Genomic DNA, 57,671 nt, shown 5'->3' with positions numbered 1-57,671 from the left:
GGTGGCGCGGCGAAGTGCGCCGTCTGTTCCAGCGGCAGCCCGCCCATCCGGTCACGCAGGCCTTGTTGCCGCATCTGGCCGCGCTGAACGAAGCGGATATGTCGGAAGTGCTGGACGGCATGGAGATGGACCTGAACCAGTCGCGCTATCTCGACGAGATCGGCCTGCAGCGTTTCTGCCAGAGCGCGGCCGGCGCGTTCGGCCGGCTCAACGCGCGCGTGCTCGGCTATACGGATGACGCCACGCTCGCCCACGCGGAAAAGCTGTGGCTGTCGCTGCTGCGCGTGCATATCGTGCGCGATATCGGCGAGGACGCGCGCCGCGGCCGCATCTATATCCCGGTCGATACGCTGCAACGCTTCGAAGTCCCCGCCGCGGACATCCTGCAGTCGCGCCATTCGGACCGCTTTGTCGCGCTGATGACGGAACAGGCCGCGCGCGCCCGCGCGTTGCGGCAAGAGGCGATGGCGCTGCTGCCGCGCAAGGATCGCCGCGCGCAGCGCGCCGTGCTCGTGCTGAGCGCGATTTCGCATGCGCTGCTCGACGAAATCGAGGCGAGCCACTTCCAGGTGCTGCACCAGCGCATCGCGCTGACGCCGTTGCGCAAGCTGTGGATCGCATGGCGCACGTGGATGAAGTTCGCCTAGCCCTCCCCCTATTTCCCGCACCCGATCATGACACCCACGCTTGGCCAGACCATCCTCGACTACGCCGCCGCGCTGGCGCATTTCTCCGATATGGAAGACGGGCTGACGTGCGCGTATCTGACGCCCGCGCATAGCGCCACACAGGCGCAGCTCGCCAAGTGGATGGCGGACGCGGGCATGCAGGTGCGCATCGACGCCATCGGCAACGTGATCGGCCGCTATGCGGCAGACCCGTCCGCCATCGCCCCCAAAGTGCTGATGACGGGCTCTCACTTCGACACGGTGCGCGACGGCGGCCGCTATGACGGACGGCTTGGCATTCTGCTGCCGATCGTCGTGGTGGGCGCCCTCCATGCGGCCGGCATCCGCCTGCCCTACCACATCGAGGTGGTCGGCTTCGCGGAAGAAGAAGGCCTGCGCTTCAAGACCAGCTTTCTCGCCAGCAGCGTGCTGGCGGGCCATTTCAACCACGCGCTGCTGGACCGCGAGGACGCCGACGGCATCAACATGCGCAATGCGCTGAGCGCGGCCGGCTTCACCGGTGCTGGCGATGACGCTGCATTGCGCGACGCCGCCGTCGATCCCGCCACGCTCGCGGGCTTTGTCGAAGTGCATATCGAACAGGGTCCGGTGCTGCTCAACCGCGGACTGCCGCTTGGCATCGTCACGCAGATCGCCGGCAGCAGCCGTTTTCAGGTCCGTGTGGAAGGTCTCGCGAGCCATGCGGGCACCACGCCGATGGACATGCGGCGTGACGCCGCCACCGGTGCCGCGGAAATGACGCTGCTGGTGGAGTCGCGATGCGCACAGGTGCCGACGCTGGTGGGCACCGTCGGCCAGTTGCAGGTACCGAACGGCTCGAGCAACGTGATTCCGGGCGCGTGCGTCTTCTCGATGGACATTCGCGCGGGTGAGGATGGCATTCGCGAAGCCGCCATCGCCGATATCCTCGCCGGCATCGAAGCGATCGCGCAGCGGCGCGGCCTGAGCGCGCGCGTCGAGCGCGTGACGCCGGTCAACAATGCACCGTGCGCGCGCTGGCTGATGGATCAGTTTGGCGCGGTGCTGAAGAAACGTGGCCTCGAGGCCTTCGAATTGCCGTCGGGCGCGGGCCACGACGCGATGATGATGCAGCGGATCACCGATGTGGCGATGCTGTTCGTACGGTGCGGCAATGGCGGCATCAGCCACAACCCGCTCGAGACGATTACCGCGGAAGACGCGCAGCTTGCGGCCGAGACCTTCGTCGACTTCCTGCGGCATTTCCGCACGACGGATTGAACGCAGATGAAGCAGTAAACCGGTGCTCAACCGCCACCGGAGTACATTTCCTTACTGAGGTCGAGCAGATTCTTGCGCAGCGTCTTGCGCTCGTCGGGCGACAGCTTGGGATTGCCACCGCCGGGGCCCTGCCGCGACGCGCGCTCGGCCATGTCCCGCTCGGTGCGATACTTCTCCGCACGGGCGCGTGCTTCGCGCTGGTCGGCACGCTCGTGCGCGGGATTGGTGTGGACACGGCTTTCGGAGGCCGAAGACGCCGGAGCGGGAGGATGATGAAGCAGATTGGCCATGCCCGCCGATTGGGCGCGCGCGGTGTGCGGCAGCAGGGCCACGACCATGACCAGGCCGGCGATCGACATCACCTGAGCGGACGCAACCCGGGCGCGCTGAGGGCGGCTGCCGAGTTCGCATGCGCGACGCAGGGTTTGCCCGTGCCGGTATTGCTTCACTTTCATTGGATAATGTCGGTTTTGATTTCCCGCCTGGGTCTGTTTTCCCGTGGCAGCAAAAACCCCACCGGCCCAAACGGTGAGCGGAGTGTAAATGCACTATTGATGCACGCCGCCATACCACGGGGTAAAGTATGTAACGTTTTGTTAAGCCATTTTGAGCAAAACCGATAGTCGCTAAGATACCGCCATGGAAAATACGAGCCACAAGATTCTCGTCGTGGACGACGACCCCCGCTTGCGCGACCTGCTGCGCCGCTACCTCGGCGAACAGGGCTTCACGGTGCTGGTAGCGGAGAACGCCACGGCCATGAACAAGCTCTGGCTGCGCGAGCGCTTTGACCTGCTGGTGCTCGACCTGATGATGCCCGGCGAGGACGGCCTCTCGATCTGCCGCCGTCTGCGCGGCGCCAACGATCAGACCCCGATCATCATGCTGACCGCGAAGGGCGAAGACGTCGATCGCATCGTCGGTCTCGAGATGGGCGCCGACGATTACCTGCCCAAGCCGTTCAATCCGCGCGAGTTGATCGCGCGCATTCACGCGGTGCTGCGCCGCAAGGGTCCGGCCGAAGTGCCGGGCGCCCCGTCGGAGACGCCCGAGACGTTCGCGTTCGGCGACTTCGTGCTCAACCTGGCCACGCGCACGCTGACCAAGAACGACGAGGAAATCACGCTCACCACGGGCGAGTTCTCGGTGCTCAAGGTCTTCGCGCGTCATCCGCGCCAGCCGCTCTCGCGCGAGAAACTCATGGAAATGGCACGCGGCCGCGAATACGAAGTATTCGATCGCAGCCTGGACGTGCAGATCTCCCGCCTGCGCAAGCTGATCGAGCCGGATGCGGGCAACCCCCGTTTCATCCAGACGGTCTGGGGGCTTGGCTACGTCTTCATCCCCGATGGCGTGAAGTAAAGCGGTCCGTCCACAGTCTGCATCGTGGCGTCCGCTCTCGGCCGTACCGCAACGCGGTTCTTCGGTTCGCTATTCTGGCGAACCTTCATGCTGATCGCCCTGCTTCTGGCGATCTCGCTGGGTATCTGGTTCCAGAGCTATCGGCTCTTCGAACGCGCACCACGTGCCCAGCAGATCGCCATGCAGGTCGTCAGCGTGGTCAAGCTCACGCGTGCCGCGCTCCTCTACTCCGACCCCGCGCGGCGCCGGTTCCTTCTGCTCGACCTCGTGCAGAACGAAGGCATCAAGGTGTACCCGCGCGAGAAGGATGACGACTTCGCAGTGCCCACCGCCAACCCATTCCTGACGCAGCTCGTGCAACAGGAAATCCGGGGACGCCTGGGCGAGGACACCGTCATCGCCACCACCGTCAACGATATTCCGGGCGTGTGGGTCAGCTTCGAGATCGAGGGCGACGACTACTGGGTCGCCATCAGTCCCGAACGTTTCGAACGCGTCTCGGGCATCCAGTGGCTGTGGTGGACCATCGCGGCACTGCTGCTGTCGATCTTCGGCGCGGCCTTTATCACCGCGCGCGTCAATTACCCGCTCAAACGCCTGGCCAACGCGGCACGGCAGATCGGTACCGGAGGGGAAGCACCGCTGCTCAACGAGGACGGCGCGAGCGAGGTGGCACAGGCCAACCACAGTTTCAATCAGATGGTGCGGGACCTGCGCCAGCTCGATGACGACCGCGTGGTGATGCTGGCCGGTATCTCGCACGATCTGCGCACACCGCTCACGCGCCTGCGCCTGGAAACCGAGCTGTCGCCGGCGGACATGGCCACGCGCGAGGCGATGATCTCCGATATCGAACAGATGGACGCGATCATCGGGCAGTTCCTCAACTACGCGCGTCCCGCGCAGGAAATGCTCGAGCCGGTGGACCTGTCCGCGCTCGTGCAGGATGCGGTGGGGGTCTACGCCGCGCACGACGATGTGCGCGTGCACGTGCGCAGCGGCGGTCCGGTCATGGCGATGGCCAATCGCATGGAAGTGCAGCGGATTCTCGACAACCTCGTCGAAAACGCGCGCCGCTATGCGAAGGACGAGGAAACCGGCATGGCCGTGGTGGAGATCACCACGCGCACCGAGGACAAGGAGGCCGTGATGACCGTGGCCGACCATGGCCTGGGTGTCCCCGAGGCCCAGCTGCCGCTGCTCACGCGGCCGTTCTACCGGCTCGATGCCGCGCGTAGCGAAGCCAAGGGCGCGGGACTCGGCATGTCGATCGTGAACCGGATCCTGCAGCGCAACGGCGGCCGCCTGATGCTCGCCAATCGCCAGCCGCCGGCCAGCGGCCTCGTGGTCAGCGCGTTCTTCCGGCGCGCCTGAAGCACCACAGCAGCGCATCAACGGGCGCATTGACAGGTTTTCGACAGCCTTTGATATCTAGTTGAAAGGCAGTTGACAGCGGAATGACAGCGGCGCGGCGCAGACTGCATGGCATCACATAACGATGCCATCGGTCCCTACGGTGGCGAGAGACGCTCCCATGACAGCCAGCACCCCCGCCACGCCTGCCGCCGCCTCGTCACAGCAGCACGGTTTCCGCACCGTGTTCCGCGTGGTCAGCGGTAACTTCCTCGAAATGTACGACTTCATGGTGTACGGCTTCTATGCCGCCGCCATCGCGCGTACGTTCTTCCCCAGCGGCAACGAGTTCGCCTCGCTGATGCTCTCGCTCGCGACGTTCGGCGCGGGCTTCCTGATGCGGCCGCTCGGCGCGATCGTGCTCGGCGCGTACATCGACCATCACGGCCGCCGCAAAGGCCTGATCCTCACGCTGATCATGATGGCTGCCGGCACGCTGCTGATTGCGCTGGTGCCTGGCTATCAGACCATCGGTGTGGCCGCGCCGCTGCTGGTGCTCGCGGGACGCCTGTTGCAGGGCTTCTCGGCCGGGGTCGAACTCGGCGGCGTATCGGTGTACCTGTCGGAGATCGCCAAGCCAGGCCACAAGGGCTTCTACGTGGCGTGGCAATCGGCCAGCCAGCAGGTGGCCGTGATCTTCGCGGGCCTGCTCGGCGTGATCCTGCATGCGACGCTCGCACCCGCGCAGATGGATGCCTGGGGCTGGCGCGTGCCGTTCCTGATTGGCTGCCTGATCGTGCCGTTCCTGTTCCTGATCCGCCGGTCGCTCGAGGAAACCGAGGCCTTCCGCGCGCGCAAGCATCGCCCGGCGCCGCGCGAGATCTACCGTTCGATGCTCGACAACTGGCGCATCATCATCGCCGGCTGCCTGCTGGTGGTGATGACCACGGTGTCGTTCTACATGATCACCGCGTACACCCCGACCTTCGGCAAGACCGTGCTCAAGCTCGACGACGTGGACAACCTCATCGTCACGATGTGCGTGGGCCTGTCCAACTTCATCTGGCTGCCGCTGATGGGCGCCGTGTCCGATCGCATCGGCCGCAAGCCATTGCTGGTTACCTTCACCATCCTCACGCTGCTGACCGCGTATCCGGCCATCACGTGGCTAGTCGCCGAGCCGTCGTTCGGCCGCCTGCTGATGGTGGAGCTGTGGCTCTCGTTCCTGTACGGCAGCTATAACGGCGCGATGGTCGTGGCGCTGGCCGAGCTGATGCCACCCGCGGTGCGTACCACCGGTTTCTCGCTGGCTTACAGCCTGGCCACGGCATTGTTCGGCGGCTTCACGCCAGCGGTGTCCACGTATCTGATCCATGCCACCGGCAACAAGGCCGCGCCGGGCCTGTGGCTGATGTTCGCCGCTGCCTGTGGCCTGGTGGCCACGCTCGCGATCTTCCGGCAGCACAATCAGGCACAGACCCTGCGCGCCGCCTGATTCCCCCTCCTCCGCTGTCATGCCATGTGCGTTCGCACATGGCATACTCCGTCCTTCCCAAGCGGGAACCGGCCTCGCCATGGCGGGTGCCGTTGTGCGGTGCCTATCGGCGTCTTTGAGATTATCAATTGGCCGCCCGGTGCAGGACCACGCATAATCCGTCCCTGTTGCGATCGCAAATCGCGTATCGCTTGCCTCTCTTTTCAACTGAATTTAGGAGAAGTCTGATGAAGACCGTTGGTGACAAGCTCGAAGCCTTCCAGATCGTTGGCGTGAAGCCTGGTTTCAACAACCACGAAGAGAACGGCCAATCGGCGTTCGAAGACATCACCGAAAAGTCGTTCGAAGGCAAGTGGAAGATCATTTACTTCTACCCGAAGGACTTCACCTTCGTGTGCCCGACCGAAATCGTGGCCTTCGCCAAGCTGAACGGCGACTTCGCCGACCGCGACGCGATCGTGCTGGGTGGTTCGAGCGACAACGAGTTCGTGAAGCTGGCATGGCGTCGTGAACACAAGGACCTGAACAAGCTGGACCAATGGCAATTCGCCGACGTGACCGGCTCGCTGATCGATCAGCTGGGCGTGCGTGACAAGGCTGCCGGCGTTGCCCTGCGCGCTACGTTCGTCGTCGATCCGGACAACGTGATCCAACACGTGTCGGTGAACAACCTGAACGTCGGCCGTAACCCGGAAGAAGTGCTGCGTATTCTGGACGGTCTGCAAACGGACGAACTGTGCCCGTGCAACCGCGCTGTTGGCGGCGCCACGCTGTAATAGTCATCGCTCGCGTGAAGAGGTCCCAGACCGCTTCACGCGCGGAAACCCGCTACATGCGGGTTTTTTGAGCCCTTGCCGATAGGAGAAATAAATGGAATTCCTCGCCACGATTAAGAACCTCATCCCCGATTACGCCAAGGACATCCGCCTCAACGTCGATGGCACCATCGCGCGTTCGTCGCTGGAAGGCAACGATGCCGTGGGTGTGGCGCTGGCTGCCGCGTTTGCCGCGCAGAGCCGCGTAATCGTTGACGCGATTCGCAATGCGAACGTGCTGTCGCCCGAGGAAACCAACGCCGCGCTGACCGCGGCCGCGCTGATGGGCATGAACAACGTCTGGTATCCGTACATCGAGATGGCCGACGATCCGGATCTGGCGAGCCAGCCGGCCGGCCTGCGCATGAACGCCTACGCTACCCATGGTGGTGTGGACAAGCGCCGCTTCGAGATGTACGCGCTGGCCGCCTCGATCATCGGCAAGTGCCACTTCTGCGTGAAGTCGCACTATCAGTTGCTGAAGAACGAACAAGGCATGACGTCGCAGCAATTGCGCGACGTCGGCCGCATCGCCGCCGTGATCGGCGCTGCCGCCAACGTGATTGCCGCGCAGTAACTGCCGCATCGCAATCTTGCACCGCAAGCCCTCTCCCGCACGGGAGGGGGCTTTTTTATTTCTGTGTCATCCGGGTACGCCCACGCTGCGCGGGCGTGTCGATGGGCATACAATCGACTGCACGACTGGCACAACATTGTCACCATGAGCACTCTGCCTTCGCACGACTCGCCTCGCTTCCGCTACCGCCTGGCGGCAGCGTATGACTGGGGCGATATTGCCGCGGTCACGCAGCAGGCCTATGCGCAGTACGAACTCGAGATCATGGAAGACTGCCGCGCGTCGTTCCAGCGCGGTATGCAATCCGTGCTCGCGGCCTCTAAAAACGCCGACATGGAATGGTGGGTGGCCGAGGGCGACCATGGCATCAGCGGCGCCGTGTTGTTCTGCCATCCCGGTGCCACGTTGCCCGCGCTCGATGGCAGCACGATTACGCTGACGCAGCCCGAGGCGCGATTGCTGTCGGTCAGTCCGCAGGCACGCGGCCTGGGCCTCGGTCATACGCTGATGCAGATCTGCATCCAGCGCGCGCGAGATATCGGCGCCAACGCGCTGGTGGTGCGCGCCATGCCGGAGATGGACTCGGCCAATCGGCTCTGCCAGCAGATGGGCTTCTCCAAGCGCACCGAGGCAGGCTCGCGCAGCGGTGCGATGGCGCGGCTGATCGACTACGTGTTTCCGATCAGCGCCGACGACCCGCCGGCGCCCTCGCCAATCGCCAGGAATTAGTCCTGCGCGTCGCCGCCGCGACGCCAGATCAGCACCGCCGCCTGGGCGACGATCCCTTCCTGACGTCCTTCGAAGCCGAGCTTCTCGTTGGTCTTGGCCTTGACGTTGCAGCGCTTCGGGTCGATGCCGAGATCTTCGGCCAGATTGTTCACCATGCCCGTGATATGCGGCGCGAGCTTCGGCTGTTGCGCGATGACGGTGGCGTCCACGTTGCCGATCTCGTAACCGGCCGCGCGCACGCGCTTGGCGCATTCGCGCAGCAGCACGCGGCTGTCCGCGCCCTTGAACTGCACATCGGTATCGGGGAAATGGCGGCCGATATCGCCGAGACCGGCCGCGCCGAACAGCGCGTCCGTGACGGCGTGCAGTAGCGCATCGGCGTCGGAGTGGCCCAGCAGGCCGCGATCGTGGGGAATGTCCACGCCGCCGAGAATCAGCTTGCGTCCCGGCACGAGCGCGTGCACGTCATAGCCCTGCCCCACGCGGATATCGAACGGATTCAATGCAACTCCTTCGGAATCTTGAAAAACTTACTGCGACGCGCCGGGGGTACCGGACGTCGGGGATGTCACGGGCGCACCCGTTTCCAGCAGAACCTCCGCCAGCGCGAAGTCCTCCGGGTACGTTACCTTGAAATTGCGCAGCGAACCGTTGACGAGGCGCGGATGCAGCCCCAGCCGCTCGATCGCGCTCGCTTCGTCGGTCACCACGGCGCCCGCGGCCATGGCGTCGCGCAGCGCCTCGCGGAGGACGCCCACGCGGAACATCTGCGGGGTCTGCGCCTGCCACAGGCCTTCGCGCGGCACCGTGACACCGATTTTGGGACCACTCTTGGGACCACTCGTGGCACCACCCGTGGCACCAGCCAGCGCCCCACCCGAGGCTTCGGCGCGCTTGAGCGTGTCCGGCACGGGTACCGCGAGAATGCCGCCGATCGCGGCGTCGGGATCGTCATCGCCATCGGCTTCCACCGCGCGCACCAGCGCGTGAATCATGGCGGGTGTCAGGCCCGGCCGGGCCGCGTCGTGCACGAGCACCCAGTCGGTGTCCACCGCGCCCAGTTGCGCGAGGTGATGCAGGCCCGCGAGCACCGACGCGTGACGGCTGTCGCCACCGACAAACGCGGTGTCGAAGCGCAGACCCGCGAATGTGGCCGCGCCGAAGCGCGACTCCAGCGGCATGTCGTCGGGGGCCAGCACCAGCGCTGTGGCGGCGATCGCATCGCACGCGGAAAACGCGGCCAGCGCGTACCAGATCATCGGCCGCCCGGCCACCGTCTGGTATTGCTTGGGCAACGCCCCGCCCGCGCGGCTACCAGTGCCGGCGCAGGGAATCAGGGCGAATCTACGGTCAGGACGGTCGGAACGAGGGTCGGTCACGGTTCTCCGGCGGGGGCGATGGTCAAGTTCAGTGGTGGCCAGCAGAGTGGCCGGTCCGCATTCTATAATATGGCCCTCGCCCGCCGCCACCGGCGCGGGCATGCATGGCCGATGACCCCCGCCCGCACTGCCGGCGGGGCGTCGTCGTTTTGTAGCGCGCCGTTTGTATGGTTCTGGTAGTCGCAGTTGTAGCCCCGCAGTGTAGCCCTGTAGTTGTAGCCCGACCCTTGCATTGCCCCTGTCGTCAACGCCCGATACCCACGTATGTCTTCTGCTTCGTTTGGCTTTCTTTCCCTGCCGCTGATCAAGCCCGGCATGCGTCATACCGTGACGGGCCTGACCGGCTCCTCCGACGCGCTGCTCGTGGCCGCCTATATGCGCGCGCATCGCGCGCAGGTGCCGATGCTCGCGGTGGTCTGCGCCAACGCCACCGACGCGCAGCGGCTCGCGGAAGAGATTCCATGGTTCGCGCCCGAATTGCGCGTGCGGCTGCTGCCCGATTGGGAAACGCTGCCCTACGATAGCTTTTCTCCGCACCAGGATCTGGTCTCGGAACGGCTGGCGACGCTGCACGATATCCAGGGTGGCCAGTGCGACGTGATGATCGTGCCCGCGTCCACCGCACTCTATCGACTGGCGCCGCCCGCGTTCCTCGCGGCCTACACGTTCTTCTTCAAGCAGGGCGAGCGGCTCGATGAAGCCGCGCTCAAGGCGCAGTTCACGCTGGCCGGTTACGAGCACGTGAGCGCGGTGATGCGCCCCGGCGAATACAGCGTGCGCGGTGGCCTGATCGACCTGTTTCCGATGGGTTCGGCGCTGCCCTACCGGATCGATCTGTTCGGCGACGAAATCGAGACCATTCGCGCGTTCGACCCCGATACCCAACGCAGCCTCTATCCGGTCAAGGAAGTGCGATTGCTGCCGGGGCGCGAGTTTCCGCTCGACGAGACCGCGCGTACCGCGTTCCGCGGCCGCTGGCGCGAGGTGTTCGAGGGCGATCCAACCAAGTCGCCGATCTACAAGGACATCGGCAACGGCGTGCCGTCGGCGGGCATCGAGTACTACCTGCCGCTGTTTTTCGAGTCGAGCGCGAGCGTGTTCGACTATCTGCCCGCCAACACGCAGCTTGCGTTCTCGGGCAATGTTGACGACGCGATCCGCCGCTTCTGGGCCGATACCACGCAACGCTACACGTTTATGCGGCATGACCGCGAGCGTCCGCTGCTGCCGCCGTCGGACCTGTTCCTCTCCGAGGAGCAGTTCTTCGTCGGCGCCAAGCCGCTCGCGCGGCTCGTGCTGCAGCGGGAGGCCACTGCGGATGACGTGCCGCCGGTCAAGGCCTTGCCCGATGTCTCGGTGAACCGACGCGCCGAAGATCCGCTGGTCAACCTCGAATCGCTGCTGCTCGACAAGGCCACGCGGGTGCTGATGTGCGCGGACTCCGCGGGCCGACGCGAGACGCTGTTGCAACTGTTTGCCGAGAGCGGCCTGCGCCCGCAACCGGTGGATGACTTTGCCGCGTTCCTCGCTGGCGACACGCACTTCTCGATCGTGGTGGCGCCGCTGCAGAGCGGCTTTGCGCTGCCGGCGGGATCGTTCGCGTTCGTGACCGAAGCCGAGCTGTATGCAGGCACCGCGCGCCGTGCGGGCCGCCGCAAGCAGGAACAGGCCAGCGCCGTCGATTCGATGGTGCGCGACCTCGCCGAGCTCAAGGTGGGCGACCCCGTCGTGCACAGCGAGCACGGCATTGGCCGCTACAACGGACTGGTCACGCTCGATCTGGGCAATGGCGAGGAAGAGTTCCTGCACCTCGACTATGACAAAGGCTCAAAGCTGTACGTGCCCGTGCATCAGTTGCATGTGATCTCGCGCTATTCGGGCGCGGACCCCGATACCGCGCCGCTGCACCACCTGGGCTCCGGCCAGTGGGACAAGGCCAAGCGCAAGGCCGCGCAGCAGATCCGCGATACCGCGGCCGAACTGCTGAACCTGTACGCGCGCCGCGCACTGCGCGAAGGCTTTGCGTTCCCTCTGTCGCCGAAGGACTACGAGACGTTCGCCGAGAGCTTCGGTTTCGAGGAAACACCCGATCAGGCCGCGGCCATCTCGGCCGTGATTGCCGATATGACCTCGGGCAAGCCGATGGACCGGCTGGTATGCGGCGATGTCGGCTTCGGCAAGACCGAGGTGGCATTGCGTGCCGCGTTCGTGGCGGTGCTCGGCGGCAAGCAGGTGGCGATGCTCGCGCCCACCACGCTGCTGGCCGAGCAGCATTTCCAGACGCTGTCGGACCGCTTTGCCGAATGGCCGGTGCGCATCGTCGAACTGTCGCGCTTCAAGACCAAGAAAGAGATCGACGCGGCTATCAAGCAGATCAACGACGGCACCGTCGATATCGTGATCGGCACGCACAAGCTGCTCTCCGACGAGGTGAAATTCCAGCGCCTGGGGCTCGTCATCATCGACGAGGAACACCGCTTTGGCGTGCGGCAGAAGGAAGCGCTCAAGTCGCTGCGCGCCGAGGTCGATGTACTCACCCTCACGGCCACGCCGATTCCGCGTACGCTCGGCATGGCGCTCGAAGGCCTGCGCGATTTCTCGGTGATTGCCACCGCGCCACAGAAGCGGCTCGCGATCAAGACGTTCGTGCGTCGCGAGGAAGATGGCGTGATTCGCGAAGCCATCCTGCGCGAGCTCAAGCGTGGCGGACAGGTCTACTTCCTGCACAACGAGGTGGACACGATCGAGAACAAGCGCGCGCGGCTGGCCGAGCTGGTGCCGGAAGCGCGTATCGCGGTGGCGCACGGCCAGATGCACGAGCGCGAGCTCGAGCGCGTGATGCGGGACTTCGTCGCGCGACGCGACAATATCCTGCTGTGCACGACCATCATCGAGACCGGCATCGACAACCCCACCGCCAACACGATCCTGATCCACCGCGCCGACAAGTTCGGGCTGGCGCAGCTGCACCAGTTGCGCGGCCGCGTCGGCCGTTCGCACCATCAGGCCTATGCGTATCTGCTGGTACACGATGTCGATGGCCTGACCAAGCAGGCACAGCGCCGGCTCGAGGCCATCCAGCAGATGGAGGAACTGGGCGCGGGCTTCTATCTGGCCATGCATGACCTCGAGATTCGCGGCGCCGGTGAAGTGCTCGGCGACAAGCAGTCGGGCGAGATCCACGAGATCGGCTTCCAGCTGTACACCGATATGCTGAACGCTGCGGTCAAGGCGCTCAAGGCCGGCAAGGAGCCCGACCTGATGGCGCCGCTGCAGGCCACCACCGAGATCAACCTCGGCACGCCCGCGCTGCTGCCCAGCGATTACTGCGCGGACGTGCACGAACGCCTTTCGCTTTATAAACGCCTCGCCAACTGCGAGACGGCCGAGCGCGTGGACGATATCCAGGAAGAGCTGATCGACCGCTTCGGCCGGCTGCCGCCGCAGGCGCAGGCACTGGTCGAAACGCACCGGCTGCGCATCGCGGCCGCGCCGCTGGGCGTACGCAAGATCGATGCGGGCGAGGCCAGCATCAGCGTTCAGTTCGTGCCCAATCCGCCGATCGACGCGATTCGCATCATCGACCTCGTGCAGAAGAACCGCCATATCAAGCTGGCGGGGCAGGACAAGCTGCGCATCGAGGCCAAGATGCCAGATATCGCCGTGCGCGCCCAGACCATCAAGCACACGCTGCGCCAGTTGGCCTGACGCGCGGCGAGGTGTAGCATCGACCATTAAACATTCGAACCGGACCCAGCCCTCATGTCAGTCGACACTCTGAACGAGAAGACCCGCGAAAACACCGTTGCCAACCGCGCCACCGATCTCAGCGCGCTGGACTGGACCAGGCGGCTGGTCGAATTCGACACCACTTCGCGTAATTCGAATCTCGGCCTGATCGAGACCGTGCGCGATCATTTCGCGGCACGCGGGCTGCAGCCGCACCTGAGCTACAACCCGCAGCAGAACAAGGCCAACCTGTTCGTCACCGTACCGGCCGCGAATGGCACGACCGATGGCGGCATCGTGCTGTCGGGCCACACCGACGTGGTGCCCGTCGATGGTCAGGACTGGAGCAGCGATCCGTTCCAGCCCGTGATTCGCGATGGCAAGCTCTACGGTCGCGGCACGTGCGACATGAAGGGCTTTATCGGCACCACGTTGTCGCTGCTGCCGACGCTGCTGGAGACGCGTCTGCGCGAGCCTGTGCATTACGCGCTGTCGTTCGACGAGGAAGTCGGCTGCATGGGCGCGCCTTATATGCTCGCGCAGTTGCGCGACCGCGGCGTGCGTCCGGCGGGCTGCATCGTCGGCGAGCCCACCAGCATGCGCACCATCGTCGCGCACAAGGGCATCAACGCGTACCGCTGCTGCGTCAAGGGTCAGGCCGCGCATTCGTCGCTGACACCGAAGGGCGTCAATGCGATCGAGTACGCGGCGCGGCTGATCTGCTTTATCCGCGACATCGCCGACGAGTTCAAGGCTAATGGCCCATACGACCAGGCATTCGATGTGCCGTTCACCACGGCGTCTACCGGCACCATTCAGGGTGGCATCGCGATCAATACGATTCCCGCGCTGTGCGAGTTCGTGTTCGAGTTCCGCAATCTGCCGGGCGTGGATCCCAAGGGCATTATTTCGCGTGTGCAGGCTTACGCTGGCGATGTGCTGCTGCCGCGCATGCGTGGCGAGCACGCCGATGCGGACCTCGTGATCACCGAGATCGCGGCGGCGCCGTCGCTCGACGCCGCGGAGCAGGATGCGATTACCCAACTCGTGCGCGCGCTGACTGGCGATCGCGATATCAACAAGGTGGCCTACGCGACGGAGGCTGGCCTGTTCCAGCAGATCGGCGTACCGGCGGTGGTCTGCGGCCCCGGCGATATTCAGCAGGCCCACAAGCCTGACGAGTTCGTCGCGCTCGACCAGCTTGAAGCGTGCGAGCGATTCCTGCACAAGGTGGTGGGCAGCCTGCGCGCGCAGTAAGTTCGCGCAGTAGGCTCGTGCAGTAAGCGTTTATGGCTAGGTGGGTAGCCACGAATGGCTACAATAGTGCCTTCGTTGAGCCCACCTGACCCGCATTCGTCCCATGCCGTTGATTCTCCAGAGCCTCTCCCCGATTGCCACCGCCGATCTCGACGCCGTGCGCGCGCTTGCCGGGGCCTCCCCGCTGGTGCCGCATAGCGATACCGTCGCCGTGGCCGACACCAGCGCGCCGCTGACGCCCGCGCTGCACGAGAGCCTCGACGCGTACTGCATGCCGCGCGGCATCGACTGGGCGGTGTTGCCGGTCGCGCGCAAGCTGTCGGACTTCAAGCTCGTGGCCATGGACATGGACTCGACGCTGATCACGATCGAGTGCATCGACGAGATTGCGGATTTCTGCGGGCTCAAGGCCGAGGTCTCGGCCATCACCGAAGCCGCCATGCGCGGCGAGATCACCGACTTCAACGAAAGCCTGCGCCGCCGCGTGGCGCTGCTCAAGGGGCTCGACGCCTCGGTGCTCGACCGCGTGTACGCGGAACGCCTGCGCCTGTCGCCCGGCGCGGAACGCATGCTGGCCGGCGTGCAGGCGCTCGGCATTCGCACGCTGCTGGTATCGGGTGGCTTTGTCCATTTCACCGATCAGCTCAAGCCACGTCTGGGCCTCGACTTCACGCGCGCCAATACGCTCGAGATCGTCGACGGCAAGCTCACCGGCCAGGTGGTCGGCGAGATCGTCAACGCCGACGTCAAGGCACGCACGGTGCGCGAGGTATGCGCGCAGATCGGCGCCGATCCGTCGCAGGCGATCGTCATGGGCGATGGCTCCAACGACCTCAAGATGATGGCCATCGCCGGCCTCTCGGTGGCATTCCGCGCCAAACCCGTGGTGCGTGCCCAGGCCAGTGTCGCGTTCAACCACGTCGGGTTGGACGGACTGCTGGAACTGCTGAAATAAGCCTAGGGCGACACTTTCTCGGGGCGCCGTCGCTGCGCCTCAAAGATTACAAAATTGTCGTATTCCCTTGATTTTCTTGTGAAATCAAATGGGAATCATTACTATTTCAGCTTCCGAGTTTTCGAATGAACGGATGTTCATGCAAGGCATTGCCGTCCTGCTTGGGCTGGTGGCTGCCGCGTGCCTGTATCTGGCCGCGCCGAACCAGGTCCTGATCCCCTCTTCGCGCCGGCCATTGTCGCCGCGCGCCCTCTTTATCCTCGGGCTGGTGCTCGTGGTGGCATCCGCCTGGATCATGAGCATTCCCGAAGGCTGGGCCGTGGCGATTGCCGCCACGCTGATCACGCTGACGTGCTGCCTGTCGCTGTGGCCGTTCCTCGGCACCTGGGCCAACCATCGCCGCGGCGTGCGTGACGCCGCCGAGACCGTGGAGGAGGCCGCATGATGGGCACCAAATGGCTTGCGGGCACGTTGCTGGGTCTGCCGCTCGCGCTGGCGCTCTGCACGCTGGGCATCCTGTGGTTGCCGGGTGGCTGGGAAGGCGGCGTGGTGGCCGCGGTGTTGCTGACCCTGCCGCTGTGGGTAGGAATCATCAGCGGCAGCCTGCTGTTCGGCTCGAGCCGTGCGGCGTGGCTGTGGCTCGCCGCCGCCAACCTCGTCTGTTTCGGTGCGTTGTGGGCGCTGCGCGCGCTGCATGCGATGCCGCCCGCCTCCACGCTCGGCTCGTGAGGATCGTCCGATGAAGACCAATACGCTCCGTCTGTACCAGACACTCCATACCTGGGTCGGCCTGATGGCCGGCTGGGCCCTGTTCATCGCGTTCTTTGCGGGCGCGATTACCGTGTTCCACCACGAGATCCACGTCTGGCAGAACCCTGCCCGCCTCGAAGGCCATCATGCGGCCGAGGTCGAGGTGAATGGCCCTGCCGTCGATGCGTTCGTGCAGAAGCTCATCGCGGTGCAGCCCGACGCCGCCGCTGGCGTTTATGTGGGCCTGCCCAGCAAGGAAGAGCCCGACTTCAACGCCTACTGGATGGACAAGAAGGGCGAATGGCACCACATGAGCGGCGCGCGCCTCGATGGCGATGCGGCCGCGCAGCGCAATACGTCCATCGACGCGGTGGCCGGCGAGTTGTCCGCGTTTCTGAACTCGCTGCACTATGCACTGGGGCTTGGCACGAACGGCATGTACTTCATGGGCGTGATCTCGGTGCTGTATGGCCTGGCGCTCGTGTCGGGCGTGTTGCTGCATCTGCCGCGCCTCAAGAAGGATCTGTTCGCGGTGCGGCCGGGGCGCAATCTCAAGCGCTTCTGGATGGACGCACATAACGTGATTGGCCTGTTCAGCCTGCCGTTCCATATGGTGTTCGCGGTGACTGGCGCGCTGTTCTGCCTGTCGCTGGTGCTCGTGATGGTGTTCAACGTGCTGACGTTCGACGGCAAGTTGATGGAGGTGATTCCGCGCGTGACTGGCGCCACGCCGGAAGTGGTGTCGGCCAATCGGCCGGTGCCCACGATGACGTCGGCTGAGCTGCTGCGTATCGCGCGTGAGCATGGTGGCGAGCATTTCACGCCGGAGGCGATTCGCTTCCAGCGCTATGGCGATGCCAATGCGGTGGCCGAAGTGCGTGGCGACAGCGCGCGCGCGCTGGGCAATGGCGGGTCGGTCGGGATTCATGCGGCGGCGGGCGAGCCCAATGCGGGCCAGTTGATTGCCAACCAGACACCGGGCGCGCGCGATGGCAATCATGCGTTGTATAGCGCGCTGTACGCGCTGCATTTCGGCACGTTTGGCGATCTGGCGGTGCGCTTTGTGTATCTGCTGGCGGGGCTGGCGGGGGCGTTCCTGTTTTATTCGGGCAACCTGCTGTGGATCGAGTCGCGCCGCAAGACGCGACAGGCCGACCAGCCGCGCGTGCATCGTCTGCTCGCGCAGGCGACGGTGGGGGTCTGCATTGGCTGCTGCATTGGCGTGGCGCTATGCTTCCCGGCCGCACTGCTGTGGCCCGAGCGGGCGGTGAGCTATGTGTATTGGCCAGTGTTCGCGGCGGCGATTGCGTGGGCGTTGATTCGTCCGCCGGTGCGGGCGGCGATCGAGCTGCTGTATGTGGCGGCGCTGGCGTCGCTGACGGTACCGCTGTCGAATGCGATCCTGACTGGGGACCACCTGTTTGCCGCCGCGCTGGGCGGGCGTTGGGCGGTGGCTGGGTTCGATATCGGCGCGATTGCGCTGGCGGTGGGGTATGTTGCTTTGGCGCGTGCCACGCAGCGGCGGTCGCGGAATGGGCCAGCTGAGTCGGTGTGGGCACCGCCGCAGGCAGGCAAGGCGGCCCTCTCCTCCAGCCCCTCTCCCCAGGGGAGAGGGGAGCAAACAGTTGGTTAATTAACCTTTCACCCTCTCCCCCGGCCCCTCTCCCTGAGGGAGAGGGGAGCAAACCGAAGGCATACGATGCGCCGGCGGTGCCCTCTCACTTCGGGCGCAAACCAACCGCATAAGATGCGCCGGTGGCGTAAGACGCCTCAGGCCAGTGTGGCCTCCATGGCCTGCTTCAGGTCGGCGATCAGATCGCGCGTGTCTTCCAATCCGATATAGAGCCGCACGAGTTCGCCGGCATGCTCCCAGCCCGCCGGGGGCCATGTGCCCGGGGCACGCATGGTCGGCACGTGATATGGCACCGCGAGGCTATGCGCCCCGCCCCATGACCAGCCGATCGCGAACAGCTTGAGCGCCTCGACGAAATCGTCGACCTGTTTGCGCGAATAGCGGTCGTGCAACAGGATCGAAAACAACCCCGTCGCCCCCGAAAAATCGCGGCGCCATTCGGCGTGGCCGGGGCATTGCGGCAACGCGGGATGCAGCACGCGTGTGACCTCGGGCCGTTGTAGCAGCCATTCGGCAATCTCGCGCGCGGCGCGATCGTGCGCGGCCAGTCGTACCGGCATACTCTGCAGCCCGCGCAACACCAGAAAACAATCGTCCGCGGAGACGCCCCACCCCATCAGCATACGTGTACGGCGCAGCCGATCCTGCAGCTTGGTATCGCGCACGATGGTGGCGCCCATCAGCACGTCGCTGCCACCCGACTGGTACTTGGTCAGCGCCTGCACCGAGATATCGATGCCCTTGTCGAACGGCTGAAAATACAACCCACCCGACCACGTATTGTCGATCGCGGTGACCACACCGCGCGCGCGTGCGGCCGCGACGATCGCCTCCACGTCGGGCACTTCCATCGTCACCGAGCCGGGCGATTCGAGCCAGATCAGCTTCGTATTGGGCTGGATCAGCGCGGCAATACCGGCCCCGATCATCGGATGGTAGTAACGCACCGATACGCCGTAGTCACGCGCAAGCCAGTCCGCATGATCGCGGTTGGGGCCATACACGTTGTCGGGAATCAGCACGTCGTCGCCGCTCTTGAGCAGCGCGAAATCCACCAGCGAAATCGCCCCCATGCCCGATGGCAACAGCAACGTGTGCTTGCCACCCTCGATCAGCGCCAGATGCTGGCACAGCGCCTCGCTGGTCGGCGTGGCATGCAGGCCATAGCGCCAGTACGTCTTGGACGGGTCGCCATATGCGCGCAGTTCGGCGAGCGTGCGAAACACCACGGTCGAACCGCGATGCGTGGCGTGCGAGAACGAGGCAAACCCCGGCGCGATATTCAGATCGGGCTGCACCGCAACCGTCTTCGGAAAATGCGCGGGGTGTTGGTCGTCAGGAGAAGAGGAAGAGCGGTCGGACACAGCGCGATCCTTGGATAGAGGTGTGAGAGCGGGTCAGTATCCCGAGATCGACGACTTGGGCGGCGGCGGCGCGTAGGTGACGCCGCTGCTGGGCCGCATATCGAACGGGGGAATCACGAGGTAGCCGCCAAGCGGGCGAATCGCGAACGGCAGGACGATCGCCGGATTGAACGCGTCGGTCCACGTGCCGCGCACCGCGCCGTGCTCGTCGATCCGGCCGTCCCAATTGCCCGACACGCGCGTGCCGTCGTCGGACTCTTCCATCAGGAACGAGCCGTTGTCCCACTCGCCCGATAACAGGCGCACGCCCTTGCCATCGCTGGTCGAATACTCGCCCTGCAGGCTGTCGCGCGTATCGGTCTTGGGGCCCACGCGCAGCCGCACGGACTTGTCGCCGACCTTGCCGACATAGACCGGCAGCTTCGCATATTCGGGACGGGGCGCCAGCGGCCCGACGGGGCCCGTAGTCAGCGCGTTGCCGCGGCGCGCCTCGCCATCGCGGATCGCATCGTTGATGCCAAGCGAGCCGGACGACAGCGAGGTGCCATCGGCGGCGCTGCCCGGTGTGGGCAGCGCTAACGCCGCGAAAGCCACTACGGCAGTGGCGGCGGCTACGAGCGACGGACGTGAAGGAGCGAAACGAGCAGGACGAAACACGGTCAACCTCGACGGAAAGGAATGCGCCGTCAGTTTACCCGCAGAATGCCCGCAAGATACGTCCCAGGTGCTGCAAGACCCTCAAATGCGCTCGAAGATCGCGGCAATGCCCTGCCCGCCGCCGATGCACATCGTTACCAGCGCACGACGGCCCTGGACGCGCTGCAGTTCATACAAGGCCTTGACCGTGATCAGCGCGCCCGTGGCGCCGATCGGATGGCCCAGCGAAATCCCGGAGCCGTTCGGATTGACCTTGGCCGGATCGAGACCCAGCGCCTTTGTCACCGCGCAGGCCTGCGCGGCGAACGCTTCGTTGGCTTCGATCACGTCGAGGTCGGCCACCGACAGTCCGGCGCGTTCGAGCGCCATCTTCGTTGCCGGCACGGGACCAATGCCCATCGTCTTGGGATCGACGCCCGCATGGCCGTACGACACCAGGCGCGCGAGTGGCTTCAGGCCACGGCGCTCGGCTTCGGCGCGCTCCATCAGCACCACCGCAGCGGCGGCATCGTTGAGGCCCGACGCATTGCCAGCCGTGACGGTGCCGTTTTCCTTGGCGAAGACCGGCTTGAGCTTGGTCATATCGTCGATGGTCGCGTCATGGCGCACGTGCTCATCGGTATCGAACACGACGTCGCCCTTGCGGGACTTCAACGTGACCGGAACGATCTGATCCTTGAAGTAACCGGCGCGGATAGCGGCAGAAGCGCGACGGTGCGATTCGAGCGCGGTCTCGTCCTGCTGGCTGCGCGAGATGTCGTATTCCTTCGCGACGTTCTCGGCGGTCACGCCCATATGGATATTGTGGAAGGGGTCATGCAGCGCGCCGAGCATCATGTCGAGCAGCTTGGCATCGCCCATGCGCGCGCCCCAGCGGGCGGCTGGCGCCAGATATGGCGCGCGGCTCATGCTTTCAGCGCCGCCGCCGATGGCCACGTTGGCATCGCCGAGCAGAATGGTCTGGGCCGCGCTGATAATGGCCTGCAGGCCCGAGCCGCACAGGCGGTTGAGTGTCAGCGCCGGGGCGTGGATCGACACGCCGCCCTGCACCGCGGCCACACGGGCCAGATACATGTCCTTCGGCTCGGTATGGATCACGTTGCCGAATACGACGTGCCCCACGTCATCGCCGCTCACGCTGGCGCGCGCCAGCGCCTCGCGCACAACCAGTGCGCCCAGGTCGGTCGGCGCCATGTCCTTCAGGCTGCCGCCGAACGTTCCGATCGCGGTACGAACGCCGCTTACCACCACCACTTCACGCGTCATGTCTGTCTCCATGATTGATGTTGCGGCGCACAGTATAGCGCTAGATGCGGCCCCGGCAGCGAGAAGCGAACGACCGTACTTTTACCTAATCGTCCTACAACTTCGTGGGATTAAATGAAAGCCTGATCAGGCGATCTCGCCCCAGAGATCGTGGCCGTCGGCGCCAGTGATCTTCACCTGCACGAATTCGCCCGCGCGATAGCGCTGCGAGGTCTTGGTAGCCGGCGCGATATACACCAGACCATCGATCTCGGGCGCATCCGCCGACGAGCGGCCGATGCCACCATCCTGATTGAGCTCGTCCACCAGCACGCGCAGCGTCTGGCCAACCTTGCGCTGCAGGCGGCGTGCCGAGACCTCTTCGGCGACTTCCATAAAGCGTGCGCGGCGTTCCTCGCGCACCTCGTCGGGCAGCGCGCCCGGCAGATCGTTGGCGGTGGCGCCATCCACCGGCGAGTACGCAAAGCAGCCCACGCGGTCGAGCTCCGCTTCGGCGATAAAGTCGAGCAGCGTCTGGAATTCAGCCTCGGTCTCGCCCGGGAAGCCGGCGATGAAGGTGCTGCGAATGGTCAGTTCCGGACAGATCTCGCGCCACGCGCGAATGCGGTCCATCGTCTTCTCGGCATTGGCCGGACGCTTCATGCGCTTGAGCACGTCCGGATGCGCGTGCTGCAGCGGCACATCGAGGTACGGCAGCACGTGGCCCTGCGACATCAGCGGAATGATCTCGTCCACGTGCGGGTACGGATAGACGTAATGCAGGCGCACCCACGCGCCGTACTGCGCGGCCAGCTCGCCGAGCGCTGCCACCAGTTCAGTCATGCGCGTCTTGAGCGGACGGCCGTTCCAGAAGCCGGTGCGGTACTTCACGTCCACGCCGTACGCGCTGGTGTCCTGCGAGATCACCAGCAGTTCCTTCACGCCGGCCTTGAACAGGTTCTCGGCTTCGAGCATCACCTCGGCCACCGGGCGCGAGACGAGGTCGCCGCGCATCGACGGGATGATGCAGAACGAGCAGCGGTGATTGCAGCCTTCGGAAATCTTCAGGTAGGCGTAATGCTTCGGCGTCAGCTTGATGCCAGCTGCAGGCACGAGGTCGGTGAACGGATCATGCGGCTTGGGCAGGTGCGTGTGCACGGCCTGCATGACCTCACCCAGCGCATGCGGGCCGGTCACGGCCAGCACCTTCGGGTGCACCGACGACACGATGTCGTGGCCCGCGGCATCCTTCTTGGCGCCCAGGCAACCCGTGACGATGACCTTGCCATTCTCGGTCAGCGCCTCGCCAATGGCGTCCAGGCTTTCCTGCACGGCCTCGTCGATAAAGCCGCAGGTGTTGACCACTACGAGATCGGCCCCGTCGTAGGTCCCGCTGATCGCGTACCCCTCGGCACGCAATTGCGTAATGATCTGCTCCGAGTCCACAAGGGCCTTCGGACAGCCAAGTGAAACGAAGCCGACTTTCGGCACAGGATTGGACAGATTGGTTTCAGACGACATGGGGCACCGCGCTCTGCTTTTTGGGGATTCGGGAGTCGGGGCACGTCCGACCGTCCCCGGTGGCGTGCCGCACTGGCTATGGGCTTCCGGCAGCAGTGGCAAGCTCGTGCCGGGCGCCGTCGCCTTGAAAGACCGCGATTTTACCCCGGTTTGCGGTGTCCTTGCCCAGCCATGTGGCCAGAGGCACGTCAAGCGCGCCCGATCACTTCCAAAATTTCGCGCGAATCATGGAGGTACCGAATCGCGGTGTGCAGCTCGGCGGCTTCCGGCCAGGTCCGCTTGAGATAGCTGAGCCACAGTTTGACGCGTCCGTGCTCGTGGCGAGCCCCCACTCGGACTTGCAGCTTCCTCAGGTAGTCGTCGAGTAATCCCAGCACGGCCGGCCACTCCTCGGCGGAAGGCGCCTGATCCATCAGCCCACGGATACGCAAGGCCAGGAACGGGTCCGAAACGGCGCCACGCCCGATCATCACGTCCGCGCACCCGCTCACCGCCCTGCACCGCTGCCAGTCCGCCACTGCCCAGACTTCGCCATTGGCGATGACCGGTACATCCACCGCGTCGTCGATCCGCGCAATCCACTCCCAGTGGGCCGGCGGCCGGTAACCATGGTCACGGGTTCTGGCATGTACGACCAGGTGCGCCGCGCCGCCTTCCGCCAGCGCCGTCGCACAGTCGATGGCGAGCGAGGTGTCGGACACGCCAAGCCGCATTTTTGCGGTCACAACGATGCCAGCCGGCACGGCCGCGCGAACGGACGACACGATTCGATTGAGCTGTTCAGGATCCGCCAGCAGCATGGCGCCGCCACCGTGCCGGTTGACAACTTTCGCGGGGCAACCGAAGTTCAGATCGATGCCATGCGGCGACAGACTGGCCGCCCGGGCCGCATTCGCCGCCATCCATTCAGGGTCACTGCCGAGCAACTGAATCACCATCGGCGTGCCGCTGGGGGTGCGGCCTCCGTCGAGGATTTCGGGCGTGTCTCTCTCGTAGACCCGGTTGGGAAGAACCGAACCCGTCACCCGGACGAATTCCGACACGCACCCGTCGAATCCGCCTGTGCGCGTCAACACGTCACGCAGCACGTAGTCTGCGAGCCCTTCCATCGGTGCAAGATACAGCTGGCTCATGCGAGAACGGCGTCCAAGTTGCCGCACCGCACTGGCTTGGCTATGGGCTTCCGGCGAGCCGATCGGGCGCCGTTGCCTTGAAAGACCGCGATGTTACCCCGGTTTGCGCACCAGCGGAGGCGTGTGCGGCAAAGCTTTTGTAGGGGAGCAGATATCCATGCGAGTACCGTTTCAACAACGTCAATGATCGAAACGACAGATCGTAACGAAGGTGTGCAAGCCGGAATTTGATCGCGAGCAACCGGGCAGCGCGTTGGTCTGCCTGGCTGCTCGGCGTCGAGGAGGGATTTACTTCTTGTTGGGGTCTTGCTGGTTGAACGGGAACGTGCCGAACATGTTCTTGGCCTGGCTCTGCATCTGTTCCTGCATCTGCACGAACAGGTTCTTGCTCTGCTCGATGTAGTTGCTCATCATGCCCTGCATCATCGGGCCCTGCATATTCATGAACTGCGACCACATGTCGGGGCTGAACGGTTCGCCCGAGTACAGGCCCTTCGAGTTCTCTGCGAGCTTGCCCTGGATGTCGATGAACGCCTGGATGTTCTTCTCCAGGTACGTGCCCATCATGCCCTGCATCGCGTGCCCGTAGAAGCGGATGATCTGCGAGAGCATCGAGCTCGAGAACATCGGCACGCCGCCGGTCTCTTCTTCGAGAATGATCTGCAGCAGGATGCTGCGCGTGAGTTCTTCGCCGGACTTGGCGTCCACCACCTTGAACTCTTCCGTGTCCATGACCAGTTGCTTGACGTCCGCAAGCGTGATGTAGGTACTGGTCTGCGTATCGTAGAGCCTGCGATTGGGATACTTCTTGATCAGTCGCTCTGCGCCCTTCTTTGTCGTGGCCATCGGTACTCTATCCTTTGTCGTCGCTGATGCCGGCAGGGGCCGGACCATCGCTGCTGCCCGTCGCGACACCTCGTGCTGCAATGCAAGAAGTGCAGTGCGCAATCGGCGTCCACTGCGCCGTTGCCCTGATTCTATGCTCAAGGAAGCACTATGAAAAGCGGGCACGGTTAAGGAAAACCCGCAGCATACCCATTGGTAGGGCATGCTCGGAAAGACCTGTCGCCCAATAAAAACAGCGGCTCGTCGACAATGCGACGAGCCGCTTTGGCGTTGGCGTTTGGCGCGATGCTTGTGCACCGCGCTGGCTGCGCCGCCGCAATCAGCCCATGTGCAGACCGCCGTTGAGCGAGAAGTCCGCGCCGGTCGAGAAGCCCGACTCTTCCGACGACAGCCACGCGCAGATCGACGCGATTTCCTCAGGCAGACCCAGACGCTTGACCGGAATCGTCGCGACGATCTTGTCGAGCACGTCCTGGCGGATCGACTTGACCATGTCCGTGGCGATATAGCCCGGCGACACCGTGTTCACGGTCACGCCCTTGGTGGCCATTTCCTGCGCCAGCGCCATCGTAAAGCCGTGCAGACCGGCCTTCGCGGTGGAGTAGTTGGTCTGACCGAACTGCCCCTTCTGCCCGTTCACCGACGAGATATTGACGATGCGGCCAAAGCCACGGTCCGCCATGCCGTCGATGACCTGCTTGGTCACGTTGAACAGCGACGTCAGGTTGGTGTCGATCACCGCGTCCCAGTCGGCTCGCGTCATCTTGCGGAACACCACATCGCGCGTGATGCCGGCATTGTTGATCAGCACGTCCACCTCGCCGACCTCCGCCTTCACCTTGTCGAATGCAGCCTTGGTCGAGTCCCAGTCGGCGACGTTGCCTTCGGAGGCCACGAACTCGAAACCGAGCGCGCGCTGCTGCTCGAGCCAACGCTCGCGGCGCGGCGAATTCGGGCCGCAACCGGCCACCACCTTGTAGCCATCCCGTGCCAGACGCTGGCAAATCGCGGTCCCGATGCCGCCCATGCCGCCGGTCACATATGCAATGCGCTGAGTCATATTCGCTCCTAGTTGGCTTTATTGTCGATCATTGATCGTTAGTTGCCTGTTATCGATGCCCGCGCGGATGTTCTCGTCCTCACCCCCACGCGGGCCATGCCCCTCTCCGGCTTTTTTACCGCTCCAGGGCCAGCGCCACGCCCATGCCGCCGCCGATGCACAGCGACGCGAGGCCCTTCTTCGCATCGCGGCGCTTCATCTCGTGCAGCAGCGTCACCAGAATCCGGCAGCCCGACGCGCCGATCGGGTGACCGATTGCAATCGCACCACCGTTGACGTTGATCTTCGACGTGTCCCAGCCCATCTGCTGATGCACGGCCAGCGCCTGCGCGGCAAACGCCTCGTTGATCTCCATCAGGTCCAGATCTTCCACGCTCCAGCCCGCACGCGACAGGCAACGCCTGGAGGCCGGCACCGGGCCGATGCCCATCACGGCCGGATCCACACCGGCGTTCGCGTACGCCTTGATCGTCGCCAGCGGCGTCAGGCCCAGTTCCTTGGCCTTGGCAGCCGACATCACAACTACCGCGGCGGCGCCGTCATTGAGCCCCGACGCATTCGCGGCGGTCACCGTACCGGCCTTGTCGAACGCCGGCTTCAGACCGGAGATGCTGTCCAGCGTAGCGCCCTGACGCACGAACTCGTCGGTCTTGAATGCAATCGGATCGCCCTTGCGCTGCGGAATCAGTACCGGAACGATTTCCTCGTCGAAGCGGCCCGCCTTCTGCGCGGCCTCGGCCTTGTTCTGCGAACCCACCGCGAACTCGTCCTGCGCCTCGCGCGTAATGCCGTATTCCTTGGCCACGTTCTCGGCCGTGATGCCCATGTGGTACTGGTTGTAGACGTCCCACAGGCCGTCCACGATCATCGAGTCGATGAGTTTGACGTCGCCCATGCGGAAGCCGTCGCGCGAACCCGGCAGCACGTGCGGGGCGGCGCTCATATTCTCCATGCCCCCGGCCACCACGATCTCGGCATCGCCGGAGATGATCACGTTGGCGGCCAGCATCACGGCCTTCAGGCCCGAGCCGCATACCTTGTTGATGGTCATGGCCGGGACCATGTCCGGCAGGCCAGCCTTGCGCGACGCCTGGCGCGCGGGGTTCTGCCCCGAGCCCGCCGTCAGCACCTGGCCCATGATGACTTCGCTGACTTGGTCGGGCTTGACGCCCGCGCGTTCCAGCGCGGCCTTGATGACAATCGCGCCGAGCTCGGGCGCCGGAATCTTGGCCAGCGAGCCGCCAAACTTGCCCACGCCGGTACGTGCAGCGGAGACGATGACGATATCGGTCATTTGAAATCCTCTCGATTAGGGGTGCAAATTGGTTTCGTAAGGTGGGTGCCGCGGCCATCCGCAGCACCCGAGTGTGTCAGGCGCGTGCTTTCACGTAACGACCCGGCGCGGCCTCGATGGGCTTGTAATGCGCATTGCCGTACGCGGTGGGTGCCGCGCGCTTCGGCCCGGCATGCTTGCCAAGCCAGTTGTCCCAGTCCGGCCACCAGCTGCCGGCATGTTCCTTCGCGCCAGCCAGCCATTCCTGCGCCGAGCCCGACAGCGAATCGTTGGTCCAGTGGCTGCGCTTCTTCTTGACCGGAGGGTTGATCACGCCGGCGATATGGCCCGACGCGCCCAGCACGAAGCGCAGCTTGTTCTCGAGCAGGGCTGTCGACGCGTAGGCCGAGGTCCACGGCACGATATGGTCCTCGCGCGAGCCGTAGATGTAGGTCGGCACATCGATCGCGCCCAGATCGATCGGCGCGTTGCAGACCGTCAGTTTGCCCGGCGTCTTCAACTCGTTCTGCAGATACGTATGACGCAGATACCAGCAGTACCAGGGACCCGGCAGATTGGTCGCGTCGCCGTTCCAGAACAGCAGGTCGAACGGCACCGGGGTCTTGCCCTTCAGGTAGTTGTCGACCACGTAGTTCCAGACCAGATCGTTCGGCCGCAGGAACGAGAACGTGTTGGCCAGCTCCACGCCGCGCAGCAGCGCGCAAGGCGCGCCGGCGGCGCCGCCGATGGTGGCTTCGCGCAGTTGCACATGGGGCTCGTCGACAAACACGTCGAGAATGCCGGTGTCGCTGAAGTCGAGCAGCGTGGTCAGCAGCGTCAGGCTCGCGGCCGGACGCTCGCCACGCGCGGCCAGCACCGACAGCGCGGTGGCCACGATCGTGCCGCCCACGCAGAAGCCCAGCACGTTGATGCGGTCCTGCCCGCTGATATCGCGCGCCACCTCGATGGCCCGGATCGCGGCATGCTCGATGTAGTCGTCCCACGTGCGCTCGGCCATCGTCGCATCGGGATTGCGCCACGACACGAGGAACACCGTGTGGCCCTGCTCCACCGCATGGCGCACGAGCGAACTCTCGGGTTGCAGATCGAGGATGTAGAACTTGTTGATGCACGGCGGCACCAGCAGCAGCGCGCGCGCATGGACCTTGTCGGTCAGCGGCTTGTACTGGAGCAGCTGAAAGTACTCGTTCTCGTAGACCACCGCGCCTTCGCTGACCGCCACATTGCGGCCTACCTCGAATGCGGTCTCGTCGGTCTGCGAGATCTTGCCGCGCGTCAGGTCATCGAGCATGTTCTTGACGCCCGCGCGCAGCGACTCGCCACCCGATTCGATCAGGCGCTGCTGTGCATCGGGATTGGTCGCCAGGAAGTTGGCCGGCGACATCGCATCGACCCATTGCGAGACCGCGAAGCGGATGCGCTGACGCGTCTTGCTATCGGCCTCGACGGCGTCGGCCAGCTCGGTCATGGTGCGCGCCGTCAGCAGATAGAACGCAGCGGCATAGTGGTACGGCGCATTGTTGCGCCACGCGTCGCTGGCAAAACGCCGGTCGTTGAGCGGCGCCTGCGGACTGGTGCTACCGTTGCCGCCATTACCGAAATTGCCGAGCCCACCCATGCCACCCATACCGCCGTTGCCGGCCTGCGCGGCGGCGCTGGCCTGCGCCGTGGCGGCCTCGCGGCAGAGCTGCGTGAAGTCCTGAAAATAGCGCTGCTGGATATGCGCGAGCTGGGTCGGCGCGATCTTTACCGCCTGATTGGCGCCAGCGAACGCGTTCTGGAACATGCGTACGACCGCTTCACCACCGGGAAAACCGTCGCCACCGGGAAACTGTCCGTTCGGAAACGATGCATTGGCGAACGCGTTAGGAAACGCATTCGGGAACGCATTGGTGAACGCGTTGGGGAAAGCATTAGGGAAAGCACCACCGGGGAATGCCCCGGCCATCCCGCCCGGCGTGCCGCCGGTCAAATCGGGTGCCCATTGACGGGACCACTCCAGCCAGGCGGCTGGATCGAATGGCCCCGGCACGAACTGAAACGGTTGGGACTTGCCTTCCTGTGTGGAAGCTGCCGCACCTTTGCCGGTTGCCATGATGTAATCGTCTCTCTGCCGTCGCTGTCTGCGTAACATACGCTGGTAAGTCGACGGGAACGGGGTAACTGTCTCCCGACCCGCCCCTGATCCGGCTGAATTGCTCATGAACTGATGATGAAGCGCTCATGAACCGTTCATAAAGGCCGGATGTACGCGGTCTCGATATTCAGACCGGCGCCATGCTGCGAGTGAATGTTCCCTGCTTGCTGCGATACATTTAAGGCATTGTTGCCTCGCAATGGAGAGCCTGTCAATGCGGACTTCCGTATGGCAGTTTTATCCCCGTTTTTATCTCTAAAGCGCTACCTCACGGTAGAAAAAACGTCTATCACAAAGAGTTGAATTGCCGATGTATATCGTAGCGATCGCCTGGCTGTACGTGGCATTGATGATGGCCATCACGGAGCGGACCGCGGTTGCGGCCGTGCTGACGTTCTTCGCGTATGGCGTGGCGCCGGTCGCGTTGGTGCTGTACATCCTCGGTACGGGCGCGCGCAAGCGGCGGCGCAAGGCGCGCGAACAGCAGGAAGCCCCGAGCCCCTCTCCCGCCGGGAAAGGGGCGACCAACGATGCTGGTTCAGTCAGCCAGCCAGACTAACGTGGCCATGCGGCCCGTGACGCCGTCGCGGCGATACGAATAGAACCGTTCGGCATCGGTCACGGTGCAGGCGTCGCCGCCGTAAACCGCCGCGCATCCGGCGCGCGCGAGGCGCGTGCGCGCCAGTGCGTAGATATCGGCGAGATATTTGCCCGGGGTGGCCGGCACCGCGACGAAGGCGGCCTCCACCGTCGCGCGCTCGTGATCCAGCGCGGCTGCGAGGAACGCCGCGCGGACTTCCGCCCCGACTTCAAACGCCGAGGGACCGATCGCCGGCCCGAGCCATGCCAGCCATTCCGGCGCGGCGCCGGCGCGCGGCGCCATGCGTTCCATCGTGGCCTCGATGACGCCCGTGCAGAGCCCGCGCCAGCCCGCATGCGCTGCGCCGACCACCGTGCCCGCGCGATCGCATAGCAGCACCGGCAGGCAATCGGCGGTCATGATCGCGCAGACATGGCCCGCGCGCGCGGACACGCTCGCATCGGCGCTTGGCACGCCCGTGTCTTGCGCATCATCGGCGGTTGCCACCGCGCAGCCGTGCACCTGCTCGAGCCAGCGCGGCGTTGCCGGCAGCCGGCCGGCGAGGCGTGCGCGGTTGGTGTCGACCGCCTCGCGCGCGTCGCCGACGTGCGTACCGAGATTAAGGCCGCCAGCGCTACCGTCGGCCAGCCCGTACGGCGCCGCGCTCACGCCACCGTGGCGCGTGGTCGAGAGCGCGCGCACGCGTGCCGGCGCGGGCCAGTCGGGGACGATCCAGTGCGGGCCAGCGGCGGTGTCGGTCGCCGCTGTGGCGCCGGCCAACGCATCAGCGCCGGCCATCGCCGTCACCCTCCTCCTCCTCATCATCGTCGTCCTCGTCATCCTCGTCGTCATCCGTGCCGCCGATATACAAGCCATCGGCGTCATAGTTGGAGGCGTTCCAGTCCTCTTCGTCGCCATCATCGGCACCGGCGTGCCCCTCGAAGTCGAGCGCATCGATCAACGCCTGCAGGTCGTCCGGCGGTGGCGCCTCCCAAGAGATCTTGCGACCGGTGACGGGATGCACGAGCCCGAGCTTGTAGGCATGCAGCGCCTGGCGCGTGAACGGCACCGGCAGCGGCACGCGGATGGCCTGCCGCTGGCCGCGCTGCGTGGCCTTGTGGTACACGGGGTCGCCCAGCAGCGGATGTCCGATCGATTCGAAGTGCACGCGAATCTGATGCGTGCGCCCGGTCTCGAGCTTGCACTCGACGAACGACACCTTCGAACGCCCGAGCGGCACCGTGCCGAGCGTGCGGAAATGCGTGCGCGAGGGCTTGCCGCTGTTCGTGTACACGATGGCCATGCGCGTGCGCTCGCGCGGATCGCGGGCGATTGGCGCATCGATCGTGCCCCGCTCCGGCGTGGTGCCCCACACCAGCGCCAGGTACGTGCGCTTGACCGTCCGTGCCTGCAACTGGCGCACGAGGTCGGTCTGCGCGGTGAGCGTGCGCGCCACCACCATCAGCCCCGAGGTTTCCTTGTCGAGCCGGTGCACGATACCCGCGCGCGGCAGCGACGCGGCGGCCGGATAGCGGTGCAACAGGCCGTTGAGCGCGGTGCCGCCCCAGTTGCCGGCGGCGGGATGCACGACCAGCCCGGCCGGCTTGTTGATCACCACCAGCGCCGCGTCCTCGAACACGACGTCCAGCGGCACGTCTTCCGCCGTGAAGGCCTGCGCATCGGGCGCGGCCTGGGGCTGGATATCGATGCGCTGGCCCATCTGCACCGAGTCCTTGGCGCGCCGCGGCTCGCCATCCACGCGCACCGCGCCGTCCTCGATCCATTGCTGGATGCGGCTGCGCGAAAATTCATTGAAGTGGCGTGCAAGCAATTTATCGAGGCGCTCGCCATGTGCGGCGCTATCGACCTCGAGTGACAGCGGCATCATGTCCTGCTGCACTGGCATGGCGCCGGCGGGGCTTGCGGCCCCGCTTCCGTCGCCACCGAGATCGTCGATTTCATCAGTCTCATCAAGGTCCGATTGGGACAATTCCGCGGGTGCGAGCCGTTCGCGTTCGCGGGGTACCCCAGCAATGCCGTTTTTGGGCTGGGGGGTTGGGCTATAATGCTTGGCGCTATTTTTCATCCGGGATAGGTTGCCCATGCATTTGCAGAGCACAAGAACGCAGAGCACAAAGCGCGCCGATTGGCGCGCCAGATTTGGAGCCATGTTGCTCGCGGGCAGCTGCGTGCTGCTGACCGCGTGCGGCCTGCTTGGGGACCAGCCCGACGAAACTGCCGGCTGGTCGGCCAACAAATTATATTCTGAAGCCAAGGACGCGCTAGACGGCGGCGACTTCACACGTGCAGTCAAGCTGTACGAGAAGCTCGAAGGCCGCTATCCGTTCGGTCGATATGCGCAGCAGGCGCAGATCGACACCGCGTATGCGAACTACAAGGACGGCGAGACCGCCGCCGCGCTCGCCGCGATCGATCGCTTCATCCAGCTGCACCCGAGCCACCCGAATATTGATTACGCCTACTACCTCAAGGGGCTGATCAACTTCAACGACAACCTCGGCTGGCTGGGCCGGTTCTCGGGGCAGGATCTCAGCGAACGCGATCCGAAGGCAGCCAAGGCCGCTTACGACGCGTTCAATACGCTGGTCACGCGCTACCCGGACAGCAAGTACACCGAGGACGCGCGCCAGCGCATGCAGTACATCGTCAACTCGCTGGCACAGCATGAGGTGCACGCCGCGCGCTACTACTACCGTCGCGGCGCGTATCTGGCCGCGGTGAACCGTGCGCAGCAGTCGCTCAAGGAATATGACGGCGCACCGGCCAACGAGGAAGCGCTGTACATCATGATCCGCTCGTACGACTCGCTCGGCATGATGGATCTGCGCGACGATACCGCGCGCGTGATGGAGCGTAACTATCCGAACAGCGACTTCATCAAGTACGGTGAGCGCCGCAAGGACAAGTCGTGGTGGGAAGTGTTCTGATGAAAAAAAAGCCTCGCTTGCGCGAGGCTTTTTTTATTTGGATGCCCGCAGATCCTCGAGGAACTTGATCACGGTATCCGCTTCGCGCGTGCGCGTGAACGGCGGCAGGCTTTGCCAGATCTGGCGGCCATAGGGCTTTTCCACGAGTCGCATATCGCAGATGGCCAGCACGCCGCGATCGGATTCCGAGCGGATCAGCCGGCCCGCGCCCTGCTTGAGCGTAATGACCGCGTGTGGCAGCTGGTGCACCGCGAACGGGCTCAGGCCCTTGCGCTGCAGCACTTCCATGCGCGCGGCCAGTACAGGGTCATCGGGCGGCGCGAACGGCAGCTTGTCGATGATCACCAGCGACAGCGCCTCGCCACGGACGTCGACGCCTTCCCAGAAGCTCTGGCTGCCCACCAGCACCGCATTGCCGAGCTCGCGGAAGCGGTCCAGCAGTTCGGTACGGCTGGCCTGACCCTGCACCAGCAGCGGCAGGTTAAGACCGCGTTCGGCAAACGCGTCGTACAGCATATCGGACGCCTTCTGCACCGCGCGCAGCGTGGTGCAGAGCAGGAAGGTGCGGCCACCCGCGGCTTCGATCAGCGGCAGCGCACGCTCGACCACGGCCTCGGTGAAGTTCGGCGACTGCGGCTGCGGCATATCGCGCGGCACGTATAGCAGACCCTGCGTCGCATAGTCGAACGGGCTCGGCAGCGTCAGCGAGCGATCCTTGTCGAGGCCGAGCTGCGCGGCGTAATGCGCGAAATTGCCCTTGACCGACAAAGTCGCCGAGGTAAAGACCCATGCGCGCGGCTGCCCTTCGCGCTGCCGCGTGAAAATCGGCGCGATCGACAGCGGCGTGCGATGTAGCTGCACCGATTGCGAAAAGACTTCCACCCAGCGCACGGTTTCGGGACCGAAGTCCTTGGCCTTGCTGGCGGCGGTGGCGGGCGACGCGGCCGTAGCGGTCTCGCCTGCCGCGTCCTCCGCTACCGCGCCCTCGCCGCCCTCGCCGCCCTCGGCCGCGTTGGTCGCGTTGGTCGCGTTGGTCGCGATGGTCGCGATGGTCGCGATGGTCGCGATGGCCGCGTTTGCGGCGGGCGTCGACACCCCGTCGTTGCGCCAGGCCGCGAGCCGCTGCGCCAGTTCCAGCGCGCGACGATGGCATTGCTCGAGCGACTCCGCGCGTTCCGCCTGGCTTTCCAGCGCCGCCACAAAGTCGTCGAGGGCCTTGTCCACCGCGTCCAGCGTCTCGAAGAACGTTTCGCGCAGACGCGGATCGGCTTCGATCTGGCCCAGCGCGAGCCGCATATTGTCCTTGTTGAACGCCAGCCGCAGGTCGCGCGTGGCACGTTCGAGCGGCGCGCCCAGGGCCACCCAGTCCACCGCGTCACGCGCGTGCGACAGCCCTTCCGCCACCGCGTCGCGCGCGATTTCGAGCAGTTGGCTCGTCGACAACGTATCGCCGAAAAACAGCGTCGCGGTCTCGGGCAATTGATGCGCTTCGTCGAAGATCACGGTGTTGGCCGCGGGCAGCAGCTCGGCCATGCCGGTATCGCGCAGCACCACATCCGCAAAGAACAGATGGTGGTTCACGACCACCACATCCGCCTGCTGCGCCTCCTTGCGTGCGCGCATGACGAAACATTCCTTGTAGCTCGGGCATTCGCTGCCCAGGCAGTTGTCGCGTGTGGACGTGACCAGCTGCCATACCGGCGCGTTCTCAGGCACGGCCGACAGCTCGGCCTTGTCACCCGACGCCGAGGTCTTGGCGAACCTGGCGATATCGCGCAGCCATGCGGCGTCCTGCTTCGATGCAAGGCGGCCATTGGCCTGCGCGCGCTCGAGGTGATAGTGGCAGACGTAATTCGCGCGGCCCTTGAGCAGCGACACCGAGATCGGCACGTTCAGCGCGTGACGCACGGTCGGGATATCGCGCAGGAACAACTGGTCCTGCAGGTTCTTGGTCCCGGTGGAGAGAATGACCTTGCCACCCCACAGCATCGCGGGCACAAGGTACGCGAAGGTCTTGCCGGTACCGGTACCGGCCTCGACGATCACCGTATCGTGCTGGGCGATCGCGCCGGCCACGGCCTCGGCCATCTGCTGCTGCGACGCGCGCGGCAGGTAGCCAGGGATCGCGCTCGCAAGCGTGCCGGTGTCGGCGAAAATCTTGCCAAGCTGTGCCGACTGCGAAGCCAGCTGGTCTGCCGACGCGGCTCGCAGCTCTCCGGCTTGATCAGCAACATCAGCGGCGGCGAGGTCGACAGACTGGTCACCGCCCTCGTCAGGCGGCATGGCGGAAACTTCTGACACTATCGACACTATTGGGACAGTTCTCTGTGAGGACGGCGCCGGTCATGCCGGCACATCAGGTTCGAGTTGGAGCTGCAGCAGCATGATCGCGTCCTTGAGCTTCAGGCGCCGTTTCTTCAGGCGCCGCAATTGCAGCTCGTCATGCGCGGCATCGTCGGACAGACGGTCGATCAGGTAGTCGAGGTCGCGATGCTCGATCTGCAGTTCGATGATCTGCCGCGCGACGGTATTGAGGTTGTCGTCCATATGCATGTCATCCGGCGTTGCCGCTGGCGCCCCCTCTCCGCTCCGCCTAGAAACCGAACGGGCTCGGCGTGTTGCCACCCGAGTTCTGATTCTGCTTGGCGCGCTCGCGGCGCTCATCCAGGTCTCGCTGGCGGTCGGCGGCCTGCCGCTGCTTGTCCTGGAACGCCTTGACGTTCTCCTGTCGCTGCCGCGCCTGCTCGGCGCCCGATTGCTGGGCTGCCTTCACACGCGCATCGAAGTCGGCCTGCTTCTGCTGAAAGGCCTGCGCGTTGGCCGTGCGCGCCGGCGCCTCGCCCGCGCGTTGGGCGTCGCGTAGCTGCTGTTCCTGCTGCTTGCGGTCGTAGGAAGCGCGGCTCGCGGCCTCGTTGGCCGCGCGGCCCGGTTGACTGGCTTCGAACTCGGCGTTGCGAATCGCCTGCTCGCGGTCGCGCGTCGCGGCGCGCTCCGCGCGCTCGGCATTGCCGACGTCGAGTTCGCGCTTGCGCAGCACGTGCAATTCTTCACGCTGCACGTCCTGGGCCTGTTCGATGCAACGATTGACCAGGAACTTGCTGTAGCACGCGCGCTCGGCCGTCGCGAACCGGTAGTTGGTCCAGGCGCGTGCATCGCCGATGGACTTGCGTTCGCCCTCGAAGTCGCGCTTGGCAGCGGCATCGGCAGTCGCGCCGGCAGTCGCACCGGTTGGGACGGCAGCCGCCTGCGGCGCCGAGGCCTGCGCGCGCGCGGCCGACATCGGTGCGAATACCGCACCCAGTGTCACGATCATTGGCAGGATCAGTGCCAGCAGGCCGCGCACGGTAGCAGGAGCACGGGCGGGACGGGACGTGGGACGGAGCATGGGACGGATGAGGTCGGCAACAGCAGCCGGTCGGAAGGTGACGATCATGGTCGCGATTCTAGCATTCGGGCCCACCTTGGCCCGCGTCACAGCCCCTCCTCACGAACAACGATGCAAAAGCACGCCTTACGTCACTGGAACGTCGCCGCGCTTGTGGCAAAATGCCCCGCTTTCGACTGACTGTTTTCCCGATGTCCAACCTGCCTGCTTCCGTCACGCAAAAGATTGTCTCGCTGATTGCGACCGAACTGTCTGTGCAACCCCGTCAGGTGGCCGCGGCAGTGGCCCTGCTGGATGAGGGTGCGACCGTGCCCTTTATCGCGCGCTACCGAAAGGAAGTGACCGATAATCTGGACGACACGCAGCTGCGTAATCTCGAGGAGCGCCTGCTGTATCTGCGCGACATGGAAGAGCGTCGCGCGACGATCCTGGCCTCGATCGAGGAACAGGGCAAACTGACCGACGAACTGCGCGCCGCCATCGAGGCCGCCGACACCAAGCAGACGCTCGAGGATCTGTACCTGCCCTACAAGCCGAAGCGCCGCACCCGCGCGCAGATCGCGCGTGAGTGTGGCCTGGAGCCGCTCGCACAGGCGCTGCTGGCCGATCCGACGCTCGATCCGCAGGTCGAGGCCGCCAAGTTCGTCAACGGCAATCCGACCGCGGACGGTGGCGTGCCCGACGTCAAGGCCGCGCTGGACGGCGCGCGCGACATCCTGTCGGAACAGTTCGGTGAAACGGCGGAGCTGCTCGGCAAGGTGCGCGAGCACCTGTGGAGCCATGGCCTGGTGACCTCCACCGTCATGGAAGGCAAGGAAAACGCCGAGGAAGAAAAATTCCGCGACTACTACGAGTACAGCGAGACCATCCGCACGGTGCCGTCGCACCGCGCACTGGCGCTGTTCCGTGGCCGCAACGCGGGCGTGCTGATGGTCAAGCTGGGCCTCGGCGAAGAGCAGGACGCGATGGTGCCGCATCCGTGCGAAGGCATGATCGCGCGCCATGTCGGCATCCAGAATCTGAATCGCCCCGCCGACAAGTGGCTGGCCGATGTGTGCCGCTGGTGCTGGCGCGTCAAGGTGATGCCGCACCTCGAGTCCGAACTGCTGACGCAGCTGCGCGAGACCGCCGAGAGCGAGGCCATCAAGGTGTTCGGCCGCAATCTGCACGAGCTGCTGCTGGCCGCGCCGGCCGGCCCCAAGGCCGTCATGGGCGTGGACCCGGGCATCCGTACCGGCTGCAAGGTTGCCGTGGTCGACCACACCGGCAAGCTGCTGGAAACCTCGACCATCTACCCGCACGAGCCGCGCCGCGACTGGAACGGCTCGCTGGCGACGCTGGCACGCATGGCCAAGCAGCATGGCGTGGCGCTGGTGTCGATCGGCAACGGTACCGCGAGCCGCGAGACCGACAAGCTGGTGCAGGACCTGATGCGCAACCTGCCCGACCTCAAGCTGACCAAGATCGTGGTCAGCGAGGCCGGTGCTTCGGTGTACTCGGCATCCGAACTGGCGGCCAAGGAATTCCCGGAACTCGACGTGTCGCTGCGCGGCGCGGTATCGATCGCGCGCCGTCTGCAGGATCCGCTGGCCGAGCTCGTGAAGATCGATCCCAAGTCGATCGGTGTAGGCCAGTACCAGCACGACGTGAACCAGCGCGAGCTGGCGCGCGCGCTCGACGCCGTGGTCGAGGACTGCGTGAACGCGGTGGGTGTGGATGTGAATACCGCCTCGGCGCCGCTGCTCGCGCGCGTGTCGGGCCTGAACACGGTGCTGGCGCGCAATATCGTGGAGTTCCGCGATGCCAACGGCGCGTTCGCGAATCGCAAGGCGCTGCTCAAAGTGCCGCGCCTTGGCGACAAGACGTTCGAACAGGCCGCGGGTTTCCTGCGCGTGAACACCGGCGACAATCCGCTGGATCGGTCCTCGGTGCACCCGGAAGCCTACCCTGTGGTGCAACGGATTCTCGACCACATCAAGAAGGGTCTGCCCGATGTGATGGGCAATCGCGAGGCGCTACGCGGGCTGTCCGCGCAGCAGTTCACCGACGAGACGTTCGGTCTGCCGACGGTGCGCGACATCATCGGCGAACTCGAGAAGCCGGGCCGCGACCCGCGTCCCGAGTTCAAGACCGCGACGTTCCAGGATGGTGTGGAAGACGTCAAGGATCTGCAGCCGGGCATGGTGCTCGAAGGCGTGGTGACCAACGTGGCCGCGTTCGGCGCGTTTGTCGATATCGGCGTGCATCAGGACGGACTGGTCCATATCTCGGCGCTGTCGACGAAGTTCGTCAAGGACGCGCACGAAGTGGTCAAGGCCGGTCAGATCGTCAAGGTCAAGGTGATGGAAGTCGACGTCAAGCGCAATCGGATCGGTTTGACGATGCGGCTCGATGACGAACCGGGTCAGGCTGCGCCGCGCTCGGGTGGCGGCTCAGGTGGCGGCTCAGGTGCTGGGGATCGTGGTAGCGACCGGGGCGGCCAGCGCGCCGGCGGCGGCAAGAGCTTTGGTGGCGGCAACAACCGCCGCGAGCCGGAGCCGGCTGGCGCGATGGCGGCAGCGTTCGCGAAGCTGAAGCGGTAAGTAAAAAACTGGGGCGCGAAAGCGCCCCTTTTTTTTTAGATCTCTACCTTCGTGCCCAGCTCGACCACTCGGTTGGCGGGAATCGAGAAAAAGTCAGACGGCTTGGCGCCGTTCTGATGCATCCAGGCGAACAAGCTCTCGCGCCACATCGACATCCCCGGCAGCTTCGACGGAATGACCGATTCGCGCGCGATGAAGAACGACGTCTCCATCAGCTCGAACTCCATATTGAGCTTGCGCGCCGCGAGGTCCAGCACACGCTGCACATCGGGCGTTTCCTTGAAGCCGTACTCGGACTTCAGGATGAACACACCACCGCCCAGATCCTTGCACGTTAGTCGCTGATCGTCGTCCACGTACGGAATATCGCGCGTGACGAAGCTCAGGAACACCACGCGCTCGTGCAGCACGCGATTGTGCTTGAGGTTGTGCAGCAGCGAGACCGGCACCGACTCCGTATTGCCGGTCAGGAACACGGCCGTGCCCTCGACGCGATGCGGCGGATGCGCGAGCAGGCCGGCGATAAACGGCTCGAGCGGAATGCCGTCCTCGAGGCTACGCGCGCGCAGCAGCTTGCGGCCGCTATGCCACGTCATCAGCAGGAAGAACGCGGCGCTGCCCATCAGCAGCGGGAACCAGCCGCCTTCTGCCACCTTGAGCAGGTTGGCCGCGAAGAACGTGATATCCACCAGCAGAAAGCCCGCGCCCAGCAGCGTGACGAACACCGGGTTCCACTTCCACACGCTGCGCATGCACACGGCCGCGAGGAACGTCGTGATCAGCATCGTCGTGGTCACCGCGATACCGTACGCGGCCGCGAGGTTCTCGGACTTCTTGAACGAAATGACCACCGCGATCACCAGCACCAGCAGGACCCAGTTGATCACCGGCAGGTAGATCTGGCCCATTTCCGCGGCCGACGTATAGCGAATGCGCATGCGCGGCACAAAGCCGAGCTGAATCGCCTGGCTGGTCAGCGAGAACGCGCCGGAGATCACCGCCTGCGAGGCAATGACCGTCGCGCACGTGGCCAGCAGCACCATCGGCAGCAGCAACGGTCCCGGCACCATCAGGTAGAACGGATTGCTGGCCGCTTCCGGATGCTGCAGCAGCATCGCGCCCTGGCCGAAGTAGTTGAGCATCAGGCTCGGCATGACCAGGATGAACCAGCCAACACGGATCGGCCGCGCGCCGAAATGGCCCATGTCGATGTACAGCGCCTCGGCGCCAGTCAGCACCAGGAACACCGCGCCCAACACGATAAATGCCTGCAGCGAATGTTCGAGCAGGAAGTTGATGCCGTACCACGGGTTGACGGCCTTGAAGATCTCGGGCGACTGCATCACGTTGTACACGCCGAGCAGGCCCAGCGTGACGAACCACAGCATCATGATCGGGCCGAACAGCTTGCCCACCGCGGCGGTGCCATGCTTCTGGATCAGGAACAGCGCGGTCAGGATGATCACAGTGATTGGTATCACGAAGTGCGACAGCTGCGGCGCCGCGACTTCGAGGCCCTCCACCGCCGACAGCACCGAGATCGCCGGCGTGATGACCGCATCGCCGTAGAACATGCAGGCGCCGAAGATCGCCAGCATCATCAGCACGCGCGCCTTGCGCGAGCGTGGCGTGGCGGTGCGCAGCACCAGCGCCATCAGCGCCAGCACCCCACCCTCACCGTTGTTGTCGGCCCGCATCACGAAGACGACGTACTTGAGCGAGACCACGATGATCATGGCCCAGAACAGCATCGAGATCACGCCGAGCACGGCATCGGGGCTGAATGGAATGCCATGCTCCGCGCTGAAGCATTCCTTGAGGGCGTACAGCGGGCTGGTGCCGATGTCACCGAACACCACGCCGATGGCACCGATAACGAGCGCGCGCGTGCTGGGACTTTCGACGAAATAATGACTGGTTGCGGATTGGGTCATGGTCAGGATGTGATGAACCGGTGTGCGCCTCCCGCCCGCACCGCCGCCGGGACCATGGGTCGCGACGCAGCGGGCACGCGTTCTTCTCTCACGCAAGCGGCTCCGGTCCGCGTTGGGCTTATCGCCTTCTTCGATGTGGTTTATCTATTGCATTGCACAATTGCGCGCCATTCTAGTGGAAGTGCATCGTTACGACCACCTCCCCGGACGCATTGGTGACGGGATTTGGCAGGTGCGCGCCGCGCGCGGCGCACGGTCGACTCGTCAAGCATGGTGTGCGGCGCAGGGCAGGTCAAGCTCGGTGGTGGCCGACATGGCGGATTGCCGAAACCACGGCAATGTTGTGCGAGCACGACAGAATAGGAAGTACGCGCCACATTGTGATGACATGCTGACTTTTCCACGTCGGTCAGACGCCCAGTAACCGGTCGAGCACCCCGGCGCCGGCGGCAAGCTCGGCCGACCGTCCCTCCGCCACGACCTGCCCTTTCTCAAGCACCACCACGCGGTCGGCATGGTCGAGCACCGCGCGATAGTTGCGATCCACGACCACGGCCGCGATGCCGGAGGCTCGCACGGTGGCAATCACGCGCCAGATCTCGCGCACGATCCTCGGCGCAAGGCCCTCGGTGGCTTCGTCCAGCACCAGACAGTCGGGATTGGTCATCAGCGCGCGGCCGATCGACAGCATCTGCTGCTCGCCGCCCGACAACTGCTGGCCGCCATGCGTGAGTCGCTCCGCCAGGCGCGGGAACAGATCGAGCACGCGTGCCTCGTCCCAGTCGCGGCGGCCATCGGCGCCCGCGCGCGCGGCCATGATCAGGTTCTCGCGCACGCTCAGATTCGGAAAAATGCCACGCCCCTCGGGCACGTAGGCCACGCCGAGCCGCGCCACCTCGTGCGGCTGCCCGCGCGACAGATCGCGCCCGGCAACGTGGATGATGCCCTCGCGCTGCCGCACATGCCCGAGCAGCGTCCGCAGCAGCGTGCTCTTGCCCATGCCGTTGCGTCCAAGCAGACCGACGGTCTCGCCCCGGCCGACGCGGAAGTCGATACCGCGCAGCACGTGGCTGGAGCCATACCATGCATGCACGCCAGTGGCGGCAATCAGGTCCGGACGCCCACTCGGATCCGCCATCATGCGGTGCCCCTTTCATCCTGCACGGCCTCGTCCATCTCGCCGAGGTAGGCCAGCTGGACGTCGCGGTTGGCGCGGATATCCCCCGGCTGGCCGCAGGCAATCACGGCGCCGTTGACCATCACCGTGATGCGATCGGCCACCGCGAATACCGCCTCCATATCGTGCTCGACCAGCACGATCGCATGCCCGTCGCGCAAACCGCGCAGCAGGTCCAGCATGCGCGCGGACTCCTCGGCGCCCATGCCGGCGAGCGGTTCGTCCAGCAGCAGCGCCACCGGCTGCGTGGCCAGGCACATTGCCACCTCGAGCTGGCGCTTCTGCCCATGCGCGAGTTCGCTCGCGATGCGCCCCGCGTGCTCGGACAGCCCGGCGCGCTCCAGCGCCTCATCCGCGAGCGCACGGCTGGTGCGACATGCCTGCGCGGGCTCCCACAGGCGCCAGGCGCGCTGCGCGCGCGATTGCGCGGCCAGCCGACAGTTCTCGCGCACGGTCAGCGGCTGGAAGATATTGTTGCGCTGGTAGCTGCGGCCGACGCCATGACGGGCCAGTCGTGGCTGGTCCCAGCCCGTCACCTCCTCGCCCTGCAGATACAGGCGGCCCGACGACGCCGGCAGTTCGCCCGACAGCATGTTGATGAGCGTCGATTTGCCGGCGCCATTGGTGCCGATGACCGCATGGATCTCGTGCAGGCCGACGGTCAGGTCCACCTCGTTGACGGCCAGCAGGCCGCCGAAGCGGCGCGTCAGCCGCACCGCCTGCAACACCGGCGCCACCAGAGGGTCGCCCAGGTCGATCATGTCGCCCCCCGTTCGTGCGCATTGCTGGCGCCGTGATTGCCGCCGTGGGATGTGGTTTGCACGGCTTGAGCCGGTTGAGTGGCTTGAGCAGACTGCGCGGCTTGCGCGGACTGGGCCTCGTCACTCCGTGCCTCGCTTCCCTGCCGGCGCAGCCGCCACAGCGGACGATCGCGCAGCACGTCCGGCACACTGACCAGCCCACGCGGCAGCACCGCCACCGCGAGGATGATGAACCCGCCCATCAGCAGTTGCCAGTGCTTGGTCAGCGTGCTGAACCACTCGGCCAGCAGCACGAACGAGAACGCGCCCAGCACGGCGCCGGCCAGACTGCCCACGCCGCCGAGAATCACCATCAGCATCGCATTGCCCGACTGGTGCCATGACGCGATCTCCGGATTCACGAAGCCAAACTGGATCGCGTAGAGAAATCCCGCCAGCCCGGCAAACACGCCGCCCGCAACGAATGCGCCCAGCTGGTAGCGATAGGTCGCATAGCCGGCCGCGCGCATGCGTTGCTCGTTATGGCGAATGCCCACCAGCGCATGACCGAAACGCGAGCGCAGCAGCATCGAGAGCAGCGCCACCGTGAGCACCAGCGCGGCCAGCACCAGCCAGTAGAACACCGTGGGATCGTTGACCGAGATCGGCCGTTCGCTGAGCAGACCGAACTCCGGGCGGAAGTAGATGTAGGTACCGTCGCTGCCGCCCGCGATCTCGGTGTCGTGAAACACGAAGTACACCATCTGCGCGAACGCGAGCGTCACCATGATGAAATACACGCCACGCGTGCGCAGCACGAGCGCGCCCACGGCCATCGCAAGCGTGGCGGACGCGCCCAGCGCGCCGAGCAGCAGCACCCAGCCATTGCCGGCCTCGCCCTGCGGCGACAGCATCGCGGTGGCATAGGCGGCCACCGCGAAGTACGCGGCATGGCCAAGACTGACGAGCCCGGTATAGCCGATCAGCAGCTGCAGCGAGAGCGCGAAGATCGCCATGATCATCACCTTGCTCAGCAGCTCGATATAGAAACGATGGCTGTCCGCGGTCAGCACGAACGGCGCGGCGCCGAGCACCGCGAACGCGATCAGCCACGCCAGCGCGGTGAGCCATGCGGAACGGCGCGGCACGGTCGATGGCTGCGAAGGGAGCGGAGGGAAGGAAGGCGGCGACGACATGAAGGGTCTTTGATTACCGGTGTTGGTGTCTCGCCCTCAACCCGCGCGAAACAGGCCCTGCGGCTTCCACAACAGGATCACGGCCATCAGCAGGTAGATCAGCACCCCCGCGGCATCCTGCCAGAACACCTTGCCGAACGTATCGACGAAGCCCAGCAGCAGCGACGCCACCAGCGCGCCCTTGACCGACCCGATGCCGCCGATCACCACCACCACGAAGCAGACGATCAGCACCTGCCCGCCCATCCCCGGATACACCGACGAGACCGGGGCCGCGATCATGCCGGCCAGTACCGCCAGCGCCACGCCGAGCGCGAACACCAGCCGATACAACAGCGTAACGTTGATGCCGAGCGACTGCACCATTTCGCGGTTGGCCGCGCCCGCGCGAATCGTCATGCCGAGCCGGGTGTGCCGCAGCACGTAGTACATCGCGCCGGCCACCAGCAGGCACACCGCCGAGATAAACAGGCGGTAGACCGGATACGTCATGTCATTGCCGATCGGCAGCGCGCCGTCGAGCAGCGCGGGCACGGTCACGCCGTGCACGTCATCGCCGACGAGGATGCTGCGCAGCTCCTCGAACACGAGGATCAGGCCATAGGTCATCAGTACCTGCTGCAGATGGTCGCGCTGGTACAGGTAGCTGAAGAAGAGCCACTCGAGCAGGTAGCCGAATACGATCGCGAGCACGATGCCGAGCGGCAGCGCGACGAACAGGCTGCCGGTAAGGCTGGCGAGCGTGAACGCCAGGTAGGCGCCCAGCATGTAGAAGCTGCCATGGGCGAGATTGATCACGCCCATGATGCCGAAGATCAGCGTGAGCCCGCTTGCCACCAGAAACAGCAGCAGTCCGTACTGCACGCTGTTCAGGCACTGAATCAGAAACGAAACGACGTCCATGCCACCCGCATCCCTGTCTTACAGCCGGCAGCCGCGCGCGGGATCCGCGAGCGCGCGCACCGCCACGCTGCTGACCTTGTTCTCGCGGCCATCCACCTTGCGCAGATAGAAGTCCTGCACCGGATTGTGCGCCTTCGACAGCGTGAACGCGCCGCGCGGGCTGTCCACGCGCGCGCCCTCCATGGCCTTGTAGACCTCCGCCTTGCGCGTCATGTCGCCCTTGACCGCGTTGGCTCCGGCCGCGAGCAGTTGCGCCGCATCGTAGCCCTGCACCGCGTACACATCCGGCTGCAGCTTGTACGCCTTGGCGTACGCGAGGCGGAAGGCCTTGTCGCGCGCGTTGTTCAGACCATCGGCATAGTGCAGCGTGGTTTCCAGCCCTTGCGCGGCGGCGCCCTGCGCCTCCAGCGTGCCGTCGGTCAGGAAACCGGACGCAAACAGCGGAATCTTGTCCTTGAGGCCGGCCGCCGCCCAATCCTTGACGAACTTGACCGCGCCGCCGCCCGCGAAGAACACGAACACCGCGTCGGGCTTGAGCGACGCGATCTCGGTGATCTGGGCCTGGAACTCGACGTTGGGGAACGGCAGGCTCAGTTCCTTGACGACCTTGCCGCCCTTCGCTTCGAAGGCTTCCTTGAAGCCCTTGACCGACTGCTCGCCGGCAGCGTATTTCCACGTGAGCGTGACCACGCGCTTGATATCGCGCGACGCCACCACCTGCCCCATCGCATTGCCAGGCTGCCAGTTCGAGAACGACGAACGGAAGATATTGGGGCCGCACAGCGGACCGGTGGCCTCGTCGACGCCGGCGTTGGGAATGATCAGCAGCGTGTTGTTTTCCTTGGCCACCTTGACGATGCCCATCTGCACGCCTGAATGGACGGTGCCGACGACCACATCCACCTGGTCGCGCTTGACCAGCTTGGAGGCGTTTTCGGGGGCCTTGGCCGGATCGGATTCGTCGTCCACCTTGAAGTACTCCACATCCTTGCCACCGAGCTTGCCGCCCTGCTCCTGCACATACAGCCGGAAACCGTTCTCGATGGCCGTGCCGAGCGCCGCATACGTGCCGGTGTAGGGCAGCATGAAGCCCACCTTGATCTTGCCGGCCACGGTCTGGGCGTGGGCGCCCGCCGGCAGCCAGGCCAGCGCGGTGGCAAGAGCAAGCGACAGTAACGGCGACGAGCGACGGTGCATCGATTTTCCTCCTGTTGGTCTCAAGCCAGTGGGCCGCGCCCGAGGGTTTCCCGATCGGGGGGCCGAATGTGTCAGGTGTGCGTCGAAATAAAGGCCACTGCCGCCTCGGTCAATCGCTCCGGCTGGTCACGATGGGGCGAGTGTCCACAGCGCGCGAGTTTAAGCAGCGCGGCGTGCGGGGCATATCGATGGATACCCTCGATCTGGGCCATGGTGCCGTACTCGTCGTCCTCGCCCTGTACGGCGAGCACCGGGCAGCGGAGATCGGCCAGCAGTGGACGCAGATCCCATGCACGGAATGCGGGATCGAGCCAGATGTCGTTCCACCCCCAGAATGCGGAGTCGACGTCGGCATGGTGGCGCGCCAGCCGCGCGCGCAGGTCCGTTTGCCGATACAGATCGCGCGTGGCCGCGATACTGCGCACCGACACCTCTTCCACAACGATGTGTGGTGCCAGCACGATCAGCCCGGCCACCATGGCGGGGGCGCTGGCCGCGCAGATCAGTGCGATGGAGCCGCCGTCGCTATGCCCGAACAGCCACGGCACGCCATGACGGCGGCCCGCACCAATCTCGAGCACATCGAACAGCGCGGGCAATGCCTCGCGCGCCTGGCGATGCATGAAATCGACGCCCCATTTCTCGTCATGCGGCCGCGGCGTGGACTGTCCGTAGCCATAGCGCGACAAGACCAGGCCGCGCAGGTCGCCCGCCTCGCACAGCTGGCGCGGATAGTCGCGCCACATGCTGACCGAGCCGAGGCCTTCGTGCAGGAACACCAGGAGCGGCCGCTCCGTGCGTTCCGCGCGCAGCCATGCGAACTCGATATCGATCTGCCGGCCATCGAATGGGATGCGTGCCAGTTCGGTTGCCATGCCGCCGCCCTCGTTCACGACAGTCGCGCAGATTGCCGCGTAGCCTCTTCGCGCTGGCGCAGGCGAAAGCGCTGGATCTTGCCTGTGGCCGTCTTTGGCAGTTCGTCCACGCATTCGATCTGGCGCGGATACTTGTACGGCGCCAGTCGCGACTTCACGAACGCCTGCAACTCCGCCGCCATGCCGTCATGCCACGTGCTGCCCGGCCGCAGCACCACGAACGCCTTGGGCTTGACCAGTTGCTCGGCATCGGTCACGCCGATCACCGCGGCCTCGAGCACCGCCGGATGCTGCGCGAGCGCGGCCTCGACCTCGAACGGCGACACGTAGATGCCACCCACCTTGAGCATGTCGTCGCTGCGCCCCGCGTAGGTGTAATAGCCGTCCGCGTCGCGCACGTACTTGTCGCCGCTGCGCGTCCATGCGCCGACGAATGTGTCGCGCGTGCGGTCGCGGTTGCCCCAGTACATCAATGCCGCCGAGGGTCCCTTGATATAGAGATCGCCGATGTCGCCGGGCGCGCACGGCTCGCCGCGCTCGTCGAGCAGCTTCAGCTCGTAGCCGGGCACCGGCTTGCCGGTGGTGCCGTAGCGCACCTCGCCGGGCCGGTTGGACAGGAAGATATGCAGCATCTCGGTGGAACCGATGCCGTCGAGGATGTCGCAGCCGAAATGCGCGAGGAAGCGATCGCCGATATCGCGCGGCAATGCCTCGCCAGCCGAGGTACAAACGCGCAGCGCGACATTCGCCCGCGCGGGCAGATCGGTAGCGGCAAGCATGCCGGCGAATAGCGTTGGCACGCCGCAGAACACGGTCGGTCGATGGACGGTCAGCCGCTGGAACACAGCCTGCGGCGTCGGTCGTTCGGCCATCAGCACCGTGGTGGCGCCCACCGACAGCGGAAAAGTCAGCGCGTTGCCGAGGCCGTACGCGAAGAACAGCTTGGCCGCCGAGAACACCACGTCGTCTTCGCGCAAGTCGAGCACGCGGCGCGCGTACAGGTCGGCGGTATGAAACAGATTGCCATGCGTGTGCACGGTGCCCTTGGGCCGGCCCGTCGAGCCCGACGAGTAGAGCCAGAACGCCATGTCGTCGGGACCGGTTGGGGCCACGGCGGTGGCATGGCTTTCAAGCGCGCCGCGTTGTGGGGGGACCATCGGGGCGACCATCGTGACGACCATCGCACTGACGCTTGGCACGTCGTGCGGCGCATCGCCAGGCGCGGCAACGATGACGTCCGGCAGCGGTGCGGAGCCGAGCTTGTCGAAAGCCGCGTGCATGCACGGCAGCAACGTGCCCGACACCACCACCGCGCGCGCGCCGCTGTGCTCGAGCATGTACGCGTAATCGTCCGCGGTCAGCAATGTGTTCACGGCCACCGGCACCACGCCGGCGAGCAGACAACCGAGAAACACCGTGGGGAAATCGATCGTGTCGAGCGCGCACAGCAGCACGCGTTCCTCGCGCCGGTAGCCCGCGCAGCGCAACGCCGCCGCAAAGGCGCGGCAGCGCGCATCGAGTTCGGCAAACGTGGTGGCGCCCTGATCGTCAAGGTAGGCGACCTTGCCGCCACGGCCAGCGGCGAGGTTACGGGACAGCAGGTCGTGCGCGGCGTTGAAGCGCGGGGGCAGCTCGGCAATGACCGGGGGCGTCATGTCTCCACTCCTGTGACCGTGGTCGGGCGATGGGTGAATGGCCCTTCGCGTCCCAGCGTCAGCGCTGTGTTATCGATTCCGATGCATTTTATTTCATATGTCCTAACATGCAAGCAAGGGTATGCACTATATAACTGCTGCCCATGGCACGATCTTCGGACGCCGGTGTGGCCGAGCCCTCAGCCCGAGCCCCACCCCGAGCCGTATAATGCGGCCCAATGTGACCCATCCCTCCTCCACGTATGCGTCGCGACCCTGATCCGCAACAGCATTCCGATGACCGCCCCGAAAGTCCGGATCGCCCTGCCGCGGCTGCGGCCACGGCGGTGCGCGACCCTTATCTGACGCAACTCGGCGACCGCATCCGCTCGCTACGCGCGGCGCGCGGCATGTCCCGCAAGGACCTGGCGCGCGGGGCCGATGTCTCCGAACGTTACCTCGCCAATCTCGAAACCGGTACCGGCAACGCCTCCGTGCTGCTGCTGCGCGAGGTGGCGCGCGCGCTCGATGTGCCGCTGCCCGTGGTGCTGGCCGAAGTGGACGTACGGGCCGACGTTGACGCGCAGGGCCACAACGATCAAGTGGAGCGCCGCATCGACGGTCGCGCCGGCGTGGTCGTGCCCACGGCCCAGCATCCGAACCAGCGCGCCGCGGAGTTTTCACAGCTCGTGCAATGGCTCGCGCAACTGCCGGCGCACGACCTCGCCCGCGTGCGCGAGGCCGCGCAGCAGGCGCTCTCGCCCGCGGCCTCGCGTGCCGCGCGCCATCGCCGCATCGCGCTGATCGGCCTGCGCGGCGCCGGCAAATCGACGCTCGGCCGCGCGCTGGCGGGCGCCGAGGAGATGCCGTTCGTCGAACTGAACAGCGCGATCGAGCGGGAAGCCGGCGCAAGCCTGTCCGAGATCCACTCGCTCTACGGTCAGGCAGCCTATCGGCGCTACGAGATGCGCGCGCTCGAACGCGTGCTGCGCGATCACGAGACCATGGTGCTGGCCACGCCCGGCAGCCTCGTCTCCGAGCCCGCCACGTTCAATCTGCTGCTGTCGAACTGCTACACGGTCTGGGTGCGCACCTCGCCCGAAGAGCATATGGCACGCGTGGTCGCACAAGGCGATATGCGCCCGATGGAAGGCAACCGCGAGGCCATGACCGATCTGCGCCGCATCCTGCAGGCGCGCTCGCCGCTGTACGCGCGCGCGGATCTGGCCATCGATACCAGCGGCCAGGACGCCGACACCTCGCTGCGCGCGCTGCGCGAACGCCTGCGCGACGAAGACTGACGCGCGCTTAGCCAGGGATAGCAAAACCACGGGTTGCGTCAGCCTCATTGGTGCACTATATTTCATCGCAATATGCGAAGCACTATAGTGCACTGAGGAGACGCTCCAATGTCCATGCCGGCTCTCGCCCCGCAGGTCAGCGCGCCATCGTCCGCCCATGACGATCTGGTGACTTTCGATCGTCATCCGGACCACTACCGTCATTGGCGCCTTGCCTATGACGGCCCGATTGCCACGCTGACCATGGATGTCGACGAGAACGGCGGCCTGCGGCCCGGCTACGCGCTGAAGCTGAACTCCTATGACCTCGGTGTGGATATCGAGCTGCACGACGCGCTGCAGCGCGTCCGCTTCGAGCATCCCGAAGTACGCAGCGTGGTGGTCACCAGCGCGCGCGAGCGCGTGTTCTGCTCGGGCGCCAATATCTTCATGCTCGGCAAATCGAGCCATGCGTGGAAGGTGAACTTCTGCAAGTTCACCAACGAGACGCGCAACGGCATCGAGGACAGCAGCCGTTACTCGGGCCTGAAGTTCATTGCCGCCTGCAACGGCACCACGGCCGGCGGCGGCTACGAACTGGCGCTCGCGTGCGATGAGATCGTGCTGGTCGATGACCGCTCGTCGGCGGTAAGCCTGCCCGAGGTGCCGCTGCTGGGCGTGCTGCCGGGCACCGGCGGCCTTACGCGCATCACCGACAAGCGCCATGTACGGCGCGATCATGCCGATATCTTCTGCCTGACCACGGAAGGCGTGCGCGGCGAGCGTGCGCGCGACTGGAAGCTTGTCGATGACGTGGTCAAACCCGCGCGCTTCGCCGAACACGTGCAAACGCGCGCGCGCGAACTGGCCGCGCATAGCGACCGCCCTGCCGACGCCACCGGCATCGCACTCACGCCGCTGTCACGCACGATCACGGCCGATGGCTACGCCTATGACACGGTGACGGTCACGCTCGACCGCGCCGCCCGCCGCGCCACGCTGACGGTGCGCGCGCCAGACGCGGCACCGCCGGCCGACCTCGGCGCCATCGTGGCCGCGGGCGCGCAATGGTGGCCGCTGAAGATGGCGCGCGAACTCGACGACGCCATCCTGATGCTGCGCACCAACCATCTCGACCTCGGCATCTGGGTCCTGCGCACCGCCGGCGACGCGCTACACGTGCTGGCAGCGGACGCAACCCTCGACGCGCATGCGCGGCACTGGTTCGTGCGCGAGACCATCGGCATGCTGCGCCGCACGCTTGCGCGCCTGGACGTCTCGTCGCGCAGTCTGATCGCGCTGATCGAGCCAGGCTCGTGCTTCGCGGGCACCCTGCTCGAACTCGCACTGGCGGCGGACCGCAGCTACATGCTCGATACCAGCGACGCCGATGATGTGGATCCGCACACCGCGCCGCGGCTCTGCGTGCATACCGCCAACTTCGGCCGCTATCCGATGCCGAACGGCCTGCCCCGGCTGGTCGCGCGCTTCTACGGCGAGGCGGTACCGATCGAGGCCGTACGCGCACGCCTCGACACGCCGCTCGATGCGCGCGCGGCCGAAGCGCTCGGGCTCGTCACCATGGCGCCCGACGATATCGACTGGGACGATGAGATCCGCCTGGCGCTGGAAGAACGCGCGAGCCTCTCACCCGATGCGCTGACCGGGCTCGAAGCCAACCTGCGCTTTGGCGCGCACGAGACCATGGAGACCCGCATCTTCGGGCGGCTCTCCGCATGGCAGAACTGGATCTTCAACCGGCCCAACGCGGTCGGCGAGCACGGTGCGCTCAAGGTGTTCGGCACCGGCAACAAGGCCCGTTTCGACTGGGACCGCGTCTGATCACGCCCGAGGAGAACCCCATGAGCATCGACTACAGCCAGAAGATCCCGAACAACGTCAATCTCTCCGATGACCGCGCGCTGCAACGCGCGCTCGAGCATTGGCAACCGGCGTTCCTCGACTGGTGGCGCGACATGGGCCCTGAAGGTTCGCACGCGCACGACGTGTACCTGCGCACGGCAACTTCGGTGGACCCGTCGGGCTGGGCCCATTTCGACTACGTGAAGATGCCCGACTATCGCTGGGGCATTTTCCTGCCGCCGAGCGATCCCGAACGCCGCATCCACTTCGGCGAGCACAAGGGCGAGGCGGCATGGCAGGAAGTCCCGGGCGAGCACCGCGCCAATCTGCGCCGCATCATCGTGACGCAGGGCGATACCGAACCGGCCTCGGTCGAGCAGCAGCGCCACCTCGGCCTGACCGCGCCCTCGCTCTACGACCTGCGCAACCTGTTCCAGGTCAACGTCGAGGAGGGCCGCCACCTGTGGGCGATGGTCTACCTGCTCCATCGCTACTTCGGCCGCGATGGCCGCGAAGAAGCCGAGGCGTTGCTTGGCCGCCGCTCGGGCGACGAAGACAATCCGCGCATCCTGGGCGCGTTCAACGAGCGCACGCCCGACTGGCTCGCGTTCTTCATGTTCACGTACTTCACCGACCGCGACGGCAAGTTCCAGCTTTGCGCGCTGGCGGAGTCGGGGTTCGATCCGCTCGCGCGCACCACGCGCTTTATGCTGACCGAGGAAGCGCACCATATGTTCGTCGGCGAGTCGGGCGTGTCGCGCGTGATCCAGCGCACCTGCGAGGTCATGCGCGAGCGCGATATCCACGCCCCCGCCGACGTGCGCGCGGCTGGCGTGATCGATCTGCAGACGCTCCAGCGCTATCTGAATTTCCATTACAGCGTGACGATCGACCTGTTCGGCGCGGACCAGTCGTCGAATGCCGCCACGTTCTACAGCGCCGGGCTCAAGGGCCGTTTCGAGGAAGGCAAGCGTGACGACGATCACGTGCTCAAGCAGGAGGTCTATCGCATCCTCGAGGTCCAGGACGGAACACTGACCGAGCGCGAGGTGCCGATGCTCAACGCGCTCAACGAAGTGCTGCGCGACGACTACATCCGCGATTCGATGGGCGGCGTGGCACGCTGGAACAAGGTCATCGAGAAGGCTGGCATCCCGTTCCGCCTGACCGTGCCGCACAAGGCCTTCAATCGCCGCATTGGGACGTTGGGGACGCTGTCGAATATTCGCGTGACGCCGGAGGGGGCGCTGATCAGCGAAGCCGAATGGAACGCGCGGCAGCACGAATGGCTGGCGACCGAAGCCGATCGCGCGTTCGTGGCCTCGCTGATGGGTCGCGTGGTCGAACCGGGCCGCTATGCGAACTGGATCGCGCCACCGGCCGTGGGTGTCAACCGCCAGCCGATGGATTTTGCCTATGTCCGCTTCAACTGAGATCATCAGGCAGCACCTGATCGATCCCGAGATCTGCATTCGCTGCAATACCTGCGAGGACACTTGCCCGATCGGCGCCATCACGCACGACTCCCGCAACTATGTGGTGCGCGCCGAGGTCTGCAACGGCTGCGGCGCGTGCCTGTCGCCGTGTCCCACGGGCGCGATCGACAATTGGCGCATGATGCCGCGCGCGCAGGCGTATCCGATCGACGCGCAACTCGAATGGGATGAGCTGCCCGCGGCGGTGCCGATGGAAGCGACCCTGGAGGCGACCGTGGCCGATGCGGGCGCCATGCAGACCGACGCCCCCGTCCAAGCCGTGGAGACCAGCCAGCACACGTCTCCACGCGCGCCGTGGTCGGCCGCCCATCCCTACGTGAACCTGCACGGCGTGCACACGCCGATCATCGCCACCGTCGCCGGCAACTACCGTCTGACCGCCGACGACGCCTCGAGCGATATCCACCATCTGGTGCTCGACTTCGGCAACCAGTTCTTTCCGGTACTCGAGGGGCAGGCAATCGGCATCGTGCCGCCCGGCACCGATGCGCGCGGCAAGCCGCATTACATCCGTATGTACTCGGTGGCGAGCCCACGCGACGGCGAGCGCCCCGGCTACAACAATCTTGCACTGACGGTAAAGCGCGTCGAGCACGATCACGACGGCCAGCCCGTGCGCGGCGTGGCGTCGAACTTCCTGTGCGACCTCGCCAAGGGCGACACTGTGCAGGTGGTGGGCCCGTTCGGCAACACGTTCCTGATGCCGAACCATCGCGAAGCCAGCGTGATGATGATCTGCACCGGCACCGGCTCCGCCCCGATGCGCGCGATGACCGAGCGTATGCGCCGCCAGCGCGAAGCATTCGATGGCCGGCGCCTGCTGTTCTTCGGCGCGCGCCATCCGGCGGAGCTGCCCTACTTCGGGCCATTGCAGAAGCTGCCGAAGGACTTCCTCGATATTCATCTCGCCTTCTCGCGCGATGCGGCCGCGCCGCGCCGCTATGTGCAGGACGCCATCCGCGAGGCTGCCGCCAGCGTGGCCGCGCATCTGGGCGACGCGCATGCCTACGTCTATATCTGCGGACTCAGAGGCATGGAGGAAGGCGTACTGGCGGCCTTTGGCGAGGTGTGCGCGGCGCATGGACTGGACTGGTCCGCGATCGAAACCGCCCTGCGCACGGAGGGGCGTCTGCATATCGAAACCTATTGATCCGCATAAAGCGACTTCCCTTCTGAAACTGGCCGCCTATAATGTTTCTCAAGAAACAGCGAATCATGAACATAGCGGCCAGGAGCAGCCTTGATGCAAGCCAGCCAGATTCCGGAGACAGACCCCGCCAGCGGACCCGATCCCGGCACCACGCTGACCAAGGCGGTCATGCGCGCGGCCGCGTTTCTCGGCATCAGCCAGGCCGTGGTCGCCAGCGTGCTCGGCATCAGCACCGCCTCCGTGTCGCGCATGGCCTCGGGCGGCTATATCCTCGACGCGCATCGCAAGGAGTGGGAGTTCGGTGTGCTGTTCGTGCGCCTGTTCCGCTCGCTCGACGCCATCCTCGGCCATGACGAGCAGGCGCGTCTCTGGCTGACCCACGACAATCTCGCGCTGGGCGGCAAGCCGCTCGAACTCATCCGCACCACCGAAGGTCTCGTACGTGTCGTTCACTACCTGGACGCCACCCGCGGTCGCATCTGAGCGCAAGCCACTTGCGCTCACGCTATGGCGGGCCGTGGAGGCCCAGCATGTGGTATCGACCATGCCGCTCGTCGACAGCCTCGAGGAACAGGCCGTGCTCGAGCGCGTGCTGGAAGCCGGCAAGCCGCAGATACCCGCCGACGCGCGGGCGCTGCACTATCTGATGTTCACGCCGTTCCGTTATCCCACTGCCGCAACCGACGCCAATCGCGCCTCGCGCTTTCGTGGCGCGCAGGACCCGGGCGTGTTCTACGGGGCCGACGAAATTCGCACCGCGTGCGCGGAGCTTGGTTACTGGCGCTGGCGCTTTCTGCTGGACAGCCCCGACCTGCCACGCATCGATGCCCGCGCGCAGACATTGTTCCAGGTCAGCGTGCATGCGCCGGGTATCGCCCTGGATGCGCCGCCATTCACCGCGGACGACGAGGACGCCGCGCGCTGGACCCATCCCACCGACTACACGGCCTGCCAGGCCTTCGCGCGCCTCGCGCGCGAGGCCGGTGTCGGCGTGATTCGCTACACGTCCGTGCGCGATCCCCGGCACGGTCGCGCCGCCGCCGTATTGAGCCCGCGCGCATTTGATGCACCGCATCCACGCGAGACCACCACGTGGATGCTCACGGTGCGACGCGATCGCGTGATCTGGCAGCGCGACGATCTGCAACTGCGCGACAGCTTTGAATTCGAGGCCACCGCATGGCAAGCGTGAGCGGTAAAGAGAGCGTTTGAAGTTATGTGTTGCAATGCAAAATTAGCTGACATATAATTTCAGCTTCGACGGACGCGGGGTGGAGCAGTCTGGCAGCTCGTCGGGCTCATAACCCGAAGGTCGCAGGTTCAAATCCTGCCCCCGCAACCAACGCTTGATGTTTAAGCGTTTAAACGACCGTCGAAAAATACATCAACCCGCTCAGCGCTTTATGGCTCGGCGGGTTTTTTGTTGCCTGCCGTTTTTGCGACATCCTCCCACCCCCCTCTCCACGCAATATCTGCATCGCTGCCACGTTCAATATGCAACGCGCGGCGCGAGAAGCGGCGCATGCTACCCGTATGCGGCAGGAACGCGTCTTGCGCAGGTCATGGCTCCATCACACTTTCCTTGAGGAGCATGTCATGGCGAATTCCAAGAAAACTGCAGCGAAATGGATCACCGGTGCGCTGACCTGCGCGATGCTCGTCAGTGGCGCCGCATTTGCACAGGGCGGTGGCGGCGGAGGTGGCGCGGGCGGTGGCGGCGGTAGCGCCGGCACGGGCACCGGTCTTGGCGGCGCACCGGGCACGAGCACCGGCACGAAGTCGGGCACCACGGGTCCAGGCGATACGCCGGCGACCAACCCGTCAGGCGCGCGCGGAACCACCGCGCCCGGCACCAACGCACGCGACCAGGCCCGCGACAGCACCATGCCGCGTGACAACTCCATGAACCGCGACGCTGGCCGGACCACGCCGCGCAGCGGTACGACGCCGGGCACGGGTACCATGCCCCCGGGCACTGGCACGCCGGTTCCCGGCTCGCCGGGCACGGCGGGAACCACGGGTAAGTAAGCGCGACACCGCCCTCACCCCCGGCTCCCCTCCCGCAGGGAGAGGGGAGCCAAACCGTGAGGTACGGGGCAGTGTTAGTACGGTGAGGACGGCCGGCGGCGCGGTGATACACTTGGCGCCATTCCTTCCGGACGTCCCTCATGAAATTCTGCTCGAACTGCGGCCATGCGGTCGTCTTGCGCGTACCCGATGGCGACAACCGCCCCCGCAGCGTGTGCGACAGCTGCGGCACGATTCATTATGTGAATCCGCGCAACGTGGTGGGCACCATCCCGGTCTGGGAAGACAAGATCCTGATCTGCAAGCGCGCCATCGAGCCTCGTTATGGCTTCTGGACGCTGCCCGCGGGTTTTATGGAAGTTGCGGAAACCACCGCACAGGCCGCGGCCCGTGAAACGCTCGAGGAAGCCGGTGCGCGCGTGCAGGTGGGCGAGCTGTATTCGCTGCTCAACGTCCCGCATGTGCATCAGGTCCATTTGTTCTACCTGGCCACGCTCGACGATCTCGATATCTCGGCGGGCGAGGAAAGCCTCGAGGTGAAGCTGGTCACCGAAGCGGACGTGCCTTGGGACGATCTGGCATTCCCTACCGTGATTCATACCCTGCGCTGCTTCTTCGCGGATCGCGCGGCCGGTCGCATTGCCGATGGCAGCTGGCGCCTGCATAGCCTCGATATCGACAAGCCCATGCGGCCACTGTCGAGCCGCGCCACCGTCACGCCCTGACGCTCGCTCCTTTGTCGCGCCAGATGCGCCCCCCAATGCGTCCCCCGCGGCGGCGCCACCTCCTATGATCACCTGGCTGGACCCGCAGGACCCATTTCCGCCCGTCGAGCGGGCCCTGGGCCCTGCCTCCGACGCGCCGGGGCTGCTCGCCGCCAGTCGCGACCTCTCGCCGCAACGGCTCCTGCTGGCCTATCGCCAGGGTATTTTCCCGTGGTACTCCGAAGGCCAGCCCGTATTGTGGTGGAGCACCGATCCGCGCATGGTGCTGGCCCCGACCGCGTTGCGCGTCTCGGTCACGCTGCGCAAGACCCTGCGCCGTGTGCTGCGCGACCCCGCGTGGGAGATTCGCGCCGATGACGACTTTGTCGCGGTGATGCGCGCCTGCGCGATGACGCCGCGTGACGGCCAGCTCGGCACGTGGATCACCGACGAGATCGTCGCGGCCTACAGTGCCCTGCATCGCAACGGGCTCGCGCATTCGGTGGAGGCCTGGTACGAGGGCGAGCGCGTGGGCGGCCTGTATGGCGTGGCACTCGGCCGCATGTTCTACGGCGAATCGATGTTCGCGCATCGCACCGATGCGTCGAAGATCGCGCTCGCGGCGCTATGCGCGTTCCTGATCGGCCATGGCGTGACGCTGATCGACTGCCAGCAGGAAACCGACCATCTGGCCTCGCTCGGCGCCGGCCCGATCAGCCGCGCGGACTTTCTCGCCCACGTGCGAGCGGCCGCGGCGCTGCCGGAAATCGAGACGTGGCA

The 57,671-nt window shown here is 65.5% G+C and carries 51 protein-coding genes and 1 tRNA gene (2 of these 52 running past the window's edge); 27 read left to right on the top strand and 25 right to left on the bottom strand.

From position 1 onward, the window contains the following. A protein-coding gene (gene hpnD, locus LDO41_RS02995) for a presqualene diphosphate synthase HpnD (RefSeq protein WP_223981649.1) crosses the window boundary here: on the top strand, positions 1-647 show its 3' portion. The gene continues 184 nt to the left of window position 1, outside the view; 647 of the gene's 831 nt are visible here — the last part of the coding sequence; its start codon lies off the left edge, out of view; the stop codon is at positions 645-647. A gap of 27 nt (positions 648-674) precedes the next feature. Continuing rightward, the gene (locus LDO41_RS02990; RefSeq protein WP_223981645.1) at positions 675-1,928 is read left to right on the top strand and encodes a Zn-dependent hydrolase; all 1,254 of its coding nucleotides are present in this window, start codon (positions 675-677) and stop codon (positions 1,926-1,928) included. Between the two features lie 26 nt (positions 1,929-1,954). Here the strand turns inward: LDO41_RS02990 and LDO41_RS02985 are convergent, their stop codons facing one another. Continuing rightward, complete coding sequence (locus tag LDO41_RS02985) at positions 1,955-2,383, bottom strand: hypothetical protein (RefSeq protein WP_223981642.1); 429 nt, start codon at positions 2,381-2,383, stop codon at positions 1,955-1,957. Between the two features lie 184 nt (positions 2,384-2,567). Here LDO41_RS02985 and ompR point away from each other — a divergent pair, with 184 nt between their 5' ends. The 6 genes from ompR (at position 2,568) to LDO41_RS02955 (ending at position 8,259) form a co-directional block, all read left to right on the top strand. Then, positions 2,568-3,290 (top strand): osmolarity response regulator transcription factor OmpR, encoded by a 723-nt coding sequence (ompR, locus tag LDO41_RS02980; protein WP_223981638.1) that lies wholly within the window; start codon positions 2,568-2,570, stop codon positions 3,288-3,290. Between the two features lie 24 nt (positions 3,291-3,314). Next, entirely contained in the window at positions 3,315-4,664 is a 1,350-nt protein-coding gene (locus LDO41_RS02975; protein WP_223981635.1) for an ATP-binding protein, read from the top strand. A 160-nt stretch (positions 4,665-4,824) separates the two neighbouring features. Continuing rightward, positions 4,825-6,138, top strand: coding sequence for an MFS transporter (tcuC, locus tag LDO41_RS02970; protein ID WP_223981632.1), 1,314 nt, complete (start codon positions 4,825-4,827; stop codon positions 6,136-6,138). A 227-nt stretch (positions 6,139-6,365) separates the two neighbouring features. Further along, a complete protein-coding gene (locus tag LDO41_RS02965; protein ID WP_223981629.1) occupies positions 6,366-6,914 on the top strand; it encodes a peroxiredoxin in 549 nt (182 codons plus the stop codon). A 94-nt stretch (positions 6,915-7,008) separates the two neighbouring features. Beyond that, positions 7,009-7,530: a carboxymuconolactone decarboxylase family protein gene (locus tag LDO41_RS02960; RefSeq protein ID WP_223981626.1), complete on the top strand. Its 522-nt coding sequence runs from the start codon at positions 7,009-7,011 to the stop codon at positions 7,528-7,530. Between the two features lie 144 nt (positions 7,531-7,674). Next, on the top strand, positions 7,675-8,259 hold the full coding sequence (locus LDO41_RS02955) for a GNAT family N-acetyltransferase (RefSeq protein ID WP_223981623.1): 585 nt from the start codon (positions 7,675-7,677) through the stop codon (positions 8,257-8,259). On the opposite strand, the gene ispF is transcribed toward LDO41_RS02955, so the two are convergent. Both ispF and ispD read right to left on the bottom strand, forming a co-directional pair. Then, complete coding sequence (ispF, locus tag LDO41_RS02950; RefSeq protein ID WP_223981620.1) at positions 8,256-8,762, bottom strand: 2-C-methyl-D-erythritol 2,4-cyclodiphosphate synthase; 507 nt, start codon at positions 8,760-8,762, stop codon at positions 8,256-8,258. The two genes, LDO41_RS02955 and ispF, sit on opposite strands and share 4 nt — an antisense overlap. Before the next feature lie 27 nt (positions 8,763-8,789). Further along, positions 8,790-9,728, bottom strand: a complete 939-nt coding sequence (gene ispD / locus LDO41_RS02945) for a 2-C-methyl-D-erythritol 4-phosphate cytidylyltransferase (protein ID WP_223982348.1) — start codon at positions 9,726-9,728, stop codon at positions 8,790-8,792. A 174-nt stretch (positions 9,729-9,902) separates the two neighbouring features. On the opposite strand from ispD, the gene mfd reads away from it, so the two are divergent. From mfd to LDO41_RS02915, 6 genes are all read left to right on the top strand, one after another. Continuing rightward, positions 9,903-13,346: a transcription-repair coupling factor gene (gene mfd / locus LDO41_RS02940; protein ID WP_223981617.1), complete on the top strand. Its 3,444-nt coding sequence runs from the start codon at positions 9,903-9,905 to the stop codon at positions 13,344-13,346. A 54-nt stretch (positions 13,347-13,400) separates the two neighbouring features. Continuing rightward, a complete protein-coding gene (argE, locus tag LDO41_RS02935; protein WP_223981613.1) occupies positions 13,401-14,624 on the top strand; it encodes an acetylornithine deacetylase in 1,224 nt (407 codons plus the stop codon). A 103-nt stretch (positions 14,625-14,727) separates the two neighbouring features. Next, complete coding sequence (gene serB / locus LDO41_RS02930) at positions 14,728-15,579, top strand: phosphoserine phosphatase SerB (protein WP_223981610.1); 852 nt, start codon at positions 14,728-14,730, stop codon at positions 15,577-15,579. A 139-nt stretch (positions 15,580-15,718) separates the two neighbouring features. Further along, positions 15,719-16,024 (top strand): hypothetical protein, encoded by a 306-nt coding sequence (locus tag LDO41_RS02925; RefSeq protein ID WP_223981608.1) that lies wholly within the window; start codon positions 15,719-15,721, stop codon positions 16,022-16,024. After that, on the top strand, positions 16,021-16,308 hold the full coding sequence (locus LDO41_RS02920; RefSeq protein ID WP_223981606.1) for a hypothetical protein: 288 nt from the start codon (positions 16,021-16,023) through the stop codon (positions 16,306-16,308). The genes LDO41_RS02925 and LDO41_RS02920 overlap by 4 nt, the downstream gene beginning before the upstream one ends. Before the next feature lie 10 nt (positions 16,309-16,318). After that, on the top strand, positions 16,319-17,962 hold the full coding sequence (locus LDO41_RS02915; protein ID WP_223981604.1) for a PepSY-associated TM helix domain-containing protein: 1,644 nt from the start codon (positions 16,319-16,321) through the stop codon (positions 17,960-17,962). Between the two features lie 137 nt (positions 17,963-18,099). Here the strand turns inward: LDO41_RS02915 and LDO41_RS02910 are convergent, their stop codons facing one another. The 9 genes from LDO41_RS02910 to phaC form a co-directional block, all read right to left on the bottom strand. Continuing rightward, complete coding sequence (locus LDO41_RS02910) at positions 18,100-19,326, bottom strand: cystathionine beta-lyase (RefSeq protein WP_223981602.1); 1,227 nt, start codon at positions 19,324-19,326, stop codon at positions 18,100-18,102. Between the two features lie 33 nt (positions 19,327-19,359). Next, a complete protein-coding gene (locus tag LDO41_RS02905; protein WP_377740704.1) occupies positions 19,360-19,983 on the bottom strand; it encodes a hypothetical protein in 624 nt (207 codons plus the stop codon). 81 nt (positions 19,984-20,064) lie between these two features. Continuing rightward, complete coding sequence (gene bktB / locus LDO41_RS02900; RefSeq protein ID WP_223981600.1) at positions 20,065-21,249, bottom strand: beta-ketothiolase BktB; 1,185 nt, start codon at positions 21,247-21,249, stop codon at positions 20,065-20,067. Between the two features lie 126 nt (positions 21,250-21,375). Then, positions 21,376-22,749, bottom strand: coding sequence for a 30S ribosomal protein S12 methylthiotransferase RimO (gene rimO, locus LDO41_RS02895; protein WP_223981598.1), 1,374 nt, complete (start codon positions 22,747-22,749; stop codon positions 21,376-21,378). A 188-nt stretch (positions 22,750-22,937) separates the two neighbouring features. Further along, positions 22,938-23,882 carry a tRNA dihydrouridine synthase gene (locus LDO41_RS02890; protein WP_223981595.1) on the bottom strand — a complete coding sequence of 315 codons (945 nt, stop codon included), beginning with the start codon at positions 23,880-23,882 and terminating at the stop codon, positions 22,938-22,940. Between the two features lie 288 nt (positions 23,883-24,170). After that, positions 24,171-24,728, bottom strand: coding sequence for a polyhydroxyalkanoate synthesis repressor PhaR (gene phaR / locus LDO41_RS02885; protein ID WP_223981592.1), 558 nt, complete (start codon positions 24,726-24,728; stop codon positions 24,171-24,173). Positions 24,729-25,047: 319 nt separating this feature from the next. Further along, complete coding sequence (locus LDO41_RS02880; protein ID WP_223981589.1) at positions 25,048-25,788, bottom strand: 3-ketoacyl-ACP reductase; 741 nt, start codon at positions 25,786-25,788, stop codon at positions 25,048-25,050. 115 nt (positions 25,789-25,903) lie between these two features. Continuing rightward, on the bottom strand, positions 25,904-27,082 hold the full coding sequence (locus tag LDO41_RS02875) for an acetyl-CoA C-acetyltransferase (RefSeq protein ID WP_223981586.1): 1,179 nt from the start codon (positions 27,080-27,082) through the stop codon (positions 25,904-25,906). 76 nt (positions 27,083-27,158) lie between these two features. Beyond that, complete coding sequence (gene phaC, locus LDO41_RS02870; RefSeq protein ID WP_223981584.1) at positions 27,159-29,177, bottom strand: class I poly(R)-hydroxyalkanoic acid synthase; 2,019 nt, start codon at positions 29,175-29,177, stop codon at positions 27,159-27,161. A gap of 352 nt (positions 29,178-29,529) precedes the next feature. On the opposite strand from phaC, the gene LDO41_RS02865 reads away from it, so the two are divergent. After that, a complete protein-coding gene (locus tag LDO41_RS02865) occupies positions 29,530-29,778 on the top strand; it encodes a hypothetical protein (RefSeq protein WP_223981582.1) in 249 nt (82 codons plus the stop codon). Here LDO41_RS02865 and pgeF read toward each other — a convergent pair. Both pgeF and LDO41_RS02855 read right to left on the bottom strand, forming a co-directional pair. Continuing rightward, positions 29,758-30,597 carry a peptidoglycan editing factor PgeF gene (pgeF, locus tag LDO41_RS02860; protein WP_223981580.1) on the bottom strand — a complete coding sequence of 280 codons (840 nt, stop codon included), beginning with the start codon at positions 30,595-30,597 and terminating at the stop codon, positions 29,758-29,760. The genes LDO41_RS02865 and pgeF overlap by 21 nt on opposite strands. Next, positions 30,584-31,885 (bottom strand): RluA family pseudouridine synthase, encoded by a 1,302-nt coding sequence (locus tag LDO41_RS02855; protein ID WP_223981578.1) that lies wholly within the window; start codon positions 31,883-31,885, stop codon positions 30,584-30,586. The genes pgeF and LDO41_RS02855 overlap by 14 nt, the downstream gene beginning before the upstream one ends. A gap of 16 nt (positions 31,886-31,901) precedes the next feature. On the opposite strand from LDO41_RS02855, the gene LDO41_RS02850 reads away from it, so the two are divergent. Continuing rightward, positions 31,902-32,747, top strand: coding sequence for an outer membrane protein assembly factor BamD (locus tag LDO41_RS02850; RefSeq protein WP_377740710.1), 846 nt, complete (start codon positions 31,902-31,904; stop codon positions 32,745-32,747). A 33-nt stretch (positions 32,748-32,780) separates the two neighbouring features. Here LDO41_RS02850 and LDO41_RS02845 read toward each other — a convergent pair whose 3' ends face one another. From LDO41_RS02845 to LDO41_RS02835, 3 genes are read right to left on the bottom strand one after another with little or no spacing between them, the layout of a single operon-like run. Then, the gene (locus LDO41_RS02845; protein ID WP_223981574.1) at positions 32,781-35,030 is read right to left on the bottom strand and encodes an ATP-dependent DNA helicase; all 2,250 of its coding nucleotides are present in this window, start codon (positions 35,028-35,030) and stop codon (positions 32,781-32,783) included. Positions 35,031-35,090: 60 nt separating this feature from the next. After that, positions 35,091-35,294, bottom strand: coding sequence for a DUF465 domain-containing protein (locus tag LDO41_RS02840; protein ID WP_223981572.1), 204 nt, complete (start codon positions 35,292-35,294; stop codon positions 35,091-35,093). Positions 35,295-35,340: 46 nt separating this feature from the next. Further along, a complete protein-coding gene (locus LDO41_RS02835) occupies positions 35,341-36,180 on the bottom strand; it encodes a hypothetical protein (protein WP_223981569.1) in 840 nt (279 codons plus the stop codon). 143 nt (positions 36,181-36,323) lie between these two features. Here LDO41_RS02835 and LDO41_RS02830 point away from each other — a divergent pair, with 143 nt between their 5' ends. After that, the gene (locus LDO41_RS02830) at positions 36,324-38,714 is read left to right on the top strand and encodes a Tex family protein (RefSeq protein ID WP_223981566.1); all 2,391 of its coding nucleotides are present in this window, start codon (positions 36,324-36,326) and stop codon (positions 38,712-38,714) included. Positions 38,715-38,749: 35 nt separating this feature from the next. Here LDO41_RS02830 and LDO41_RS02825 read toward each other — a convergent pair whose 3' ends face one another. The 8 genes from LDO41_RS02825 to LDO41_RS02790 form a co-directional block, all read right to left on the bottom strand. Then, the gene (locus tag LDO41_RS02825; RefSeq protein ID WP_223981563.1) at positions 38,750-40,648 is read right to left on the bottom strand and encodes a potassium transporter Kup; all 1,899 of its coding nucleotides are present in this window, start codon (positions 40,646-40,648) and stop codon (positions 38,750-38,752) included. A gap of 409 nt (positions 40,649-41,057) precedes the next feature. After that, complete coding sequence (locus tag LDO41_RS02820; RefSeq protein WP_223981560.1) at positions 41,058-41,789, bottom strand: ABC transporter ATP-binding protein; 732 nt, start codon at positions 41,787-41,789, stop codon at positions 41,058-41,060. Beyond that, the gene (locus tag LDO41_RS02815; protein WP_223981557.1) at positions 41,786-42,586 is read right to left on the bottom strand and encodes an ABC transporter ATP-binding protein; all 801 of its coding nucleotides are present in this window, start codon (positions 42,584-42,586) and stop codon (positions 41,786-41,788) included. The genes LDO41_RS02820 and LDO41_RS02815 overlap by 4 nt, the downstream gene beginning before the upstream one ends. Next, the gene (locus tag LDO41_RS02810; protein WP_223981554.1) at positions 42,583-43,761 is read right to left on the bottom strand and encodes a branched-chain amino acid ABC transporter permease; all 1,179 of its coding nucleotides are present in this window, start codon (positions 43,759-43,761) and stop codon (positions 42,583-42,585) included. Before LDO41_RS02810 ends, LDO41_RS02815 begins: the two co-directional genes overlap by 4 nt. Before the next feature lie 36 nt (positions 43,762-43,797). Further along, the gene (locus LDO41_RS02805) at positions 43,798-44,664 is read right to left on the bottom strand and encodes a branched-chain amino acid ABC transporter permease (RefSeq protein WP_223981551.1); all 867 of its coding nucleotides are present in this window, start codon (positions 44,662-44,664) and stop codon (positions 43,798-43,800) included. Positions 44,665-44,682: 18 nt separating this feature from the next. Next, positions 44,683-45,861 (bottom strand): ABC transporter substrate-binding protein, encoded by a 1,179-nt coding sequence (locus LDO41_RS02800; RefSeq protein ID WP_223981548.1) that lies wholly within the window; start codon positions 45,859-45,861, stop codon positions 44,683-44,685. A gap of 71 nt (positions 45,862-45,932) precedes the next feature. Continuing rightward, a complete protein-coding gene (locus LDO41_RS02795) occupies positions 45,933-46,736 on the bottom strand; it encodes an alpha/beta fold hydrolase (RefSeq protein WP_223981543.1) in 804 nt (267 codons plus the stop codon). A 14-nt stretch (positions 46,737-46,750) separates the two neighbouring features. Next, positions 46,751-48,391, bottom strand: coding sequence for a benzoate-CoA ligase family protein (locus LDO41_RS02790; RefSeq protein WP_223981540.1), 1,641 nt, complete (start codon positions 48,389-48,391; stop codon positions 46,751-46,753). Positions 48,392-48,633: 242 nt separating this feature from the next. On the opposite strand from LDO41_RS02790, the gene LDO41_RS02785 reads away from it, so the two are divergent. The 10 genes from LDO41_RS02785 to aat all read left to right on the top strand — a co-directional run. Beyond that, positions 48,634-49,671, top strand: coding sequence for a helix-turn-helix transcriptional regulator (locus tag LDO41_RS02785; protein WP_223981537.1), 1,038 nt, complete (start codon positions 48,634-48,636; stop codon positions 49,669-49,671). Positions 49,672-49,779: 108 nt separating this feature from the next. After that, a complete protein-coding gene (gene boxC, locus LDO41_RS02780; RefSeq protein ID WP_223981535.1) occupies positions 49,780-51,492 on the top strand; it encodes a 2,3-epoxybenzoyl-CoA dihydrolase in 1,713 nt (570 codons plus the stop codon). Positions 51,493-51,512: 20 nt separating this feature from the next. Further along, positions 51,513-52,946 (top strand): benzoyl-CoA 2,3-epoxidase subunit BoxB, encoded by a 1,434-nt coding sequence (gene boxB / locus LDO41_RS02775; RefSeq protein ID WP_223981533.1) that lies wholly within the window; start codon positions 51,513-51,515, stop codon positions 52,944-52,946. After that, positions 52,930-54,159, top strand: a complete 1,230-nt coding sequence (boxA, locus tag LDO41_RS02770) for a benzoyl-CoA 2,3-epoxidase subunit BoxA (RefSeq protein WP_223981531.1) — start codon at positions 52,930-52,932, stop codon at positions 54,157-54,159. Before boxB ends, boxA begins: the two co-directional genes overlap by 17 nt. Positions 54,160-54,252: 93 nt before the next feature. Then, a complete protein-coding gene (locus LDO41_RS02765; protein ID WP_223981529.1) occupies positions 54,253-54,642 on the top strand; it encodes an MbcA/ParS/Xre antitoxin family protein in 390 nt (129 codons plus the stop codon). Next, positions 54,602-55,351, top strand: a complete 750-nt coding sequence (locus tag LDO41_RS02760; RefSeq protein WP_223981527.1) for an RES family NAD+ phosphorylase — start codon at positions 54,602-54,604, stop codon at positions 55,349-55,351. Before LDO41_RS02765 ends, LDO41_RS02760 begins: the two co-directional genes overlap by 41 nt. A gap of 73 nt (positions 55,352-55,424) precedes the next feature. Continuing rightward, positions 55,425-55,501: transfer RNA gene (locus LDO41_RS02755), tRNA-Met, on the top strand. Positions 55,502-55,755: 254 nt separating this feature from the next. Next, positions 55,756-56,187, top strand: a complete 432-nt coding sequence (locus LDO41_RS02750) for a hypothetical protein (protein WP_223981525.1) — start codon at positions 55,756-55,758, stop codon at positions 56,185-56,187. Between the two features lie 140 nt (positions 56,188-56,327). Further along, positions 56,328-56,912, top strand: a complete 585-nt coding sequence (locus LDO41_RS02745) for an NUDIX hydrolase (RefSeq protein ID WP_223981523.1) — start codon at positions 56,328-56,330, stop codon at positions 56,910-56,912. 64 nt (positions 56,913-56,976) lie between these two features. After that, positions 56,977-57,671, top strand: the 5' portion of a protein-coding gene (aat, locus tag LDO41_RS02740; protein ID WP_223981521.1) for a leucyl/phenylalanyl-tRNA--protein transferase. Its footprint extends 46 nt past the window's final position; only the first 695 of its 741 coding nucleotides appear in the window; it begins with the start codon at positions 56,977-56,979; the stop codon falls past the right edge of the window.

The organism is Cupriavidus pampae (genome assembly GCF_914271485.1).
Taxonomy (GTDB): domain Bacteria; phylum Pseudomonadota; class Gammaproteobacteria; order Burkholderiales; family Burkholderiaceae; genus Cupriavidus; species Cupriavidus pampae.
The sequence above is the reverse complement of the archived record's forward strand: the minus strand, read 5'-3'. Positions and strand labels throughout refer to the sequence as shown.

Bases quoted from the DNA above. Each gene is read 5' to 3' on its own strand.
- ompR (WP_223981638.1), top strand. From the start codon at position 2,568: ATGGAAAATACGAGCCACAAGATTCTCGTCGTGGACGACGACCCCCGC.
- LDO41_RS02890 (WP_223981595.1), bottom strand. From the start codon at position 23,882: ATGAGCCAGCTGTATCTTGCACCGATGGAAGGGCTCGCAGACTACGTG.
- LDO41_RS02765 (WP_223981529.1), top strand. From the start codon at position 54,253: ATGCAAGCCAGCCAGATTCCGGAGACAGACCCCGCCAGCGGACCCGAT.
- LDO41_RS02985 (WP_223981642.1), bottom strand. From the start codon at position 2,383: ATGAAAGTGAAGCAATACCGGCACGGGCAAACCCTGCGTCGCGCATGC.
- LDO41_RS02835 (WP_223981569.1), bottom strand. From the start codon at position 36,180: ATGATCGTCACCTTCCGACCGGCTGCTGTTGCCGACCTCATCCGTCCC.
- LDO41_RS02830 (WP_223981566.1), top strand. From the start codon at position 36,324: ATGTCCAACCTGCCTGCTTCCGTCACGCAAAAGATTGTCTCGCTGATT.
- boxA (WP_223981531.1), top strand. From the start codon at position 52,930: ATGTCCGCTTCAACTGAGATCATCAGGCAGCACCTGATCGATCCCGAG.
- LDO41_RS02955 (WP_223981623.1), top strand. From the start codon at position 7,675: ATGAGCACTCTGCCTTCGCACGACTCGCCTCGCTTCCGCTACCGCCTG.
- LDO41_RS02855 (WP_223981578.1), bottom strand. From the start codon at position 31,885: ATGAAAAATAGCGCCAAGCATTATAGCCCAACCCCCCAGCCCAAAAAC.
- LDO41_RS02990 (WP_223981645.1), top strand. From the start codon at position 675: ATGACACCCACGCTTGGCCAGACCATCCTCGACTACGCCGCCGCGCTG.
- LDO41_RS02875 (WP_223981586.1), bottom strand. From the start codon at position 27,082: ATGACCGATATCGTCATCGTCTCCGCTGCACGTACCGGCGTGGGCAAG.
- LDO41_RS02845 (WP_223981574.1), bottom strand. From the start codon at position 35,030: ATGCCGCCTGACGAGGGCGGTGACCAGTCTGTCGACCTCGCCGCCGCT.
- phaC (WP_223981584.1), bottom strand. From the start codon at position 29,177: ATGGCAACCGGCAAAGGTGCGGCAGCTTCCACACAGGAAGGCAAGTCC.
- pgeF (WP_223981580.1), bottom strand. From the start codon at position 30,597: ATGGCCGGCGCTGATGCGTTGGCCGGCGCCACAGCGGCGACCGACACC.
- tcuC (WP_223981632.1), top strand. From the start codon at position 4,825: ATGACAGCCAGCACCCCCGCCACGCCTGCCGCCGCCTCGTCACAGCAG.
- LDO41_RS02925 (WP_223981608.1), top strand. From the start codon at position 15,719: ATGCAAGGCATTGCCGTCCTGCTTGGGCTGGTGGCTGCCGCGTGCCTG.
- LDO41_RS02920 (WP_223981606.1), top strand. From the start codon at position 16,021: ATGATGGGCACCAAATGGCTTGCGGGCACGTTGCTGGGTCTGCCGCTC.
- LDO41_RS02810 (WP_223981554.1), bottom strand. From the start codon at position 43,761: ATGTCGTCGCCGCCTTCCTTCCCTCCGCTCCCTTCGCAGCCATCGACC.
- LDO41_RS02880 (WP_223981589.1), bottom strand. From the start codon at position 25,788: ATGACTCAGCGCATTGCATATGTGACCGGCGGCATGGGCGGCATCGGG.
- LDO41_RS02960 (WP_223981626.1), top strand. From the start codon at position 7,009: ATGGAATTCCTCGCCACGATTAAGAACCTCATCCCCGATTACGCCAAG.
- mfd (WP_223981617.1), top strand. From the start codon at position 9,903: ATGTCTTCTGCTTCGTTTGGCTTTCTTTCCCTGCCGCTGATCAAGCCC.
- phaR (WP_223981592.1), bottom strand. From the start codon at position 24,728: ATGGCCACGACAAAGAAGGGCGCAGAGCGACTGATCAAGAAGTATCCC.
- LDO41_RS02915 (WP_223981604.1), top strand. From the start codon at position 16,319: ATGAAGACCAATACGCTCCGTCTGTACCAGACACTCCATACCTGGGTC.
- LDO41_RS02840 (WP_223981572.1), bottom strand. From the start codon at position 35,294: ATGGACGACAACCTCAATACCGTCGCGCGGCAGATCATCGAACTGCAG.
- LDO41_RS02745 (WP_223981523.1), top strand. From the start codon at position 56,328: ATGAAATTCTGCTCGAACTGCGGCCATGCGGTCGTCTTGCGCGTACCC.
- bktB (WP_223981600.1), bottom strand. From the start codon at position 21,249: ATGACGCGTGAAGTGGTGGTGGTAAGCGGCGTTCGTACCGCGATCGGA.
- LDO41_RS02800 (WP_223981548.1), bottom strand. From the start codon at position 45,861: ATGCACCGTCGCTCGTCGCCGTTACTGTCGCTTGCTCTTGCCACCGCG.
- LDO41_RS02850 (WP_377740710.1), top strand. From the start codon at position 31,902: ATGCATTTGCAGAGCACAAGAACGCAGAGCACAAAGCGCGCCGATTGG.
- LDO41_RS02795 (WP_223981543.1), bottom strand. From the start codon at position 46,736: ATGGCAACCGAACTGGCACGCATCCCATTCGATGGCCGGCAGATCGAT.
- LDO41_RS02820 (WP_223981560.1), bottom strand. From the start codon at position 41,789: ATGATGGCGGATCCGAGTGGGCGTCCGGACCTGATTGCCGCCACTGGC.
- LDO41_RS02815 (WP_223981557.1), bottom strand. From the start codon at position 42,586: ATGATCGACCTGGGCGACCCTCTGGTGGCGCCGGTGTTGCAGGCGGTG.
- LDO41_RS02790 (WP_223981540.1), bottom strand. From the start codon at position 48,391: ATGACGCCCCCGGTCATTGCCGAGCTGCCCCCGCGCTTCAACGCCGCG.
- rimO (WP_223981598.1), bottom strand. From the start codon at position 22,749: ATGTCGTCTGAAACCAATCTGTCCAATCCTGTGCCGAAAGTCGGCTTC.
- boxC (WP_223981535.1), top strand. From the start codon at position 49,780: ATGTCCATGCCGGCTCTCGCCCCGCAGGTCAGCGCGCCATCGTCCGCC.
- argE (WP_223981613.1), top strand. From the start codon at position 13,401: ATGTCAGTCGACACTCTGAACGAGAAGACCCGCGAAAACACCGTTGCC.
- LDO41_RS02785 (WP_223981537.1), top strand. From the start codon at position 48,634: ATGCGTCGCGACCCTGATCCGCAACAGCATTCCGATGACCGCCCCGAA.
- LDO41_RS02865 (WP_223981582.1), top strand. From the start codon at position 29,530: ATGTATATCGTAGCGATCGCCTGGCTGTACGTGGCATTGATGATGGCC.
- boxB (WP_223981533.1), top strand. From the start codon at position 51,513: ATGAGCATCGACTACAGCCAGAAGATCCCGAACAACGTCAATCTCTCC.
- LDO41_RS02825 (WP_223981563.1), bottom strand. From the start codon at position 40,648: ATGACCCAATCCGCAACCAGTCATTATTTCGTCGAAAGTCCCAGCACG.
- serB (WP_223981610.1), top strand. From the start codon at position 14,728: ATGCCGTTGATTCTCCAGAGCCTCTCCCCGATTGCCACCGCCGATCTC.
- LDO41_RS02750 (WP_223981525.1), top strand. From the start codon at position 55,756: ATGGCGAATTCCAAGAAAACTGCAGCGAAATGGATCACCGGTGCGCTG.
- LDO41_RS02805 (WP_223981551.1), bottom strand. From the start codon at position 44,664: ATGGACGTCGTTTCGTTTCTGATTCAGTGCCTGAACAGCGTGCAGTAC.
- LDO41_RS02965 (WP_223981629.1), top strand. From the start codon at position 6,366: ATGAAGACCGTTGGTGACAAGCTCGAAGCCTTCCAGATCGTTGGCGTG.